General features: G+C 38.7%; 61 protein-coding genes and 3 other annotated features (1 of these 64 running past the window's edge). Of the genes, 46 read left to right on the top strand and 15 right to left on the bottom strand.

Going from position 1 to position 56,888, the window contains the following annotated elements:
• The first annotated feature begins 793 nt into the window (after positions 1–793).
• Positions 794–1,025, top strand: a binding site (T-box leader).
• Positions 1,026–1,086: 61 nt separating this feature from the next.
• The 14 genes from ileS to AC6CHS_RS18495 all read left to right on the top strand — a co-directional run bounded on the left by ileS (position 1,087) and on the right by AC6CHS_RS18495 (position 13,948).
• On the top strand, positions 1,087–4,170 hold the full coding sequence (gene ileS, locus AC6CHS_RS18560; protein WP_498238202.1) for an isoleucine--tRNA ligase: 3,084 nt from the start codon (positions 1,087–1,089) through the stop codon (positions 4,168–4,170).
• Positions 4,171–4,302: 132 nt separating this feature from the next.
• Positions 4,303–4,755 carry a DUF4362 domain-containing protein gene (locus AC6CHS_RS18555; RefSeq protein ID WP_498238201.1) on the top strand — a complete coding sequence of 151 codons (453 nt, stop codon included), beginning with the start codon at positions 4,303–4,305 and terminating at the stop codon, positions 4,753–4,755.
• Between the two features lie 452 nt (positions 4,756–5,207).
• A complete protein-coding gene (locus AC6CHS_RS18550) occupies positions 5,208–5,708 on the top strand; it encodes a GNAT family N-acetyltransferase (protein WP_498238200.1) in 501 nt (166 codons plus the stop codon).
• A gap of 275 nt (positions 5,709–5,983) precedes the next feature.
• The gene (locus AC6CHS_RS18545; RefSeq protein ID WP_498238199.1) at positions 5,984–6,406 is read left to right on the top strand and encodes a flavoprotein; all 423 of its coding nucleotides are present in this window, start codon (positions 5,984–5,986) and stop codon (positions 6,404–6,406) included.
• Positions 6,407–6,420: 14 nt separating this feature from the next.
• The gene (locus AC6CHS_RS18540) at positions 6,421–7,125 is read left to right on the top strand and encodes a class I SAM-dependent methyltransferase (RefSeq protein ID WP_498238198.1); all 705 of its coding nucleotides are present in this window, start codon (positions 6,421–6,423) and stop codon (positions 7,123–7,125) included.
• 101 nt (positions 7,126–7,226) lie between these two features.
• Positions 7,227–7,643 (top strand): NUDIX domain-containing protein, encoded by a 417-nt coding sequence (locus AC6CHS_RS18535; RefSeq protein ID WP_498238197.1) that lies wholly within the window; start codon positions 7,227–7,229, stop codon positions 7,641–7,643.
• 119 nt (positions 7,644–7,762) lie between these two features.
• The gene (locus AC6CHS_RS18530; protein WP_498238196.1) at positions 7,763–8,212 is read left to right on the top strand and encodes a DUF4871 domain-containing protein; all 450 of its coding nucleotides are present in this window, start codon (positions 7,763–7,765) and stop codon (positions 8,210–8,212) included.
• 136 nt (positions 8,213–8,348) lie between these two features.
• A complete protein-coding gene (locus AC6CHS_RS18525; protein ID WP_498238195.1) occupies positions 8,349–8,804 on the top strand; it encodes a hypothetical protein in 456 nt (151 codons plus the stop codon).
• 60 nt (positions 8,805–8,864) lie between these two features.
• Positions 8,865–9,353, top strand: coding sequence for an NUDIX hydrolase (locus AC6CHS_RS18520; protein ID WP_498238194.1), 489 nt, complete (start codon positions 8,865–8,867; stop codon positions 9,351–9,353).
• 19 nt (positions 9,354–9,372) lie between these two features.
• Complete coding sequence (locus AC6CHS_RS18515; RefSeq protein WP_498238193.1) at positions 9,373–9,798, top strand: NUDIX domain-containing protein; 426 nt, start codon at positions 9,373–9,375, stop codon at positions 9,796–9,798.
• 108 nt (positions 9,799–9,906) lie between these two features.
• Complete coding sequence (locus AC6CHS_RS18510) at positions 9,907–11,364, top strand: zinc-binding metallopeptidase family protein (protein ID WP_498238192.1); 1,458 nt, start codon at positions 9,907–9,909, stop codon at positions 11,362–11,364.
• A gap of 149 nt (positions 11,365–11,513) precedes the next feature.
• Entirely contained in the window at positions 11,514–12,245 is a 732-nt protein-coding gene (locus AC6CHS_RS18505; protein ID WP_498238191.1) for an ABC transporter ATP-binding protein, read from the top strand.
• Entirely contained in the window at positions 12,235–13,257 is a 1,023-nt protein-coding gene (locus tag AC6CHS_RS18500; protein WP_498238190.1) for an ABC transporter permease, read from the top strand. The genes AC6CHS_RS18505 and AC6CHS_RS18500 overlap by 11 nt, the downstream gene beginning before the upstream one ends.
• A gap of 34 nt (positions 13,258–13,291) precedes the next feature.
• Positions 13,292–13,948, top strand: a complete 657-nt coding sequence (locus AC6CHS_RS18495) for a TetR/AcrR family transcriptional regulator (RefSeq protein WP_498238189.1) — start codon at positions 13,292–13,294, stop codon at positions 13,946–13,948.
• 220 nt (positions 13,949–14,168) lie between these two features.
• Here the strand turns inward: AC6CHS_RS18495 and AC6CHS_RS18490 are convergent, their stop codons facing one another.
• Complete coding sequence (locus tag AC6CHS_RS18490) at positions 14,169–14,258, bottom strand: putative holin-like toxin (protein ID WP_498238188.1); 90 nt, start codon at positions 14,256–14,258, stop codon at positions 14,169–14,171.
• A gap of 179 nt (positions 14,259–14,437) precedes the next feature.
• Here AC6CHS_RS18490 and AC6CHS_RS18485 point away from each other — a divergent pair, with 179 nt between their 5' ends.
• The 5 genes from AC6CHS_RS18485 to AC6CHS_RS18465 all read left to right on the top strand — a co-directional run bounded on the left by AC6CHS_RS18485 (position 14,438) and on the right by AC6CHS_RS18465 (position 17,481).
• Positions 14,438–15,106, top strand: a complete 669-nt coding sequence (locus tag AC6CHS_RS18485; RefSeq protein ID WP_498238247.1) for an HAD family hydrolase — start codon at positions 14,438–14,440, stop codon at positions 15,104–15,106.
• Between the two features lie 100 nt (positions 15,107–15,206).
• Complete coding sequence (locus AC6CHS_RS18480; RefSeq protein WP_498238187.1) at positions 15,207–15,866, top strand: hypothetical protein; 660 nt, start codon at positions 15,207–15,209, stop codon at positions 15,864–15,866.
• A 46-nt stretch (positions 15,867–15,912) separates the two neighbouring features.
• Positions 15,913–16,635 (top strand): hypothetical protein, encoded by a 723-nt coding sequence (locus tag AC6CHS_RS18475; RefSeq protein WP_498238186.1) that lies wholly within the window; start codon positions 15,913–15,915, stop codon positions 16,633–16,635.
• Positions 16,636–16,669: 34 nt separating this feature from the next.
• Positions 16,670–16,879 carry a hypothetical protein gene (locus AC6CHS_RS18470; protein WP_498238185.1) on the top strand — a complete coding sequence of 70 codons (210 nt, stop codon included), beginning with the start codon at positions 16,670–16,672 and terminating at the stop codon, positions 16,877–16,879.
• Positions 16,846–17,481, top strand: coding sequence for an alpha/beta hydrolase family protein (locus AC6CHS_RS18465; protein WP_498238184.1), 636 nt, complete (start codon positions 16,846–16,848; stop codon positions 17,479–17,481). The genes AC6CHS_RS18470 and AC6CHS_RS18465 overlap by 34 nt, the downstream gene beginning before the upstream one ends.
• A gap of 65 nt (positions 17,482–17,546) precedes the next feature.
• On the opposite strand, the gene AC6CHS_RS18460 is transcribed toward AC6CHS_RS18465, so the two are convergent.
• Both AC6CHS_RS18460 and AC6CHS_RS18455 read right to left on the bottom strand, forming a co-directional pair.
• Entirely contained in the window at positions 17,547–17,849 is a 303-nt protein-coding gene (locus tag AC6CHS_RS18460) for a hypothetical protein (RefSeq protein ID WP_498238183.1), read from the bottom strand.
• 57 nt (positions 17,850–17,906) lie between these two features.
• Positions 17,907–18,722, bottom strand: a complete 816-nt coding sequence (locus AC6CHS_RS18455) for a lipid II flippase Amj family protein (protein ID WP_498238182.1) — start codon at positions 18,720–18,722, stop codon at positions 17,907–17,909.
• A 188-nt stretch (positions 18,723–18,910) separates the two neighbouring features.
• Between AC6CHS_RS18455 and AC6CHS_RS18450 the strand changes: the two genes are divergently transcribed.
• The 6 genes from AC6CHS_RS18450 (at position 18,911) to AC6CHS_RS18425 (ending at position 22,507) form a co-directional block, all read left to right on the top strand.
• Positions 18,911–19,441 (top strand): GNAT family N-acetyltransferase, encoded by a 531-nt coding sequence (locus AC6CHS_RS18450; protein ID WP_498238181.1) that lies wholly within the window; start codon positions 18,911–18,913, stop codon positions 19,439–19,441.
• 110 nt (positions 19,442–19,551) lie between these two features.
• A complete protein-coding gene (locus tag AC6CHS_RS18445) occupies positions 19,552–20,160 on the top strand; it encodes a dihydrofolate reductase family protein (RefSeq protein ID WP_498238180.1) in 609 nt (202 codons plus the stop codon).
• Between the two features lie 122 nt (positions 20,161–20,282).
• Positions 20,283–20,747 (top strand): NUDIX domain-containing protein, encoded by a 465-nt coding sequence (locus AC6CHS_RS18440; protein ID WP_498238179.1) that lies wholly within the window; start codon positions 20,283–20,285, stop codon positions 20,745–20,747.
• A 79-nt stretch (positions 20,748–20,826) separates the two neighbouring features.
• A complete protein-coding gene (locus tag AC6CHS_RS18435) occupies positions 20,827–21,372 on the top strand; it encodes a histidine phosphatase family protein (RefSeq protein ID WP_498238178.1) in 546 nt (181 codons plus the stop codon).
• Between the two features lie 45 nt (positions 21,373–21,417).
• Complete coding sequence (locus tag AC6CHS_RS18430; protein ID WP_498238177.1) at positions 21,418–21,969, top strand: histidine phosphatase family protein; 552 nt, start codon at positions 21,418–21,420, stop codon at positions 21,967–21,969.
• A 70-nt stretch (positions 21,970–22,039) separates the two neighbouring features.
• On the top strand, positions 22,040–22,507 hold the full coding sequence (locus tag AC6CHS_RS18425) for a hypothetical protein (RefSeq protein WP_498238176.1): 468 nt from the start codon (positions 22,040–22,042) through the stop codon (positions 22,505–22,507).
• A gap of 34 nt (positions 22,508–22,541) precedes the next feature.
• Here the strand turns inward: AC6CHS_RS18425 and AC6CHS_RS18420 are convergent, their stop codons facing one another.
• From AC6CHS_RS18420 to AC6CHS_RS18400, 5 genes are all read right to left on the bottom strand, one after another.
• Positions 22,542–23,618: an NAD(P)H-dependent flavin oxidoreductase gene (locus tag AC6CHS_RS18420; RefSeq protein WP_498238175.1), complete on the bottom strand. Its 1,077-nt coding sequence runs from the start codon at positions 23,616–23,618 to the stop codon at positions 22,542–22,544.
• Positions 23,619–23,940: 322 nt separating this feature from the next.
• Complete coding sequence (locus AC6CHS_RS18415) at positions 23,941–24,417, bottom strand: DUF2975 domain-containing protein (protein ID WP_498238174.1); 477 nt, start codon at positions 24,415–24,417, stop codon at positions 23,941–23,943.
• Between the two features lie 175 nt (positions 24,418–24,592).
• Positions 24,593–25,375 carry an ATP-binding cassette domain-containing protein gene (locus AC6CHS_RS18410; RefSeq protein WP_498238173.1) on the bottom strand — a complete coding sequence of 261 codons (783 nt, stop codon included), beginning with the start codon at positions 25,373–25,375 and terminating at the stop codon, positions 24,593–24,595.
• Between the two features lie 18 nt (positions 25,376–25,393).
• On the bottom strand, positions 25,394–26,161 hold the full coding sequence (gene ssuC / locus AC6CHS_RS18405; protein WP_498238172.1) for an aliphatic sulfonate ABC transporter permease SsuC: 768 nt from the start codon (positions 26,159–26,161) through the stop codon (positions 25,394–25,396).
• A gap of 23 nt (positions 26,162–26,184) precedes the next feature.
• Entirely contained in the window at positions 26,185–27,147 is a 963-nt protein-coding gene (locus tag AC6CHS_RS18400; protein WP_498238171.1) for a sulfonate ABC transporter substrate-binding protein, read from the bottom strand.
• A gap of 273 nt (positions 27,148–27,420) precedes the next feature.
• Between AC6CHS_RS18400 and AC6CHS_RS18395 the strand changes: the two genes are divergently transcribed.
• Positions 27,421–27,921: a DUF3231 family protein gene (locus AC6CHS_RS18395; protein ID WP_498238170.1), complete on the top strand. Its 501-nt coding sequence runs from the start codon at positions 27,421–27,423 to the stop codon at positions 27,919–27,921.
• 25 nt (positions 27,922–27,946) lie between these two features.
• Positions 27,947–29,188 (top strand): MFS transporter, encoded by a 1,242-nt coding sequence (locus tag AC6CHS_RS18390; RefSeq protein WP_498238169.1) that lies wholly within the window; start codon positions 27,947–27,949, stop codon positions 29,186–29,188.
• 45 nt (positions 29,189–29,233) lie between these two features.
• Here AC6CHS_RS18390 and AC6CHS_RS18385 read toward each other — a convergent pair whose 3' ends face one another.
• Entirely contained in the window at positions 29,234–29,845 is a 612-nt protein-coding gene (locus AC6CHS_RS18385) for a YitT family protein (RefSeq protein ID WP_498238168.1), read from the bottom strand.
• A 272-nt stretch (positions 29,846–30,117) separates the two neighbouring features.
• Here AC6CHS_RS18385 and AC6CHS_RS18380 point away from each other — a divergent pair, with 272 nt between their 5' ends.
• The 3 genes from AC6CHS_RS18380 to AC6CHS_RS18370 all read left to right on the top strand — a co-directional run bounded on the left by AC6CHS_RS18380 (position 30,118) and on the right by AC6CHS_RS18370 (position 32,029).
• Complete coding sequence (locus AC6CHS_RS18380) at positions 30,118–30,753, top strand: hypothetical protein (protein ID WP_498238167.1); 636 nt, start codon at positions 30,118–30,120, stop codon at positions 30,751–30,753.
• Positions 30,754–30,768: 15 nt separating this feature from the next.
• Complete coding sequence (locus AC6CHS_RS18375) at positions 30,769–31,329, top strand: GNAT family N-acetyltransferase (protein WP_498238166.1); 561 nt, start codon at positions 30,769–30,771, stop codon at positions 31,327–31,329.
• Positions 31,330–31,393: 64 nt separating this feature from the next.
• Positions 31,394–32,029, top strand: a complete 636-nt coding sequence (locus tag AC6CHS_RS18370; RefSeq protein WP_498238165.1) for an HAD family hydrolase — start codon at positions 31,394–31,396, stop codon at positions 32,027–32,029.
• Between the two features lie 93 nt (positions 32,030–32,122).
• Here the strand turns inward: AC6CHS_RS18370 and AC6CHS_RS18365 are convergent, their stop codons facing one another.
• Together AC6CHS_RS18365 and AC6CHS_RS18360 are read right to left on the bottom strand one after the other, a co-directional pair.
• Positions 32,123–32,419: an MGMT family protein gene (locus AC6CHS_RS18365; RefSeq protein WP_498238164.1), complete on the bottom strand. Its 297-nt coding sequence runs from the start codon at positions 32,417–32,419 to the stop codon at positions 32,123–32,125.
• 1 nt (position 32,420) lies between these two features.
• On the bottom strand, positions 32,421–32,777 hold the full coding sequence (locus AC6CHS_RS18360; RefSeq protein ID WP_498238246.1) for a DUF488 domain-containing protein: 357 nt from the start codon (positions 32,775–32,777) through the stop codon (positions 32,421–32,423).
• A gap of 149 nt (positions 32,778–32,926) precedes the next feature.
• Here AC6CHS_RS18360 and AC6CHS_RS18355 point away from each other — a divergent pair, with 149 nt between their 5' ends.
• Positions 32,927–33,775 (top strand): DUF72 domain-containing protein, encoded by an 849-nt coding sequence (locus AC6CHS_RS18355; RefSeq protein WP_498238163.1) that lies wholly within the window; start codon positions 32,927–32,929, stop codon positions 33,773–33,775.
• 1 nt (position 33,776) lies between these two features.
• On the opposite strand, the gene AC6CHS_RS18350 is transcribed toward AC6CHS_RS18355, so the two are convergent.
• A complete protein-coding gene (locus tag AC6CHS_RS18350; RefSeq protein WP_498238162.1) occupies positions 33,777–34,517 on the bottom strand; it encodes a TspO-related membrane protein in 741 nt (246 codons plus the stop codon).
• A gap of 308 nt (positions 34,518–34,825) precedes the next feature.
• Positions 34,826–35,051 (top strand) — a binding site (T-box leader).
• 137 nt (positions 35,052–35,188) lie between these two features.
• Positions 35,189–35,408 (top strand) — a binding site (T-box leader).
• Positions 35,409–35,451: 43 nt separating this feature from the next.
• Here AC6CHS_RS18350 and thrS point away from each other — a divergent pair.
• The 5 genes from thrS to qoxD all read left to right on the top strand — a co-directional run bounded on the left by thrS (position 35,452) and on the right by qoxD (position 41,778).
• The gene (gene thrS / locus AC6CHS_RS18345; protein ID WP_498238161.1) at positions 35,452–37,365 is read left to right on the top strand and encodes a threonine--tRNA ligase; all 1,914 of its coding nucleotides are present in this window, start codon (positions 35,452–35,454) and stop codon (positions 37,363–37,365) included.
• 484 nt (positions 37,366–37,849) lie between these two features.
• Positions 37,850–38,779, top strand: a complete 930-nt coding sequence (gene qoxA, locus AC6CHS_RS18340; protein WP_119576666.1) for a cytochrome aa3 quinol oxidase subunit II — start codon at positions 37,850–37,852, stop codon at positions 38,777–38,779.
• A 170-nt stretch (positions 38,780–38,949) separates the two neighbouring features.
• Positions 38,950–40,896, top strand: a complete 1,947-nt coding sequence (gene qoxB / locus AC6CHS_RS18335; RefSeq protein WP_498238245.1) for a cytochrome aa3 quinol oxidase subunit I — start codon at positions 38,950–38,952, stop codon at positions 40,894–40,896.
• Positions 40,896–41,492 carry a cytochrome aa3 quinol oxidase subunit III gene (qoxC, locus tag AC6CHS_RS18330; RefSeq protein ID WP_058950361.1) on the top strand — a complete coding sequence of 199 codons (597 nt, stop codon included), beginning with the start codon at positions 40,896–40,898 and terminating at the stop codon, positions 41,490–41,492. Before qoxB ends, qoxC begins: the two co-directional genes overlap by 1 nt.
• A gap of 1 nt (position 41,493) precedes the next feature.
• Positions 41,494–41,778 carry a cytochrome aa3 quinol oxidase subunit IV gene (gene qoxD / locus AC6CHS_RS18325; RefSeq protein ID WP_498238160.1) on the top strand — a complete coding sequence of 95 codons (285 nt, stop codon included), beginning with the start codon at positions 41,494–41,496 and terminating at the stop codon, positions 41,776–41,778.
• 70 nt (positions 41,779–41,848) lie between these two features.
• On the opposite strand, the gene AC6CHS_RS18320 is transcribed toward qoxD, so the two are convergent.
• Both AC6CHS_RS18320 and AC6CHS_RS18315 read right to left on the bottom strand, forming a co-directional pair.
• The gene (locus tag AC6CHS_RS18320; protein ID WP_498238159.1) at positions 41,849–42,094 is read right to left on the bottom strand and encodes a hypothetical protein; all 246 of its coding nucleotides are present in this window, start codon (positions 42,092–42,094) and stop codon (positions 41,849–41,851) included.
• 209 nt (positions 42,095–42,303) lie between these two features.
• Entirely contained in the window at positions 42,304–42,534 is a 231-nt protein-coding gene (locus tag AC6CHS_RS18315) for a hypothetical protein (protein ID WP_106895523.1), read from the bottom strand.
• 355 nt (positions 42,535–42,889) lie between these two features.
• Between AC6CHS_RS18315 and helD the strand changes: the two genes are divergently transcribed.
• The 6 genes from helD (at position 42,890) to AC6CHS_RS18285 (ending at position 50,317) form a co-directional block, all read left to right on the top strand.
• A complete protein-coding gene (gene helD / locus AC6CHS_RS18310; protein ID WP_498238158.1) occupies positions 42,890–45,211 on the top strand; it encodes an RNA polymerase recycling motor HelD in 2,322 nt (773 codons plus the stop codon).
• A 514-nt stretch (positions 45,212–45,725) separates the two neighbouring features.
• Positions 45,726–47,378, top strand: coding sequence for a thiamine pyrophosphate-binding protein (locus AC6CHS_RS18305; protein WP_498238157.1), 1,653 nt, complete (start codon positions 45,726–45,728; stop codon positions 47,376–47,378).
• A gap of 22 nt (positions 47,379–47,400) precedes the next feature.
• Entirely contained in the window at positions 47,401–47,772 is a 372-nt protein-coding gene (locus AC6CHS_RS18300; protein WP_498238156.1) for a carboxymuconolactone decarboxylase family protein, read from the top strand.
• Positions 47,773–47,776: 4 nt separating this feature from the next.
• Positions 47,777–48,154, top strand: coding sequence for a hypothetical protein (locus AC6CHS_RS18295; protein WP_498238155.1), 378 nt, complete (start codon positions 47,777–47,779; stop codon positions 48,152–48,154).
• A 14-nt stretch (positions 48,155–48,168) separates the two neighbouring features.
• Positions 48,169–49,434, top strand: a complete 1,266-nt coding sequence (locus AC6CHS_RS18290) for a methyl-accepting chemotaxis protein (protein ID WP_498238154.1) — start codon at positions 48,169–48,171, stop codon at positions 49,432–49,434.
• 505 nt (positions 49,435–49,939) lie between these two features.
• Positions 49,940–50,317, top strand: a complete 378-nt coding sequence (locus tag AC6CHS_RS18285) for a hypothetical protein (RefSeq protein ID WP_498238153.1) — start codon at positions 49,940–49,942, stop codon at positions 50,315–50,317.
• Between the two features lie 99 nt (positions 50,318–50,416).
• On the opposite strand, the gene AC6CHS_RS18280 is transcribed toward AC6CHS_RS18285, so the two are convergent.
• Positions 50,417–51,997: a peptide chain release factor 3 gene (locus tag AC6CHS_RS18280; RefSeq protein ID WP_498238152.1), complete on the bottom strand. Its 1,581-nt coding sequence runs from the start codon at positions 51,995–51,997 to the stop codon at positions 50,417–50,419.
• A 510-nt stretch (positions 51,998–52,507) separates the two neighbouring features.
• Here AC6CHS_RS18280 and AC6CHS_RS18275 point away from each other — a divergent pair.
• The 4 genes in view from AC6CHS_RS18275 to cydC are tightly spaced (at most 22 nt apart) and all read left to right on the top strand, a layout consistent with a single transcriptional unit that may run on beyond the window.
• Entirely contained in the window at positions 52,508–53,860 is a 1,353-nt protein-coding gene (locus AC6CHS_RS18275) for a cytochrome ubiquinol oxidase subunit I (protein ID WP_498238151.1), read from the top strand.
• The gene (locus AC6CHS_RS18270) at positions 53,857–54,870 is read left to right on the top strand and encodes a cytochrome d ubiquinol oxidase subunit II (protein WP_036576964.1); all 1,014 of its coding nucleotides are present in this window, start codon (positions 53,857–53,859) and stop codon (positions 54,868–54,870) included. The genes AC6CHS_RS18275 and AC6CHS_RS18270 overlap by 4 nt, the downstream gene beginning before the upstream one ends.
• Positions 54,871–54,892: 22 nt before the next feature.
• The gene (cydD, locus tag AC6CHS_RS18265; protein WP_498238150.1) at positions 54,893–56,623 is read left to right on the top strand and encodes a thiol reductant ABC exporter subunit CydD; all 1,731 of its coding nucleotides are present in this window, start codon (positions 54,893–54,895) and stop codon (positions 56,621–56,623) included.
• On the top strand, positions 56,623–56,888 hold the 5' end (the start) of the coding sequence (gene cydC, locus AC6CHS_RS18260; RefSeq protein WP_498238149.1) for a thiol reductant ABC exporter subunit CydC. 1,447 nt of this gene lie beyond the right edge of the window; only the first 266 of its 1,713 coding nucleotides appear in the window; its start codon is at positions 56,623–56,625; its stop codon lies off the right edge, out of view. Before cydD ends, cydC begins: the two co-directional genes overlap by 1 nt.

The raw sequence follows: 56,888 nt of genomic DNA, 5'->3' as shown, positions 1-56,888 counted from the left end.
CGTTAGAGGAATTGACAAAGAAACAATTGTTGGGACATTAGAGCCTTGGCATAAACGGCCATAGTATTTTTAGAGTAGTGCAACATGGCAGCTTTCACCTTCGATGGTTGCAGCGCTGTCATTTAACTAAAAAAATAACCCACCCTTGAGTTAGCAGCTCTGGTGGATTACTTCTACCCTATGCTGACCCCATTGTAAGGGAGCCTTAGCTATTGCAAACCGTTTGGTGTACCAGCATCAAGCGGTTTTTCTAATTATATGTTATCTTACTTGTATTCTACCCTATTCTAAGTAAAAAGAAAACAAACACTCAATAGCAAGAGTTTTTTTCTCTTTGCTATCTATAGCCACAAACTCACAGAAATTAATCCAACCGTGCAAACTCCATATATAGACCAAGCTAAAATCTTATTACTCCTCGGAATACCCTTTATTCGGAATATCTTAATCAACTTGTAAGTCAAAAAAACAAAGAACAAAATAGATAACATTAAAAGTTCATTCAATTTTTTAGTCCCCTTTTATAGATCTAATTTTCAGTATATATCTTATAATAGCAGAAAATACAAATAACAGACTAATAAAGTGAAACTTCATTTGCTGGGGGTTCCTCCCCCCAGCAAATGTTAGTTGAACGAATCGGACCTTTACTGGCAGTTAACCCCCAACTTAAAAAGCTTGATTGCTCCCACATTCTTGAACTGCAGGATTTACTGCCAGTTTAGGCGGGATAAATGTAAAAACTAAAGTTGACTTTCTCATTCCGGTCGGCTATGATTTGTATAATTTAATAAATAATTCGATGACGAGAAAGAGTAGTTATGTTTATCTTATCTACAGAGAGTTGACGATTGCTGAAAGTCAACGGTGAGACCATAATGAAAATCCTCTCCGAGAAGCAAAGTTGAAAGGATTTAAACTTTGACGGCATTCTACCGATACCTAGGACGCGTATGATAGTACGTAGTGTAACGATTTGATAAAAACCACTACTATGGTTTTTTTATTTTGTTAAAAGTCGAATATATTTATATATGAACTCGATCCTACGTATGTGGGGTCGAGTTTTTAATTTAAATTGAGGTGATGATGGTGAAGGAAACCAATGTTGAAAGGGAAAAAAGGGTTCGGAAAAAATGGGAAGCAGACAAAACGTTTGAACGCTCTATAGCTAATCGTGAAGGAAGAGAGACCTATGTATTTTATGAAGGGCCGCCAACTGCAAATGGGCTGCCACATGCGGGCCATGCTCTTGGTAGAACGATCAAGGATTTTGTAGCAAGATACAAAACAATGTCTGGCTATCAGGTCTTACGAAAAGCTGGTTGGGATACCCATGGTCTTCCTGTGGAATTGGAAGTAGAAAAACAGTTAAATATTCGTGGAAAAGATGAGATCGAGGAATACGGTGTTGAGAATTTCATTCAAAAATGTAAAGAAAGCGTCTTTGCCTATGAGAGTGAGTGGAAACAATTCACGGAGGCACTTGGTTATTGGGTTGATATGGAAAACCCTTATGTAACGCTAAACAACGAGTACATTGAGTCTGTCTGGAACATCTTATCCACAATTCATGAGAAAGGTTATTTATATAAAGGGCATCGAGTTGTCCCATATTGTCCACATTGTGAGACTTCCCTTAGCTCTCATGAAGTGGCACAAGGGTATAAAGACGTTTCCGATTTATCTGTAACAGCTAAGTTTCGGTTGAAAGGCAGGACAAATGAATATCTTTTAGGCTGGACGACGACACCATGGACCTTACCAGGAAATGTTGCTGTTGCTGTCAATCCTACTATGAACTATGTTCGTGTGAAGCAAGACTCTGAAGTGTTTGTCCTTGCAGAATCTTTGGCTCCTACCGTGATGAAAGAGGAGTATGAGGTACTGGAAACCCTGAAAGGAAAAGACTTACTGGGCCTTTCGTATGAAGCACCTTTTGATTATGTGACGGTAACCAATGGACATAAAGTGATCGGGGCAGATTTTGTTACAGATACAAGTGGAACAGGTATCGTGCATATCGCACCAGCGCATGGTGAAGATGATTACAAGGCAATACAGGATAATCAGTTTGATTATATCAATGTTGTGGATACAAAAGGTCGCTACACGGGAGAGATAACACCACTTGCAGGGCGATTTGTAAAAGATTGCGATGTAGACATCATTAAAATGCTTTCAAAAGAGGATCTTTTATTCGAGAAGCAAAGATATGAACATAGTTATCCACACTGTTGGCGATGTGACAGTCCACTGCTTTATTACGCAATGGAAGGTTGGTTTATCCAGACAACAGCAGTGAAGGAAAGAATGCAAGCGAATAACCAAGAAGTTAGTTGGTTCCCTTCCCACATGAAAGATGGAAGGTTTGGGAACTTTTTAGATAACATGGTTGATTGGAATATAGGGCGAAACAGATATTGGGGAACCCCGTTAAACGTGTGGGTTTGTCAGGAATGCGGAGAAGAAAAGGCTCCACATTCAGCAAAAGAACTAAGAGAACTTGCTGTGGAAAAAGTGCCAGAAGATCTGGAATTGCATAAGCCTTATGTGGATAGCGTTCATTTAACCTGTTCATGTGGTGGGAGAATGGATCGAACAAGCGAGGTTATCGATGTCTGGTTTGATAGTGGGTCCATGCCGTTTGCTCAATACCATTACCCATTTGAAAATAAAGATTTGTTTCAAAAACAATTTCCTGCAGATGTCGTAATTGAGGGTGTTGACCAAACAAGAGGTTGGTTTTATAGCTTATTAGCAGTTTCTACACTGTTTACAGGACAGTCACCTTATAAGCGCGTCCTTTCCTTAGGGCATATTTTAGATGAAAATGGTCAAAAGATGTCGAAAAGTAAGGGAAATGCTTTGAATCCAACGGAGCTAATTGAAGAGTTTGGTGCTGATTCGCTAAGGTGGGCCTTGTTAGCGGACAGCTCACCATGGAACAATAAACGCTTTTCTAAAAAAACGGTGAGCCACGCTAAGTACAAGGTGATCGATACTCTTTTGAACGTTCACTCTTTTTACAGCCTGTATGCCGAGATCGATCAATTTAAACCAGCTAGTGACTTGGGAGGAACTCCGACAACGCTCGATAAATGGGTTGTTTCTCGTTTAAACACCGTTACAAGGGAAGTGGTTCAAAGTCTAGAGGATTATGACATCACCAAAGGCGCAAGAACCATCGCCACCTTTGTTGATGAACTTAGTAATTGGTATGTAAGGCGTTCAAGACAACGTTTTTGGAGTAATGGAATGACGGAGGATAAGCGAGCAGCATTTAGTACCTTATTTGAGGTTTTAAAGAAGCTTTCTCAGCTCATGGCTCCCTACACACCATTTGTTTCAGAAGACATATACACAAGTTTAATGAAAGAAAGTGTGCATATCTCGGATTATCCACAACCAGATGAAAAACTTGTGGATGAACAATTAGAAAAAGATATGGATGCCGTTTTGGAAATCATAGAGCTTACCAGATCGCTGCGAAATACAGTAGGCATAAAAACAAAACAACCACTATCCAGGTTGGTTGTCGTTCCAGCAGAAGAATCCAATTTATCCACTTTGCAGAAGTATGCTTCTATCATCGAGGATGAAATGAATATAAAGGACGTAACATTTAGAGAGGATGCTCGAGATTTAATACAGTTCGATTTTAAGTTAAATTTCTCAGTTGTTGGACCAAAGCTGGGTAAATCTCTAGGTGAAGTGAAAAGCAAAGTAGAAGCATTAGGGAACCTGGAAAAGGCGAAGTTCCTTGAAGAGAGCGAATTGCAGGTAGTACTAAATTCAGGTGACACTGTAAAACTCACTAAAGAGGACGTTCTGGTTGAGAGAAAGGGAAGAGATAGCTTTGTATTACTGGAAGGTAGTCATTTCCTAACCCTATTAGATACAAATGTAACGCGAGAATTAAAAGAAGAAGGATTAGTAAGAGAAATAATCCGAGCAGTCCAAACATATCGAAAAGAATTGAATTTACCAGTTGATTTACGGGTAGATTTATTCATCCAGACTGATACATGGCTGCAAAACATTCTGGTTGAGCATGATGAATTAATGCAACAGAATTTAATATTAAACAAAGTTTATTTTGAAGGTAAGCCAGATATGAGAAGTTTCCATGTAGAAGGCAATGAAATAAAGATGTTTATTAAATCATAGGGAATACCCTGTAGGATAAGACACCTTGCTAAATAGGAGCAAGGTGCCTTTTTACATAAGTTTTTAGAAGGTTGAATTAAATGAAAAATCCTTTAGATAAAAACGTCTTACTTATTGGGGGGGATAAATACAATGCAAAATTTAATACAAATTGTAAGTGTTTTAATTATTACCTTGGGCGTTGTAGGTTGTCAGAATACAGAATACTCAACAAAACCAAACCAAGAACAAAATAATATTCCTGATTACGTTCCATCAACTGAAGATGTTAAAGATAGGAATGGTGTTATTGAAAATATAAAGAGATTTGAAGAATTTCATCAGAATGTGGAAAATGGACGGAAAGATAGCGTTAGAGTAGTATGGTATACCACTGAAGGTGATCCAATGCTGCACGATCTAGAATATAACGAGGAAATAATAACTTCAACACGTGACACAAGAAGAGATACCTTTGGCGACGGGGAGATCAATACCACAACTTGTACCTCAATTAAAGTAATAGAATCCACAGAAAGTACGGAGTACATTTTAGAGGGTTGCGAGAGAATTGAAGACGATATTATTTTAGTTAATTTAAATTAACAGGGTTTTTGAACTGCTAGGCGTTGAATATAGTTTGTGTTTGTTTTTGTGGTTTTTAAACTTGAGACCGTTGTCGATTATTTTCCACATCCATATATTTATGGCAATGTAAGTAGTCCTTTGACCAGATCACCCCAGCCATTCGGACCTTCTTCGCTAACCCATAAATCTATAATGTTTTTCCTTTGTTTCAAAGATAGTATGGTCGCTAACATTATGAAAATTCATTAGGTAGTATAAAAGGCTTCGATGAAGCTAAAAACGTATTTGCAGATATACCCTCACCCCTCCTCCAGGCCGCTGTACTTTTAAATAGATAATTAATTTGAGCCTTCCATTATACATTACTCCCCGTGAGATGTTCCCACAAACAGCAATTTAAAATATAAAAAAGGTTTCATTAGGACTTAAGTCGAAAGTAGATATAAGATGTATCAATTAAGGAGGGTAAAATGAATTCTACTCAATTCTCGCCCGAAGTAATGCGTATCAAGCTGCAGGATAAAGCTATTCTTAAAAATATATATCAGTTATATCTCCATGACCTCTCACCATATAACCAGGAAGATTTGGATCATAACGGATTATATGACGTAGGGTTTCTCGATCTATTTTGGGAAAAGGAAGGCTTATTCCCTTTCTTTATAAACATAAAAGATAATGTTATTGGATTTATTTTAGTACAAACGGGTAGATTTGCCCCTTCTACTGGTGAAGACTATTATATTTCGGAATTTTTCATATTGAGGAAGTATCGAAGAAAAGGTATTGGTAAGGCGGCAATAAGTAAGTTGTTTAGTTTATTTCCTGGTACCTACCTCCTTGGACAAATGCCTACTAATATGCCAGCCATACAATTTTGGAAGAGCCTTTTTAAATCATTAGATATTGAATTTCAGGAGTTTATAAAAGAAGACATGGGGCCATTGTTGTATCAAAGGTTTGAGGTGTAAATTTAATAAAATTGGAAGCTTGATTGGGCAGCTTTAGAACAAGTTGTTTTAGGGGGAAAGAAAATGAAGAAGTTTTTACTTAGGAACGCAAATATATTATCTTTCATAATTATTTCTCTACTATTAATTATAAAGGTTATAGCTTTAATGGAAGAACAATCTACTTGGAATTTTGTTTACGTTATCATGCTGAGTATTTCATGGCTTAGCTTTTTGTTACTTCTTTTTATAAAACCTATTAATGAATAAACATAATATATAGGAGGTCCCTTTTTATGGAAAATGAATCATTTCGCGAGTTTCTTAATTCCTATTTAGATGTGTGGAGAAAATCGTCTTTAACAGAATTGAGAGATATGATGTCCATTGATTATAAAGCAAGAGAGATTTCAAATGGCGAAATAGTAGACTTTGGCTATGAAGAGTCGGTAACTGGCTGGGAACAAGGGTTTAAGTTTGCCAAGCAAGAGGGTAACGAATGGGACTTAAATGAAATAGCGATCATCCCTTTACGACAAGATGAAATTATGGCAATTTTATCAGCTACACTAATAGTTGACGGAAAGAAATTAGAGAATATTAGTTTGTTCTTTCAGACATCTAAAAGAAATGAAAACGATGGATGGAAATTGAGAAAAAGTTACATAGAAACCGGAGTTCCAAATGAAAGTTTAAAGAAGGTACAATTTAACCATTAAAAGGGGATTATTATTTGAATAGAGTTGAATATATTCGAAGAGAAGAGAAGAAATATCATGATTTTTGTTATGAAAACTATAAATTATTTGAAGAGGGATCCTGGCTATATAAGCCTGTAAAAACGGTAATGGAACAAGTACCACTACTAAAAGGGAAATGGGGCATTCGTGTTCTTGATTTAGGGGCTGGTGTAGGAAGGAACAGCATTCCAATTGCAAATGAATTAAAGCACAATGCTGGAAAAGTTGTTTGTGTTGATTTATTACTCTCTGCAATAGAGAAATTAAGCCAATACAGTAAAGAGTATGGTGTTGAAGAAGTAATTGAATTAGAGAACTCTGATATAGCAGATTATCAAATTAAGCAAAATGAATATGATTATATTGTAGCCGTCTCAAGCTTAGAACATGTTGCGTCAGAATCTATTTTTGATAGCGTTTTAAAAAAGATGGCAGCTGGTACGAAAAAAGGCGGTTTAAACTGTATAATCGTAAACTCTGAAGTAGAGGAAACAGACATTCAAACAAATGAAAGACTAGATGCTTTAATGGAAGTAAACATAAAGACTGAAGATATGATAGGTAAATTAAGAAGCTTTTATAATGGTTGGGAAGTTGTAAAGCAGAGGGTAAAACCATTGGAATATAAAATAGTGCGTAGTGACAAAGACGTGTTATTAAAAACAAATGCTATTACCTATGTGGTTAGAAATAGGTAAAAGACGAATAAGCGCGTCGTCGATGGCTTTAATAAAAGTAGGACAAATTTTGCTAGATCTACTTGCACAGTATGGCGGTTTAATTAAATGGAGGTTCTCAATTGAATGATACGAAGAATAATGGTTTTAGTTTTCTTGATTTTATTGTTGTGAAAGAAGCAGAAGTATATGGTTATCATCGATTGGCTGGTTCTTATGCAGTAATTAAATGTGATGATAAATATCTTTTATGTTATAACACTTTGAGAAAGCAATGGGAATTACCAGCAGGAAGGAGGGAAGAAGACGAAACACCAAAAGAGTGTGCTATAAGGGAACTTTACGAAGAAACTGGTCAGAGGGTTTCGGGGTTAGAATTTAAGGGATTGTTGAAAGTGAAAAGCTTGATCAGTGACGAGGTAAAGTATAATCCTGTCTATTTTACTACTCTTGTAAAACTCCAACCATTTCTCGAAAATAATGAGACATCTGAAATACTGTTATGGGGACTTAAAACAAGAGATTGGTTACATAGATGAGATAGATATTAAAGTATTCAATTATATATAATGAAAAGTGCATATTTAGTCAGCCTTTTGATGTTAAATTAGCCAATGACTATCTCAATTAGTTTCATTGGAACTATAGGGGGATTATTTTGAGAAAAAAACGATTGTTGCTGATTGTCCTTAGTCTTGTTTTTGTAATCGCAGCTTGTAAAACAGAAGAAACCCTTAAAGAAGAAAAATGGGAAGATGATAGTCCTTTTTTTACAAATGAGTATGGTGAAATGTTTGGAAAAGAAGGTAGCATTGGAATAATAGGACTTAAAACCATCACAGAGAGTGGACAAAAGTGGATGTGGCATTTTTGGGGAACTGAAGAAATTTCCCATAAAGAATGGGAAGTAAAAGCATTTAAACAAGGTGAAGAAGAATCAATAGACCCCATTACATTCAAAGATGAAAAGTTATCTCCTCGTGGTGAATCCATAAACGGGCATGCTCGTTCAACTGTAATGTTTCCATCGTCAGGGACATGGAAATTAGAGGTTTATATTGATGAGAAATATTTTGATGAAATGATCGTAGATGTTATGCAGGAATGATAAGTTCCGAAGTATAACAAACTTGAAACAGTATAGTACAAGTGAAAAATTTAATGGGTTTAATTGAACAGGGACGCTCTATAGGATAACGATTTTTTAAAAAGGATTATTAAGTAATAGAAGGAGGGGAATTTATATGACTCAATATATTTATATCGCTTCACCAATGAGGTTGTCAGAAGGTTCATTTGGAGCAAGCCCCATATCCCCTGAAAGACCGAATATCTTTAAAAATGAATTTGATTTTGTACATTTATATTTCGAAAATAATTATGATGGCGAGAAAAAGCAAAGGTTTACATATAGCCCACATTTTTCATATAAACATCAAGTAGCAGCATATTCTAACCAAATTCCCTTAAAGAATGACTTAAGTGGAAGACCAGAGGAAGAAAAATGTTTATCTATTCTATATAACTATGTGGAAGATGCCATTCAAAATAGTAACATCATAGAGTATTTTACTTCGCTGAACGGCGAGGAAGACGCAAGACTTTCAACGAAAAGAAGCATTAACTGGCTGGATATAAAAAATCCATATGATTTAGTTCTAGAAGACCGTGAGTTTTTGGAGATTACTCTATGGAATTAAGATATATCCTGAACTAAATGTCACATTTGTTAATCAAAGGAAATCGTCAAGGGGGCCATCATGTCACAGATTAAAAAATTCCACCGAGCTTTTGGCGTCTATGGAATTTATATAGAAGACAACAAACTCTTAGTTATAAACAAAAGCAGAGGACCATATAAAAACCGTTATGACCTTCCTGGTGGTAGTCTAGAGGAAGGGGAGGGCTTATCAATTGCGATGCAAAGAGAGTTTAAAGAAGAAACGGGAATTGATATCGAGATCCTCAAAAACCTGGGTGCAATTGATTTCATCGTGCCTTGGGACTGGAAGGGATTTACGCATGTTCAACATATCGCGGTCTACTATGAGGTCAAAAGAATAAGAGGCGAAATAACCGAACCTGCACAGTTTGAGGGACAGGATTCCCTCGGTGCTGTTTGGGTAACAAGGGAAGAAGTATCACTAGATAACGCCTCTCCGTTAGTACTTAAAGCTTTTGAGTGGATGAACGAGAACGAACTTGGAATAGAAACTGTCTGTTACGATAAATGGGAAGTTAAGGAGTAATATAAAAGTAGGTGCAGTAATGAGGCTGATTTTCGGCAGTAAGAATGAACACGTGGATTATAGAGTTAGAAAGGGTGCGTATGCTGTTATTTTCAATGACTATAAAGATAAAGTATTAGCTGTCCAGACCGCCAATGGTAATCACTTTTTACCCGGAGGAGGAATGGAAGATAATGAAAGTGATATAGAATGCTTGAAAAGAGAGGTGATAGAAGAAACAGGGAACAAAATAGAAATAAACTCCTTTATAGGTAATGCCATCTGTTATTTTTACTCTACCAAAAATGAACCTCTATTAAGTGATGGATATTTTTATCGAGCAAAACTATTGGAGAGAGTGCAAGTTCCGGTAGAAGAGGATCATTATGTAAAATGGGTAAAGCTAGAAAAAATGGAGGAGTTTTTTTTCATGATCATCAAATTTGGGCAATCAAGAAAGGGTTAAAATAATAGGTTTACATAAATTCTTGTTGATTAGAAGTGGAGTTAAGAAACTACCAATCTTTAAGCATGGCTCCAATTGTGGATCGTATAAAAAGGAGATAGTTACCCTATGAAGAGTGAGATTAACTACAGTGCAATTTGCAGTAAAGAAAGAGTATGGTCTTGGCAAGAGCAGCTTAATAATTTTGGTCCAAGATATACCGGAAACGAGGCACATAAGCGCTCCATTGATTTTTATGAAAAAGAGTTAACGCAAATGGGATTAAGTGTATACAGGGACAAGCATCTATTTACTAAATGGGAAGCAAAGAACTGGAGCCTGACAATTCATAAGGGACAGGGCGAAATAGAGGAACTGCCGGTTAGTTTTTACTACTCTTATTCTGGTGCTACGCCAGATGATGGCGTAACGGGAGAATTGATATACTGTGGCACAGGGCCTGGAAATTATAAAAAGGCAGCTGGGAAAATTGCTATTGTCGAAGTGAAAAGCATCAGTCTTCCTTCACCCCTATTTTTTAAAAAGCGATCCTCTTTTCCAAAGAACGAGAAAATCCCTTTTTGGATTAACAATCCAGTAGTTAGTTCTGTGTTGAAAGGGCCAGATCTTGAGAAGGCAAAACAAGCCGGAGTGCTAGGGGTAATTTGTGTGTGGAAGAACATATCAGCGGAAAATGCGAAGGGGCAATACTTACCCTTCACAACTACTCTTAAGGGTTGCCCCGCTCTATGGGTGGATGGAAATATAGGAGATAAACTAAAGAAATTTGCAATGCAAAAAGTAAAAGCCCGTCTGGTATTGCAGGCAGAGGTGAAGGAAAACGCAGACAGTGATACGCTTTATGCCATTCTTCCTGCGCATAACAGCAAAGAGAATATCTTACTAAACACCCACACAGATGGACCCAATGCCAGTGAAGAAAACGGAGGAATTGGATTGTTAGCAATGGCAGAATACTTCTCTAAAATGCCAAGAGAACAAAGAAAGAGAAACCTTCTGTTTGTGTTCGTTACAGGTCATTTCCAAATTCCTCAATTCGGGATACACGGACAAGCAACCACCCGATGGCTTCATGAACATCCTGAACTTTGGAACGGCGAAGGAGATAATCAAAAGGCAGTAGCGGGTCTCACATTGGAACATTTAGGCTGCCTAGAGTGGAAAGATACTCAGAATAAAACGGAGTATCACTATACAGGTAACTTGGAAACAGAATTGGTCTACACAGGCAATGATATAATGAATAACATTTATTTAGACTCACTTGAAGGGAGAACTAAGGTAAGAAGCATCACATTAAAGCCCAAAAACAAGCTGCATTTTGGGGAAGGTCAGCCACTATTCAATGCAGGTATTCCAAATATATCCCTTGTACCAGCACCTGACTATCTGGTTGCGGAAGGAAAAGACGGATATCTGGAAAAAGTAGACCCTGATTTTATGTGTGAGCAGATTAAGTCTTTTATTAAAATGGTATCGACTATTGACCAGACCTCAAAATTGGGAAAAGCAGATGCTTATACAGGAATGCTCGGTTTCTTAGGAAAGGCGCATGATAAACATTAACCTCCCAAGAGATACTGGAAAAGTTAACTTGTAAGTTCGTAAATGAAATCATTTTAATTGTAATGAGTGATTACTCACTTTACAAACGGCTCCAAACAAACTAAAATAAAAGTGAGTAATCACTCACTTAACTGTAAGGAGGAATTACAATGACTAAAGACATTCTTTCAATAAGTAAAGTCGAGAAATCTTATGCAGGGAAAGAGGTACTGGGCTCCATTTCCTTTGCTTTAGAAAAGCCAGAAATCTTTGGTCTGCTCGGTCCTTCAGGGGCAGGAAAGACGACGCTCGTGAAGATTATTGCTGGTATTGAAGAAGCTACAAGTGGCGAGACAAGAGTTCTTGGAACAAATATGCCTAACCTCCAACAAATGAAGAAAATTGGTTATATGGCTCAGTCGGATGCTTTATACAGTGAGTTAACTGCAAAAGAAAACATCATGTTCTTTTCCGCGTTATATGGACTAAAGAGAAGCGAGATAAAGCGACGTATTCAGGAAATCATAGCAATGGTCGATCTCGAGCAAGACATGAATAAAAAGGTAGCGGATTTCTCTGGTGGCATGAAACGAAGGTTATCACTAGTCATTGCATTAATGCACGAGCCAAAGATACTTATATTGGATGAACCAACTGTAGGAATTGATCCGGTTCTGCGGAGAAAGATTTGGGATAACTTTCAAGAGCTGAAAGCTTCTGGTACGACAATTATCGTCACAACGCATGTCATGGATGAAGCGGAAAAGTGTGATTGCCTGGGAATGATTAGAGATGGAGAGATGATTGCGATCGGGAGCCCTGATCATTTAAAGTCAGAAACTCAAACAGAGAGTATTGAAGATGCCTTTTTATATTATGGAGGTGTGCTCCATGCGAATTAAAGCAATGGTTACACGAATTATAAAGCAATTTTTCCACGACAAACGGACAATCGCGTTATTGATTGTAGCACCAATCCTTGTTCTTACTCTGTTGTCATTAGTTTTTAATGGTAAAGAATATACTCCCAAACTGGCGCTTGTTGATGTTCCAACGCCAATCTTAACGGCACTTGAAGAAAGCGAGGCTGAGGTTTCAAATCAATCATTATCTGAAGCAGAGGAAATGCTCGAAGAAAAGCAGTTGGATGCCTATATTACGTTCGAAAATAATACTCCTACCATTACATTGGAAGGGAGTGATCCTACAGCAAACCGTGCCACACTGCAGGTGATTCAAAATGTAATAAGCAAGCAACAACAAAGTGAAAATATAACAACGAAAATTGATTATTTACACGGTAGTGAGGATATGACTTCCTTCGATAATTTTGGACCAGTATTTATCGGTTTCTTTGCTTTCTTCTTTGTCTTTCTAATTGCCGGTGTATCATTTCTGAGAGAGCGAACCACAGGCACACTCGAAAGATTGCTGGCTAGTCCAATCAGACGGTGGGAAATAGTTGTCGGTTATGTGGTGGGATTTGGCTTCTTTACTGCGCTACAAACGATTATTCTGGCATGGTATGCAATATATATTTTAGATATGATGATGGTTGGTAACTTTCTATACGTCCTCTTAATTTCATTAATGACAGCCTTTGTGGCTCTTACCCTAGGTACATTACTGTCCACATTTGCTAATAATGAGCTGCAGATGATTCAATTTATTCCCATCGTTATTGTGCCGCAGTTTTTCTTTTCTGGTGTGTTTAACCTAGAAACAATATCGGATTGGGTGAGCTGGATCGGGCCATACACACCGTTGTACTACGCTGCAGATGCATTACAAGATATTATGGTTCGTGGGTATGGGTGGCAGGAGATTGCCATCGACTTTTATGTCCTCTTAGGTTTTTCTTTAGTATTCATGCTATTAAATACATTGGCATTGAAGAAACACCGTCGTTTATAATAGAGGGAGAATAAAAGGCTGAAGGAGTTTGATGATGACAAGAGATGATACAAATGAAGAATCTATCTTTGAATTGAGTGTAGAAGAAAATAAAGAATTAACCCAAAAACAAAAACAAATTCTCGAAGCAGCCATTAATATATTTGCTGAAAAAGGTTACGCAGCTTCCTCAACAAGTGAAATTGCCAAACAAGCGGGTGTTGCTGAAGGGACAATTTTTAGACATTACAAAACCAAAAAAGATTTACTGATTTCGATTGTTTCTCCTATAATGAGCCGGTTAGTGGCACCTTTTGTAATCAATGATTTTAAAAAAGTTCTTCACACAGACTATGAGACAGTTGAAGAACTACTAAGAGCTATATTATTTAACCGAAAAGCTTTTGCAGAGAAAAATCTTCCAATCATTAAAATCATGCTTCAAGAAATCCCTTTTCACCCGGAATTGAAAGAACAATTTATGAAGCATGTTGCAAGTAAGGTCTACACAAGGCTGGAGGGTATTGTGTCGCATTTTCAGTCTCAAGGACAAATTATTGAAATGCCAGCATCCTCCATTATAAGGCTAATAGCTTCTTCGATGATTAGTTATTTAGTAACACGCTTTATCATAATGCCGGAGGCTGATTGGGATGATGAAGCAGAAATTGAGCGGACCATTCAGTATGTTATGGGTGGGATAGGGAAATAGCAGAGGTTGCTCAGGATGCACATCTAAACAAGAATTGTAATAAGAATAAGTCAGAGTTTTCTTTTTATCCATAATCGGGTATACTAAACGTAGATAATCATAAAATAAAATACCGCTAGTGCTGTCACACTAACGGTATCAGTGCAGTAGCCCTTCAAGGGGGCGAATCGCCAATTGGTAGAATAAATAACCACCTATTTAGCTGTCAGGCGTAGGGTGGTTATTTTTTATTGTTAAATGACAGGATAGCAACGATTAACGTTCCAAAAGAAATCATCAGAACCATTGTCTCAAATACTGCCATTGACATCACCCCCTTTCTATAAGGGAGCGAGCCACCACCATGACAACCTTATGCACTTATATGAATTATAGCATTTTATTTGTATAGAACTATAGCCAGCGAAGGGAAAAAGCTAAAAATTTTACTGCTGTATTTTAATAGCTTTTCTCATATAAAAAACTACAAGGACAAGGAATGAGATGGAAATGATTAAAGCTGTTATTTTCGACTTAGATGGTACATTGTTAAATAGGGATGCTTCTGTACTAAAATTTGTAGGAAATCAGTATGATAGGTTAAATAAAGGGCTTAGTCATATCTCGAAAGAAATTTATATTTCCAGGTTCATAGAATTGGATCGGCGAGGTTACGTATGGAAGGATAAAGTCTATCAGCAGTTGGTGGAGGAATTGAATATTACCACCATCTCATGGGAAATGCTGCTTGAAGATTACATAACCGAATTTCACCATAGTTGTGTCCCCTTTTCCAATTTAATAAATACATTAAAAGATTTAAAAAAGGAATCAATACGATTAGGGTTGATTACAAATGGAAATGGACAATTCCAGATGGATAATATAGGAGCATTAGGACTTGAAAGCTTCTTTGATATAATCCTTATTTCGGAATATGAAGGGGTGAAAAAGCCCAATCCACAAATCTTTTTAAAAGCCATGAATAAATTGAATGTACCTGCTAATGAGAGCGTTTACGTTGGGGATCACCCTGAAAATGATGTAACAGGCGCAGAAAATGTAGGAATGGTTGGCGTATGGAAGAGGGACTTATCCTGGGGTGATGTAAAGGCACAGTATGTAATTGATGATTTAAAAGAGCTTCCTTTAATTATTCAAGAATTAAAGGAAGCATAAAAGGAAAGGTGCCTTTTATAGAAAAATTTGTATTCTTAAACAATATTTATTTTCTTTGTTGTAAGATATAGAAAAGGGTTAAATCTTTAGGGGGATTTGAATGATAAAAAGTAAAAAGTTGTTTTATATTTCTCTCATCTTCTTCTTCATATCTATGGTATTAAATTTTCCTTTTCCACACAAAAGTCCTTATGGAGAGACAATTTTATCTATACTCAACATACCTATTGAAACGGTTAATGGTTTTCAGGTAGTGGGCATTACCGCGCTCGTTTTATTAATTGTAAGTTTATTTCTTCTTACCAAATCATTAAAAAAATACAACGCCCGTGCTGTCCTTATTGCTATTCTTATTTCAATATTTTTACCCATGATGCTTGCTAATCTTTATCAAAAAACTTTTGCTACGGGTATCTATGCTATTTCTTATGAAAGAGAATGGAGCAGTTGTGAATTTGAAATGATTGGTGATGCAACGTTGCACGGAGAATGTGAACTACCTTTTGAAAATTACATAGGTAATGTAAACCAATTCACTGTTGAATTCCAGGAAAGGTACTATGCAGATGATGAGGTGTCCATGCTATCACTTATGAACCAAACTGCCCCTTATGAAGTACGGTTAGAAGGCAATGAGAAAAAAGTAGTAAAAATAAACGTGGATATAGATGTATCAAATATGGAAAACCATGTAGAGAAAGGATCAGCGAAAGGTATAAATATTATTATTAAATCAGGAGATAAAATGCGGAAGCTATAAAAAATATAAGGAAGTCTAATCCATCAATTATTTCGAGGTGATATAAATGTCACAAGTTTCACTTCTTACAGTTACCCACGACCCTAAAGGGAATAACATAGAGCTTTTTAAACAACTCCAACAAGAAATAGAGCAAATCTATGAAGAATTGTACATCGCTATCAGCGAGGAGTCTTCGATTGAACTAATAAAAGTAATGGAGGAAAGCCCATTTAAGGTGAAAGTGATACCTAAAAAAGGAGCGGCTCAGGCAAGGAGAGAGGTTTTAAAGTACGGACTCACCTCACGAAGTCCGTACTTTCATTACTGTGATTTTGATCGGCTATTAACGTGGAGTGAAAATCATTTAGATGAGATTAGAGAGATTGTAACTACTATGTCGGAATATGATTATCTTATTCTAGGCCGTACTGAACGTGCGATGAATACGCACCCTTCTGAATGGTTTTTGACAGAAAGGGTAACAAACGCAATTTGTTCATTGCAGTTGGGTAAAGAAGTTGATATTACAGCAGGTTCTTGCTCTTTTTCAAGAAGAAGTGCGGATTATATTAACAAACATTCAAAAGAAAAGATGACAGATGCTGAATGGGCAATGATCATCCATAGAATCGCTAAATTAAATGTCCATTACCAACCTGTAGAGGGATTAGAATACAACGAAGAAACAAATGGTATTCAAACTACAATGAGTGATACAGAAAAATGGCTAACAAGACTTCGGTTAAGCTCAACAATTATTGAGACAGCAATTAAAACGGGGAAATAACAACATTGATTATCATCTAAAGGGGGAATTATTCATGTCAAAAATAATAATAGAGAAAAGTGCAGTGAATGACATCCCGATTATAAGTATCTATCAAGAAAATACCATCAAGGCTCCATTAGTCTTTTTTATTCATGGCTATGGAGGTGACCGCGAGCAAGCCTTGGATTACGGTTATATGCTTGCACAAAAAGGGTTTTATTACGTAGCATGGATTGTAAAGGACATGGCGAGAGAAAAGTGATTAATGAGGCTAACAAATTTTCCAATGTCTTCCCATCAGACTCGGGGTTGGATACGTATGTCCACATGCATGAGGTGATTGAACAGTCAGCCATTGATATACAAAGATTGATTAATTACTTTAATAGCAAGGAGGAGATTAATCCTCATAGAATTGGCATTTCAGGTTATTCCATGGGGGGCTATGCATCATTTTATATAGCGGCAAATAACCCTAACATTAAGACTGCGGCCTCCATAGCTGGAAAACCCGCTTTTACTAAAGTATGGCAAGATTCTATAACATCTACAGCTACTTATGAACAATGGTCTAAACCACTAAGGGACGCCACGAAAGAAATAGAAAAACGTACGGAGTATTTCCGAATAATAGATCCTTTTGACAAATTGAGTAGTTTTTCCCCACGTCCGTTATTAATTATCAATGGAGACCAAGATACTGACTCTAATTATATCTATTCATTAGAGCTATATAAAAAACTTTTACCATTGTATGAAGACCATCCAGCTAAACTGCAACTCAGAATGCCTTTTGCTGGTCACCAATTTACTTATGATATGAAAAAGGAAGCGTGTAATTGGTTTGAGAAGCATCTTGTTTAACCTATGTTTCAGTTAGAATGCCAAAGAAAAAGAGGAGAGGTAGTTTGAACAATTTTTTTATGAAATCATCCCATCCACATTGCCCAAACAAAAAATGACCATCCAGAAGTCGGAAGTCCTATTAAAATACTTAAAGTGAGATATATCCAGAAAAAAACTTTTTTTACTTTATTAGAAATAAATAATAAAATAGGGATAAAAATATACAAGCCAATACTAAGGAAAGTTACAATAGTTATAGAAATTGTTAACTCGATTGTTGGTATTTGATCGATTATATAATAGGATATATCTTGACCATAGATGCCTAGAATAGTTGCAACTATAAGACCAATGATCACAAAAGTACTTTGAATTGTTTCTTTCATATCTTTGAATCCCCTTTTATTTAACTAACCTGTCCCATTAATTCGGTAATTGAGCACTTACGCAATGAATTGAGTAAACCAAGCAATATATCTTGCTCCCCAAATGAACAAGAATTGGGCAAGGATTGTACCTAATAAACGTGAGGTTACCATCATTAACGATATACTTTTTAGCTTATTATAACTTCCTCTTTTATTTACTACATCGTCAGCTATTACAGATATTTTCGGATCTATAAAAATAACTAAAAGGATTGTTGCTATTCCATTTATTAAGCCAGATGCCATGATAGCTGTAGAAGCTCTCTCAGGAGCTAATAAAGCTGCATATAAAGCCGATAATACACCGATGGTATATATCGCTGTTATTAACATATTTACACAAAACAGTCTTATTGGAATATCCTTAATCCTTGTATCTTGCAAGTATGAAAACTTCGGCAGGCTAAAATGTGTTATACCACGCTTTATATACTCTAAAGAAAACATCCTTCTTACTAAGGAAGGAACAGAACCTTTTTCCTCTGACAAGTGAATGATTGCTCTTGAAAATAAAGCGATAAAAGTAGGAAGTAGTATAATTCCAACAACTGTGCCAACCGTTGACGCTCCTATAAGAATTCGAAATTGGTTCTCTACAAATTCCAAAGCGTTTTCTTTTGGGGCGGTATCTATAATACTCCCAGTGAATGGTTGTTGCATCATATTTGCTAGTCTTGAAACAATAACCATGATGTTAAAGAGAGATAATGCTGACGCTATCATTTTAACTCTTGCGCCTGATAACCTTACTGCATACGCAAGTGTTTCTATTGAATGAATGATAAAAATAAACAAAGCTATAAATAGTAATTTTTCTGTTATGAAATCCATTAAGTTACCTTCTTTTTCATGTTTAGTTTCCTAATTTTAACATACTGTTCATATTTCTAATCATACTTCTATAACCTAATTTGTAAAGTGAGTTTCAGAAAAAGATTAGTTGACTTTACACCCAAGTAGTGGAAAAGTTAAAGGTAGAGGTAAGTTTATTGCTGGAAAAAATAAGGGAGAGTTTTCATATGATAAAAGGAAAGAATGTATATTTAAGACCAATTGAAGACAAGGACATAGAAGGCATCTTTAATAGTCTTCATGACGAGGAAGGCCTTTACATGACTGGTACGCGCAGGGTGTTTACGATGGAAGAGGTTCGAAAAGCTTATGAGCGGTTTAGCAAAGATTCCACTCGTCACGACTTCGCTATTTGTTTAGGAGAGAACGACCAAATTATAGGTGATCTAGCAATCAATGACATTGATCGAGATAACAGTAAAGCGATGTTCCGAATTGCGATACATAATAAGGATAACTACGGGAAAGGTTATGGTACGGAAGCGGTTAGGCTTGCTCAGAAATTTACTTTTGAAGAGCTACTCCTAAATCGATTAGAGTTACAGGTCTATTCTCATAACCCAAGAGGAATACGCTCCTACGAAAAAGCTGGCTTTAAGAGAGAAGGAGTATTAAGACAGTCCCTCTTTATGAAAAACCAATACTCCGATGAAATCATAATGAGCATCCTATACGATGATTATGTTGGCAGAAATTAATAAACGCACCTAAAGATCCCAATACAATATATTGCATAGAACAACTATAGCAATATAGAAGAAATATATGGTAGATTTATATAATAGAATTGCCAGAAGGAGGGATTGAAATGAGTAAAGTTGTTCTAAATATCTCCATGTCTCTTGATGGTTTTGTAGCTGGAAGTAATGATAGTCAAGAAAAGCCTTTAGGGGATCAAGGCGAAATTCTGCAAGCCTGGATGTTCTCTGGAGAGGAAACTAGCCAGACGAATTCTTTTTTCAATCTTTCAAGCATTGATAAGGCCATTTTCGATTTAGCCGCTGAAAAAACTGGCGCCATGATTGTTGGGCGAAGGACTTACGACATGGTGAATGGATGGGGAGGGAGTCATCCATTGGCAAATGTCCCGGTTTTTGTACTTACACACAGTGTTCCAGATTCTACACCATCAGGCAATACGCCGTTTACTTTTATCACTAACGGGATAGAGAATGCTGTAAAACAGGCCAAGAAAGTAGCTGGGTCAAAGGATGTAAGTATTGGAACTGCAAGTGTTGTTCAACAATGTATTAAAACGGGTCTCTTAGATGGTCTGGATTTACACATTGCTCCAGTATTGCTAGGAAAAGGTACCCGATTGTTTGATCATATTGGGGAAGAGAGCGTAAAGTTAGACTCCACAGAGGTAATAGAAGGAACCGGTGTTATACATGTTAAATACAATATTTTGAGATAATTAGTTCCAAAACAAAAACCAAGGCAACTTTTCGTATCAATTATTAGAAAAGTTTGCCTTTTTTGTTTCTTTTTATTGTAAGATAGAGAAAGAGAAATTTGTAAGATTTTGGAGGGGCGAAAATGGGGATTAGAAACTCAGCAAAGGCGATTATTATTCAGGACGATCACTTGTTAGCAATTAAAAAACAGGACCAAGATGGCTACTACTATATTTTACCTGGTGGCGGACAGGAATTTGGTGAAACACTCCACCAAACACTAAAAAGAGAGTGCATCGAAGAGGTTAACGCTGCTGTAGAAATTGGTGACCTAATCTTTATACGAGAATATATTGGGAAAAACCATGAACACTATGAGTTTGATTCCGAATCTCACCGGATGGAATATATGTTTTTATGTGAGATTGCAGAAGGAAGTACTGAAATAGGAAACGGTACAGTCCCAGATGATGGACAAATTGGTGTCGAATGGCTGCCATTATCCGAGTTATTGAATTATAGACTTTACCCTCAAACTCTTCGTAAGTATATCATTGACTATAATGCAGGGAAGGAAGCGTCTGTTTACTTAGGTGATATCAATTAATTGGGGATGGGTTATAGAATTTTAGGGCATCTAATTATGATAGGCCAACCTTGAAATAGGAGAGGGGGGGATACGAAACATGACTAAAAGTATATACATAATTCGACATTGCAAAGCGGAAGGACAAGCACCTGACGCACCATTAACAGAAGAAGGAATCATTCAAGCAAAGGAACTAGCCGAATTCTTGTCAGATTTAAAGGTAGATAGAATCATTTCCAGCCCATTTGTTCGAGCTATCCAAACGATTAAACCTCTTGCTGAAAACAAGAAATTAGAAATTGAGGTAGATAGTCGTTTAGCCGAACGCGTACTTAGCTCTACCTTTCTTACGGATTGGATGGAAAAGCTAGAAGCGAGCTTTAACGATAGGGGCTTAAAGTATGAAGGCGGAGAATCGAGTAACGAAGCAGCGAAGCGAATTGTAGAAGTAGTCGATGAGATTGTAGTTAGGGGCACGGAAAATACAGTGATTGTGGCACATGGAGGGATTATCTCCTTATTACTAAATTTCTATGATAAGAGCTTTGGTTTTGAACAATGGATGGGTTTACGTAATCCTGATGTCTATCATTTGAAGGTTACCGAGACCAGCACTTATTTTAACCGTCTATTGAAAGATTGATTAGTAATTGATATAAAATGCACAGGAGTTAGGAGGTTGGTTCGTTTGCCTACAAACTTATATTTTGTGAGACATGCTCATTCCGTCTATACACCAGACGAGCTGGTGAGGCCTTTATCTGAACGTGGCTTTAATGACGCAAATATAGTAACTACATTACTTAAAAATGAAGCTATTGATGCTGTTTATTCAAGTCCTTATAAGCGGGCCATCCAAACAGTTGAAGGGATTGCAAACTACATAGGTAAAGAGATTAAAATAATAGATGACTTCAAAGAAAGAATCCTCGCGGAAAAGCCTGTAGAAGATTTTACAGAGGAGATTACGAAGGTTTGGGAAGACCACGAATTTTCATGGGCTGGCGGCGAATCAAACAGGGTTGCTCAAAAAAGAGGCGTAAACGCAACTTTAAGAGTTTTAGAAAGTAACCAGGGAAAAAACGTCGTAATAGGTACACATGGTAACATAATGGTTTTGATTATGAATTTCTTTGACAGTAAATACGGATTCGAATTTTGGAATCAACTTGAAATGCCAGATATTTATAAACTATCTTTTGATCAGGGGAAGCTCCTTTCTGCGCAAAAGTTATGGTGATAAAATCCTTCCATTTGAAATTTCGGACGTTCACATCTTAAATTAAGGGATAATTATAGGAGGATACATCATGCAAACAATCCATCTATTTAAATGGTTGCTAGGAGTAGATGTAAGTAGGACAAAAGAATACTATAAACAAGATCAGGAACTTTGCAATTGCGTAGATTGTAAAAACTATAGAGAAGCTTGTACACAGATGGATTCTCAGATTACGCAGTTATTTAACGAGTTAGGTATTGATCCAACGACACCAGCTTTGTTATCAGAGTTTGGTGAGATGGAAGATGGATTACATCTTTATATTGGGCATTATTATCTGGCTGCAAGCTTAGTTAAAGGAAAGTATTGTTTGGATTCTGATTGGACTTCTGAAAACACGGCTACTTTAGGCAATTTTACTTTTGGATTTGCGGAAGGGAACCCAGGTGAAAAGGATGATTTGCCAGTGCCTGACCTTTGGCTAGAATTTGAATCAAAAATTCCGTGGGTCTTACATGATCCCAGTAAGGTCCCTCTACTATGTAGCAAGACATAGTAGAGGATCTAATCTTCACCATTGTAAAAAGTCGTTAAGTAGAAAACCCTAATTTTTTCGCTTCCGTAATGATCGATTCCATCAGCATACGGACGGTTTGCCTTTTCGCCCTTGTGGCGTTTTGGCCTGCCCAAAGAGACATGAAGTCCGTCTTACCCTGATTAGCACTAGCTTTTCGAATATCCTTTGTTAGGCTATTTTGTACAGGAAAAGCTGGTAATTGATGTTCGTTCGCTCTCATAGAGGAGATAAATTCGTTCTGTATTCCTCTTGCCCACTTTCCGGAAAAGGAGCGGGTTATAACAGTTTGGTCTTCTTTTGCATTCAGTATGGCAGCTTTGTGCAGCTCATTTGCTCCACTTTCCAAACATGTCAAAAAAGCTGTACCCATTTGCACCCCTTGTGCTCCTAAACAAACCGAAGCCATGAAGCCTCTACCGTCCATAATACCCCCTGCAGCAATAACAGGAATACTTACATTGTCGACTACCTGGGGAATAAGTGACATTAAGCCGACCATACTTTCATCATTCGACTGGAGGAAGTGGCCACGGTGTCCGCCAGCCTCACTGCCTTGTACGACAATGATATCCATCCCGGCCTTCTCTATGGCAATAGCTTCCTTCACCGTAGTTGCTGTGCCCATAAGAAGTATATCGTGTTGTTTTAAACGGTCCATTACTTTGGTAGTAGGAACCCCAAAAGTAATGGAGCAAATGGGCACTTTTTCTTTTATTACTACATCAATTTGCTCCAAGAAAGTGTTATATAAATCATTAAAATCTGGTTTTTCAACAGTCTTTTTCTCTGGTAGCTGTAAGGTACGCCGAAACTGGTTCAACCTCTCGTTAGCAGTAAATATTTCTTCTTCTGTTACGTGAAATTCATTTGGTACAAACAGGTTTACTCCGAAAGCATGGGGAGTTAATTGCTGCACTTCCCGTATTTGTTTGCGGAGCTGGTCAGGTGACATGTAACCTGCTCCAATCATTCCAAGGCCACCAGCATTAGAGGCCTCTGTAACCAAACGAGTAGTCGTTACACCCCCAGCCATTGGTGCTTGAATAATCGGGTACTTCACTTTCAAAAGATCCGTGACATTATGTAGCATGCTTTATCCCCTCCTTTTTCTAGATTCTTTAGAATTTATCGCGGAGCAACCGTCCGTAAGACTGCCACTTGAAAACATGAAGTGAAACAGTGATGTTTAAGTGGGAGTATACGGACGCTAACACCCCGATTCGTTCAACTAACAATCATTGGGGGGAAGAAAGTGCCCCCAATGATTGAAGTTTCGCTTTATGGTAGCTTCAGAAGTGAAAGTCCTGCTGTGTTTCTTATTCTAAGTTACTTCTTTCTTATGTGAGTTTCAATCATCAGTTACTAATGCATCTAGATACTTTCCAAGGAATAACAATGGAGAAACTGTCCCTTCAAACAGTTAATTCATTTTCTGTTTTGAGTTGCAAAGCTCTACTTAAAAGGTTCTGTAATACAGTAGCAAAGAATGCTATGACAGCGGAACAGAAGATGATCACTAATCCGATAAGCAATATGCCGGGATTGGCAGCATTTAGGGATAGGAGGGAGATAAATCCTACCAAGTACAAAACACTAATGACTAAAGCACAATACTTAATATTTTTTAATGAAAATAAAGTCTTTGTCGAGAAAGCTTTATTATAATCAATATATTGTAAGAGCTTTAATGCTTGGTACAGGGCAAAGAAGAATGGAAGGGTTGTCACAAGTAAGCCAACTAATAATGGGTATTTTAAATAGGCGAACTCTGGATACATTTCAGTTAAAAAGTTTGCCTGATATGGTAGCCAAAAGATACTAAGAGCGAGTACGATCATCCCAATAATGACTATAGCAGACTTCAAAAAAAGTGTTGTTCCTTGTTTCATAACCTACACCTCATCCTGTTTGTTTTTCTACATCTTACTATATTATTTATTGTTTATCAATAAATTTTTATCAATTATCAGTCATACACAAACAAAAGAAAAAGGCCCCTTCGAGAGAGGTCCCAGTCTGAAGAGTACAACCTCCTCGAGACTTATAAAGTTGGAGTATAGGATGTTAAACTTTTGTAGTATTAGGATAAGAACGAAGTAGCGTGATCTTCTTTTGCTGTGTGCGGCCCATGATTCTGTCTAATATTTGATCCAGATACATTGAAAATGGCGTACTCGTACGCTGACGTGGTCTTGGTAAATCGATAGACTGGTTCAGACTAATATAACCATTTTCAATGACGATAACGCGATCGGCAATGGCTACAGCCTCTTCCACATCATGTGTTACCAAAATGGCTGTAAACTTTTTTTGCTGCCAAAGTTCCTCAATAAGTGCCTGCATTTCTAAACGGGTTAATGCATCTAGCGCACCTAAAGGTTCATCAAGTAGTAATAGGGAAGGTTCATGTACTAAAGCACGAGCTAAGGCAACGCGCTGTTTTTGTCCGCCGGAAAGCTTGGCTGGCCAGTCTGCTATTCTGTCTTCTAGTCCTACTAGCTGTAAAGCTTTCTTAGCCCTAGCCTTTCCCTCTTTCGTGAGGCCAAGTGACACATTATCGATTACTTTTTTCCAGGGAAGTAGTCTGCCATCTTGAAACATCATTCGCGCTTCGCTATTTAGTTCTGCCAGCGGTTGTTGATCCATGATCAGTTGTCCCTTACTAGGCGTTTCTAAACCTGCCAATAACCGAAGCAGGGTGCTTTTCCCACATCCACTTTTTCCAACGATTGCAACAAATTCCCCCTTTTTAATAGATAAATTAATATCCTTTAACACACTTCTTCCAGGGTAGTTTTTTTCAATGTGCTTTGTTTCAATATGAAATTTTGGTTCCTTTTCTTTCAAGTTCTTTGCCTCCTTTCTTTACGATCCATTCCAACGAAGCAATTTCCTTTCAAACAGCTTGGCAATGACATCCGATAGTTTTCCGAATAAAGCATAGAGAACAATACTTAGAACAATCACATCCATTTGCATAAATTCTCTTGCATTCATCGCCATATAGCCAATTCCGGAATGTGCGGAAATGGTTTCGGCTACAATAAGTGTTAACCACATAACGCCAAGAGAAAAGCGCACACCGACAAGGATGGAAGACATGGCTCCAGGCAGTATGACATGAAAGAATAATGCTTTTCCCTTTAAACCATAGGCCTTTCCCATTTCAATTAACCCTTTATCTACAGATTTAATTCCGTGGTAGGTGTTGATATATACTGGAAACATCACACCTAGCGCAACAAGGAAAATCTTGGAGGTCTCATCTATACCGAACCACAGAATAACAAGAGGAATTAAGGCTAGGTGCGGAATGTTTCGTAGCATTTGGATCGAGGTATCAAAGAATAGTTCTGCAAAACGGAAAATACCATTAAACAAGCCAAATGCAAACCCAATAACGCCACCGATGAGAAAACCAATTAATGCCCTGCCAAGACTGATGGACACATGGCCCATCAACTCGCCTGTGGAAGATAAGTCAATTGCCGCTTGAAATACTTGTGTGGGAGCTGGAAGGATGCGGGAAGGAATAATACCTACTACGGATAATAGCTGCCAGCCAACCAATAGCATAATCGGAACTAGCCATGGTATGAGCTTATCTGAGACGCCTTTTGTTGAAAGTTTCACGATCCTGGCCCTCCTTTATTTAATCAGTTATTCGATAAAACATCTTTCACTTGAATTTTTTTCGGTATAATATCCAGTTCGTAAAAAGTATCCGCTATTTCTTGTTGTTCCTTTAAGATTTCTTCATTTATTTCATCCACCCCATATGTCCGCCTCTTTATGGACTTCAGAATAGAATCCTCTTCGATGTTAAGAATGGGGGTTAGTATTGTTGCTAGTTCCTCCTGATTACTATTGGCCCAATCAGATGATTTTTGTATTTCGTCTAATAGAATGCCAATCATCTCTGGGTAATTCTTTTCAAAGTTTTTAGTCGCAATGAAAAAGTCTCGGTCTGTTGTTAAGCCTTCCCCATCTATTAGGAGCTTGCCGTCAGAATGTAACTCTGTCGAGGCTGTATAAGGATCCCATACCACCATCGCATCGATGTTCCCTTGCTCAAAAGCAATTCGTGCATCACCTGGTGACAAAAAGGCAGGTGATATATCGCTATACTGCAATCCTGCTTCTTGTAATGCTTTTACAATTAAATAATGGGAACTGGAGCCTTTTGCAAAGCCGACTTTTTTTCCTTTTAGATCTTCTGTACTTTGAATATCTGAGTCATTTGGTACGAGAATCCCACTTCCCTTAAATTTTGACTTGCCAGCAGCGACCATAACAAAAGGGGCATCTGCAGCTTGAGCAAATATGGGTGGGGAGTTTCCAGTTCTGCCAAAATCAATGCTTCCCGCATTTAAAGCTTCCACTAAGGCTGGACCCGCCTGGAATTGCTTCCACCCCACTGTATATCCTTCCTCTTCTAACCGTTTTTCCAATGTACCGAGCGATTTTAAAATAATGAGAGGTCCATTTTTCTGATAGCCAATACGAATTACCTTGTCTCCCTCGGAGTCTGCTTGAGATGATCCACCACTCTGACTACAACCAACAAAAAGGAACAAACAAATAGCGCTTATAAACAATAACTTCATTTTCTTTTTCATTAATCGAACCTCATTTTCATAAATTTGCGCAGATGCTAGCTCAGTTTGCAAAACTAAACAAATACCAACTAGAGGCAAAGGAAAATTACCAAAATAGAGGCTCTGCGCTTTTCTTATCTGGTTTTAGCCTATGTTTGAATGAAAAGTAGGTTCCTGTCCATTGTAAAATAATACCCAACATAAATTTTTATGCTATGTGGGAAGCTAGTCAGGAAGAGAAGGTATTATCTGTATATCTAAGCATTAAATGAAAACATCTTGGGAGGGAAAGAAATGAGTAAGCTTAATAACAGCAAAGAAGAGGAGGCGCTTCACGCTGGCGAGGTCTATAACCTGTGGTCTTATCTTTATAATACAAAATGCTTTTGTGTCACCATGCAGGTTTTAATTAATCATACAGGGGACAATGATTTAAAGGTGTTATTGGAGGATGTGCTGGAAAACGGCTTTACCCAGGAAGAACAACAAGTCGAAACATTGTTGAAAGAGACTGGGATTCGCCTGCCCCCTGCACCGCCGGATCGCCCAAATGTGGAAACCCAGGATATCCCGGCTGGAGCGCGCTTTAATGACCCGGAGGTTGCTGCCCTTGTACAAAAGGAACTTATAGCGGGTCGAATGACGTCTAGTTATATCATCGGGATTAGCTTCCAAGAGAAGCTTCGTACCATGTTTGAAGAATTTAATACGCAAAAGGAAGAATACGAACTGAAGCTATTAAAACTAACGAAGGAAAAGGGCTGGATTGTGTATCCGCCAATTAATACCAAATAAAGGATTTTAGTAAAGGAGTAACGTGATGGTAAAGGCTGCAAACAAGGGGATGACAATACTTGCAATTGGTTCTATCCCCTTAATAATGACACTTGGTAATTCCATGTTAATTCCAATTTTTCCTAAAATGAAATCCTCATTAGAGCTATCACAAATGCAAGTTAGTTTAACGATCACCGTGTTTTCCATTGCTGCTGCCATCCTTATCCCGATTGTAGGATATCTTTCTGATCGCTATTCAAGAAAAGCAATTATTCTTCCATCCCTGTTCTTATTTGGTTTGGGTGGTTTAATAGCGGGATTAGGCGCAGCTGTTTTCTCGGATTCTTATACATGGATTATAATTGGAAGAGTATTACAAGGTATTGGAGCAGCAGGAACAGCACCAATTGCGATGGCATTGACGGGAGATTTGTTTAAGGGTGGCGAACAAAGTAGAGTCTTGGGGATTTTTGAAGCATCAAATGGACTGGGTAAGGTTTTATCCCCTATTTTTGGCTCCTTAATCGCCCTAGCTGTCTGGTATTTTGTCTTTTTTGCTTTTCCTATCATAAGCTTTCTTTCTTTGATCCTCGTATGGCTGTTTATTAAAGAAAAAAGCTTTAAACAAGCTCCTCCACCGTTTAAAAAATATGTAAGAGGTTTGTTAAGTGTTTTTAAACACGAGGGAAGGTGGCTCTTTACTACCTATCTTGCAGGGGGTGTTTGCCTATTTACCCTATTTGGAATCTTATTCTTTCTTTCCGATGTACTAGAGACAAAGTATTCGATCGATGGGGTTTTAAAAGGTCTTTTGCTAGCAATTCCTTTACTTGTCATGGTCATCACTTCTTATATAACAGGAAGTAAAATTGGAAAGAATCTAATGAGGATGAAACGATTAGCAATACTTGGACTTGCACTCATGACGCTATCTTATGGCCTTCTTGTCTTTTTTGAAAAGCTGGTTCCTTTTCTTATTGTGCTGGCCGTTAGCAGTGTGGGAACTGGCCTCGTATTGCCTTGTGTAAATAGTATTATCACAGGAGCGGTAGGAAAGGAACGCAGGGGATTTGTCACTTCCTTATACGGTTCCGTTCGATTTCTTGGTGTAGCCCTTGGTCCGCCTGTTTTTACCCGTTTAATGGATTGGTCTAGAACGGGCATGTTTCTTTCTGTTGCTGCCCTAACATTTAGTGTAGGTCTCCTTGTTTTCTTCTTATTGCATGTAAAGGGGATGGATGGGAAAGACGAAAAGAAAACAGCAATTCGATATTCGTATTTTTAATCCGTGTGCCTGGCAATTTAGGGCGCAATACATAGTAGGTGTTCTTTATTTCCTTCTCCAGCTAATCGTATAACTTTGATACAAATTTAACTGGCATATTAGGTTAACCATTCTTGTTGAGATCCACTGGCTTCCAAGTGCGAGAAGAATGATTTTCCAATCGATTATGGCGGCTGTAAATATAAAAACACAGCAATTAATCCAGAATAATGGTTGTCCTGGAGAGATACTCCTTTTATGTGAGACAATCAGGGCAATCACCCCAACACCTCCATTAGACACCCCTTGTCGCATTAACAGCCCGATCCCTGTGCCAAGTAATAACGAGCCACAGAATAAATCCAAGAGAAGATTGCGATCCGTTATAATGAAAGTTTGTTCAAAAAAAAGAATAGAAACCGAAGTCATCGTAATTCCAATAACGGTCCAGACCGCAACCCTTTTTCCGAGGTATTTTACCGCAAGCAAAAGCATGGAGGCATTGACTAGCCATAAGGAAAGCCCTGTATTGAGGTGGAACCAATAGGTTAACAATACTGCGATACCTCCAGCCCCCCCAGATGGGATGAAATGAGGAAACAAAAATAGCCCCATTCCCATTCCTTGAAGAGACCCTCCAGCTATAACGATTATGGTTTTTACTAGTAGGTGTGTCATCAGATTCCCCCTAAGGAGGCTCTAATGAAACGCCCATTAGGACAACCCCCTTCATCATCCTATTCAAACCAGCCTTTAATCATGTTTTAAAATCTCAGGAGATTAAGCTGTGATGTGAGGAATATAATCAGTGAAAGGGCTTTATAGTGGTGCCTTTTATTGTGTAATTAGTATATAATAAACCTGTCAGAATATAGAGATCTATGGAAAAATAATACATAATGTATGGAGGTAGAGGATTATTGACGTTACATAGTTAAAGGGGGAGCCGTATGGAACTAGCATTACAGTATCACTGGGAGATTTTTATTGTGGCAGAGGTGCTATCCATAGCATCGTTGCTTTTATTTTGCGTTTTTAGATACTTTTTTAATAGACAAAAGCTTAGCAGAGGGTTTATCGCCTTATTTTTAGCCTTGTTAGCAGCAGAGGCGCTACTAGGATTATTTGTATATCAGGAAACTGGCGAAATCTCCAGCTTTTTAATCATTATCACTGTTTTTGTTATTTATGCTTGTACCTTTGGAATAGGAGATTTTAAGAAGCTGGACCGATGGATGCGCAGAAAGATTGGGGCATTTCGTGGTGTGGAGCTATTAACAGAGAAAGACTATGAGATTATCCGCAGGGACAAGGACCCGAAGTATAAGGCAAAAAAATATCGCATTTCTTCTCTCATACACTTAGCTGTTTTTCTGGTGGCTCAAGCCATCTTTTGGAGTTTAGGGACAGATAGTATGGCCGAAGTAAAATTGTACCTGACTGATTTTTCTTGGGTAGAAAGAGGCGAAGCGGAAGGATCTCCTTATCCAAATGATACGATTTTTTCAATTGGTGTGATATGGGGGCTTGTTTTTATCATTGACTTTTTGTATTCATGGTCGTATACACTATTTCCGGGTAAATAAAGGAGCGGGTTTGTTATGGAGAAGGTGCTACAGGATTTTCCTGTACTAGAAACAGAGCGTTTAATTTTGAGGCAAATACGTAAAACAGATGCTAGGAGCATGTTGAAATATCTATCTGATAAGGATGTAATGGAGCATTACGGATTATTGCCTTTTCAAACGGAAGAAGAGGCACTCGATGAGATAGCCTGGTATGATTCGATATTTGCAAAAAAAACAGGGGTTAGATGGGGGATTACCATTAAAGGGGTGGATGAAGTAATTGGCAGCTTTGGTTTTCTGAACTATGTGGCGCAACATTCCCGCTCCCAAATCGGTTATGAGTTAGACAAGCAATTTTGGGGAAAAGGTATAGCAAGTGAGGCAATCGAAGCGATACTGGAATATGGGTTTGGTGAAATGAATTTACAACGCATTGAAGCATTAATTGAACCGCCCAACGTGGCATCATGTAGGCTAGTTGAACGAACTGGTTTTATTAAGGAAGGCTTGCTAAGAAGTTATGAGTTTAATGGAAAAAAGTTTGATGACCTATATATGTATTCCCTATTAAAAAGCGACTATGAGACTATGTAACACGCAAAAGTGGTAGTACCAAGTTTAATAGTAAAATTAACATTTTGACAAGGGGTGAAGCGAGATGAAAGCCATTTTATTTGATTTTGATGGGACTTTAGCGAATACACTACCTGTTAGTTTCTATGCCTTTCAACAGGTGTTCCACACGTATGATGGAAAAGATCTCTCGGATGAAGATGTTAAGAATATGTTTGGTCCTCCCGAGCCAGAGATTATTCGGGGTAACCTGCAACATTCAGATAAGGAGAAGGCAGTTGACCTATTTCTTGAAATTTATGAGAAAAACCATAAAGCGTTAGTAGAGCCGAATCAGGAAGTTACGGCCATGGTCAAGATGCTTAAAGAGCGCGGGTATAAACTGGCAATCATCACTGGGAAGTCTAGGGCAAGTTTGGACATTTCTCTTAAGGCCTTAGAAATGGATGAAGCGTTTTTTGATTCCATTGTTACAGGGGATGACGTGGTGAACGCGAAGCCGAACCCCGAAGGTATTCTTAATACATTGCGAGATATGAATATCGAGAAGAGCGAAGCAATGTTTATCGGAGATAGTAACGCGGACATTGAAGCGGGAAAGCAGGCAGGTGTATCCACTGTCGGAGTACAATGGCTACCTGAATTCCAATCTAGTGAATTTACAATGAAGCCTGATAAAATATATAAAAAAGTATCCGATTTTACACAGTCATTTGGTTAATAACAGAAATAGTTGGCATAGAAAAATTCAAGATTCATATAGTCCATCTTATTTTAAATAGGGAGATGGACTGGATGCGAATCGAAATTTCCCCTAACGATTCCAATTATGTTGCTTCATTTGTACCCTGCCTTTTTGGTCAAAGGTGACACCTTCTTGCTCAAGGAGGTGTCGCTGGTTCGTAAATCCCGGGGCGAGTTCTCCTGACTTCTTCACGACGCGATGGCTTGGTAGATTGCGTTCAGGTGGTGACTGCCTCATCGCCCAACCGACTACTCTAGCATTATGTGGCTGTTCCAACATCCTAGCAACTTGGGAATATGACACCACATGTCCTCGAGGGATCTGGTCAACGAGGTCATATATTTGATCAAAAAAACCTTTATTCATATTATTCTCCTTCTAATACTTCCTTTAACACATTAACGTGATTATAGTTTTTATCTTTAGCTCCGTATAACAAAACGAGTCGTTCATTCGTAGCCATTTTCTTTAATTTTTCAAGCGCTTCCTGCTGTTCTTCATTCTGTGTCAATTCTTCCTTATACAGTTGCTTAAATTTATCAAACTTATCTGGATCATGGCCAAACCATTTTCTAAGCTTTGTACTAGGTGCTACTTCTTTAGCCCAATAGTCGACACCAGCATCAGCCTTCGAAATACCGCGTGGCCACACTCTATCTATCAACACTCGGTTTCCACCTAATTTGTTTTCTTCCTCATAAATTCTTTGCGATATGATAGAGATGGTAACCCCTCCCTTGGTTTGTTTGTTAGCTTTTCCTTTATTATAGAACATGCATAAAGGTGGAACAATTAATTAGAAAAGAAAAAAGAGAGACTCTTGCTTGTTTTTTCATGTTTTCTTGCATTATCCTATCTTTAGGAGGGATGGCAATGATATACATAGGATTAACAGGCTGGGGGGATCACCATGCATTATATCCTCCGCAAATGAAACCGAAGGATAAACTACAAGAATTCAGCAGTCACTTTCCCGTTGTAGAGGTGGACAGTTCTTTCTATGCCATTCAACCAGAAAAAAATGCAAGGAAATGGGTCAAGGAGACACCTGATAATTTCCGTTTTATCGTGAAGGCATATCAAGGGATGACAGGACATCAGCGTGGGGAGGAAAACCAATTCTCCTCGAAAACGGAGATGTTTCAAGCATTTATAGACTCCCTAAAGCCCTATTTACAGGCAAACAAATTAGCGATGGTTCTTTTTCAATTTCCACCATGGTTTACCTGTAAAAAGGAAAATGTCGATTATTTACGTTTTTGTAAAAAGCAGATGGGCGACATCCCTGTAGCCTTAGAATTCCGTAACCAAACTTGGTTTGAAGAAAGGTTTAGAGACCAAACACTTGAATTTATGACAGCGGAAGGTTGGATTCACTCAATCGTAGATGAACCTCAAGCAGGGGACGGCTCCGTACCAATCGTTCCCGTTGCGACAGATGAGAAGGTGACCTTAATTCGCATGCATGGTCGAAACCTCTATGGCTGGAACAAGCCTAAGGATGCAAATTGGCGAGAAGTTCGCTATTTATATAACTATAATGAGCAAGAACTGCTGGAATGGAAGGAGCGCATCCTTCAGCTAAGCAAGCAAACGAAAGATATTGTCGTTCTATTTAACAATAATTCGGGTGGCGATGCAGCAGACAATGCAAAGACTTTTCAGCAAATGCTGGGCATTGAATTCAAAGGTCTAGCACCAAGGCAGATGGATTTGTTTTAGTCTAGCTAAAAATTCTGTGCCTCCGTCTTTGAAGTCTTGTGAAGAGGCTGTATAAAATAAACGCACTCACAATGATGATACAGCCAATAAGCACCCAATGTAGTGTGTTTTGCTGTGAATTTGTCATAATCGCAATAAACGTCCAAATTAACACGAGGGGGTAAAATAGATCCCTTTGATAGAGAATGATGGAGATAGCAGCCAAGCTAATCCCGAGTACCGCAACGAGCGTCCAACCTGCTTCTCCTATCCCAATAAAGGAAAGCGCGTTACTTCGTTCTACATAAGTGAAAACATTTACGATACTGGCTAAAGATACCCATCCAGTATAGATTGAAAAAGGTGCATAGTCCGACGTATTGCTGGCTTTATGTTGATGTACCTTTTGATAAATCCCCACTAGTGAAAGCAATAACAAAATAATAATACCTGCTGATAACAGGATCATCTGCTGGGTAAAGGTGATAATCCACAAGCTGTTCAATACAAAATTTAAGGGAATCATAAAACGTAACTCTCTGTAAAGATCTGCTTTTGGGTCGTGAGCGAAAAAACCTTTTATAATCCAAACGAACAAAAATAAATAGATGAGTCCCCATATTGAAAATGCATACCCAGCTGGCTGGATAAGGACTGGACCCTGATTGGCAACTTGACCTACTTGGGATCCAACAGAATAATTCACAAAAATCATACCAGAGAAAAAGAGTAAATATATAAGTGAAATTTTCCACGGATGCATAATAACTCCTCCTAGAGCGGTTCCTTTTTCTCAACTCTTCCCTGTCTAGCCAAGAAGTAAAACAAGTCTTTGTAAGGGCATAACAAATTTTTGAAAAAAGGTATTGCCTTTTACAAGTATTTGTAATAGCATATATAAAAATTAGTTATAAGTGCGTGTTCAAAAAGGAGGATAAAAAGGACCGAGAAGTTCGAGGCGGCGTAGCTTTGAGTACCGGAACGTATGCAATTAATACGTGAGGAACGGAAAAGCAAGCCAACGAAGAAATTCGATGTGTCATTTTTATCGGATTTTTTGAACAACCTCTATAAGTAGTGAAGAAGAGGAAATGCATTATTTTACCGGTTATCAGAGAGGGAAGGCTTGCTGGAAACTTCCTAACGCAGGGAAATAAATGTACCACCTCGGAGCTGTATCGGGGAAATTGAGTAACCAATACCGTAATTGCTGCGTTAAAGCAACCAAAGCCAGTGAATGTCTTTCATTTCATTGGGAAATTGGGTGGAACCACGAACATACACATTCGTCCCTTATGCAGGGATGGATGTGTTTTTTATTTATATGTTAGGAAATTTTAAACTTTTGGTCATGGAACAAAAGACAAATTAGTAACATTTTGAAGTCTCAAGTACACAATCGTGACAAATCGATCGATGGCAAGTTTTCTAATAAAAAATGCTAGGAAAAGGATAGGTATTATTTTTACAGCTGACAGAGAGGGAAGAATTGCTGCGAACTTCCTAGTGATGGAAGATAATACACCACCTTGGAGCCGTATTGGGGAAAGTAGAGTAACCAATGCCGTATACGCTGCGTTAAAGCGTCCAAAGCCAATGAAGTTTTTCATTGGGAAGTTGGGTGGAACCACGAGTAAACGCACTCGTCCCTTTGTTGGGATGAGTGCGTTTTTTTATATCTAAAGGAGGAATTTTTTATGGAGAAAATAAGCGTTCAATTTCCAGATGGGCAAGTCCAAAGCTATTCAAAAGGGATCTCAATTAAGGAGATTGCCTCCACCATTAGTTCAAGTTTGGCGAAGAGAGCAATAGTAGGGAAGGTTGATGGGCAGCTTGTAGATATCGATCAGCCCCTTGTTAAAGGTGGGCTGTTATCTGTTTTAACACTAGAGGACGAGGAAGCGTTAGATGCGCTGCGTCATAGTACAGCACATATCTTGGCACAGGCATTAAAACGCTGCTTTAATGAGGTGAAATTAGGGATTGGACCAGTCATTGAAGATGGCTTCTATTATGATGTTAAGCTAACAAAGAGTTTATCGCATGAGGATTTTAAAATGATTGAGAAAGAAATGAACATCATTATTAAAGAAAATCTGGAAATAAAGAGGAGGGTGTTGTCGTATCAAGAGGCGAGAGAGCTATTTGTACAAAAGGGGGAATCCTTTAAGCTGGAAATCCTTGAAGGTCTAGAGGCGGAAGCTGAGATTTCCATCTATCAGCAAGGGGAGTTTATCGATTTATGCCGTGGACCACACCTACCACGAACTGGTTTGGTAAAAGCCTTTAAACTAACACATGTGTCCGGCGCATACTGGAAGGGTGATCAGAATAATGAAGTCATGCAGCGGGTGTATGGGGTAGCGTTTCGTAAAAACAAGGAGGTGGAGGAATATCTTCAATTACGTGAGGAAGCGGAAAAACGTGACCACCGGAAGTTAGGGAAACAATTAGAGCTGTTCATGTTCTCAGAGGAAGCACCTGGGATGCCATTTTACTTACCAAAAGGTCAAATAATCCGAAATGAATTAGAAGCATTCTCAAGAGAATTACAAACAAAAGCTGGTTACGAAGAGGTTCGGACACCATTTATGATGAATCAGCGGTTATGGGAACAATCTGGCCATTGGGATCATTATAAAGAGAATATGTATTTCTCTGAAGTAGACAATACAAAGTTTGCGATGAAGCCAATGAACTGCCCGGGTCATATGCTCATTTTCAAAAATAATTTATATTCCTACAGAGACTTACCAATACGAATGGCAGAATTTGGCCAGGTTCACAGGCATGAGTACAGTGGTGCCTTGAATGGAATGCTTCGAGTTCGTTCCTTTTGCCAGGATGACGCCCATCTCTTCGTGCGGGAGGATCAAATTGAAGAGGAAGTAAAGGCTGCAATTCGGTTAGTGGATGCCATGTACCGGGCATTTGGCTTTTCGTATACTGTTGAGCTATCAACACGTCCAGAGAAATCGCTCGGGTCTGATGAGCTCTGGGATCATGCAGAAAATTCTTTAGAAAATGTGCTTAAGCAAATGGGTGTCGCATACCAGGTGAATGAGGGAGATGGCGCGTTTTATGGTCCGAAAATTGATTTTCACATAAAAGATGCATTAAAGCGAAGCCACCAGTGCGCCACTATTCAACTCGATTTTCAAATGCCGGAAAAATTTGACCTCACATATATTAACGAAAAAGGGGGAAAGGAGAGGCCAGTGGTTATACATCGCGCCATATACGGTTCGATTGATCGTTTCTTTGGAATTCTTATCGAGCATTTTGCCGGGGCATTTCCTGTCTGGCTGGCACCTGTGCAAGTGCAATTACTTCCTGTTGCTGCAGCACATGTAGATTATTGTTTAAAGCTTCAGGGTGAATTGCGACAACAAGGAATCAGGGTTCACATAGATGAACGTAATGAGAAGCTAGGATACAGAATAAGGGAAGCCCAAATAAAGAAAGTTCCCTATGCACTTGTCATTGGAGATAAAGAAATAGATAGCGAGAATGTTACAGTACGAAAATATGGCGTGAAAGAAACAGAGCAATTGGCCTTCCATGATTTTAAAGAGTTACTGGAGGAGCAAGTGGCGAAGCGGGTATTGTGATAACTTCGGGACGAAGCGTCTAGTTTAAAAGATATTAGAAAGGATCGTCGTTTTGGTAAAAAAAGAGGTCAGCCCTATAGGGTTGGCTTTTTTTCGGAAATTAGTAGATATTGATGGCGGAGGTTTTGTTTTTGTGAGAAGGGGGAGTGAATAAACAAAAGGATATCCAATCGACCACAATAGCGAGTGAATCGACCAGAAAAGTGTTCCAATCGACCACAAGAGCCTTCCAATCAACCAAGCTAATGCTGGAATTGAGGTAATCACTCAGGACCAATGTTCTCTTCTAAAAGTGCTTATGAAACCCCATCTGTAAAATGTTCACTTTTTGTTCTAATTTCCATGAACATTTTATGACAGAAAATACTTTTTAATTGTTTTTCTCCTTATCCGGTATTAAGATAATAATATGTTTGTGAAGTTTGTAACAATAATAGTTTTGTAGTTTTAGAATATAGCTAATTTATAAGGAAGGAGTATCTCTATGAAAATAAAATGGATGATACTAGCAGCTATCCTCACTGTACTTACTGTATTAACAGGCTGTGAGCCATTAGCTGTATTGGATCCAAAGGGACCACAAGCACAGACGCAGGCAGATGTTATCTTACTTTCCATTGGAATTATGTCGTTTATCGTCATTGCAGTCTTTGCAATTTTAATTTTTATGCTGGTTAAATATCGTGCGTCTAAACAGCCCGAGGATTATAAGCCGCCACATATTGAAGGGAATGTTTGGGTTGAGGCGATCTGTGTAGGGATTCCTGTTCTGATTGTAGCCTATCTTTCTTTTGTATCGGTAGAGAGTAACTACAAGGTTGAAGCAACACCAGAAGGGTATGATGAAGAACCGCTAGTTGTTTACGCATCTTCTTCTGATTGGAAATGGCATTTTAGCTATCCGGAAGAAAACATAGAAACAATGAACTATCTTTATGTACCAACAGATCGCCCGCTTGAATTTAGACTGTATTCATACGGCCCGATAAGTGCTTTCTGGGTACCACAATTGGGTGGACAGAAGTACGCGATGTCCGATATGGTAACAACGCTTCATCTAGCAGCGGATGTTCCTGGTGAGTACACTGGCAGAAATGCCAACTTTAGTGGGGAAGGATTTGCAGAGCAAACGTTCAATGTAAATGCCGTCTCGCCAGATGAGTTTGATGAATGGGTGGAGGAAGTGCAAACGACTGCAGACCCAATAACTGAAGATAAGTTTGAAGAGCTTCTGGAACCAGGCCATCTTGGTCAGCAAACCTTCACAGGAACACACCTAGAGTTCATGCCTGCACCAGAAGGGGAGCATGGTGGTCATAATCATGGAGGAGATTCAGAAGAAAGCCATGATGAGCATTCTGACCATTCAGATGAAGAACACAGTGACCATTCCGAGCAAGATCATGAACACTAAATGAAAGTAATGTCCTAGTTTTTAACAATAAGGTCGGCGTGTGTCAGCGTATGTGCTGCCATGCCGGCCTGAGCATGTGAAGTTTTTTAAGAGAAAAGGCGGTTGAAAATTCGATCAGTCCTTTTTAGATGGAGTTTCAGTTTATAGCAGGTTTGAAAGGAGTAAAAAATATGGAGTTCTTTGAACGTTTTGCGATACCTCATCCAAGTCCGATTATATATGCCTCCATGGTTGCAATTGGGATTACTCTACTTGCAATTATCGCTGGTTTAACGTTCTTTAAAAAATGGGGTTATCTATGGCGCGAGTGGCTAACAACCGTTGACCATAAGCGTATTGGTATTATGTATTTAATTTCTGCGCTCCTTATGCTTTTCCGTGGAGGCGTTGACGCACTGATGATGCGTGCACAGTTAGCTACACCTGATGCTCAGTTGCTCGACTCGCAACATTATAATGAGATATTTACAACACACGGTGTTGTTATGATCATATTCATGGCAATGGCGTTTATTATTGCCTTAATGAACTTTGTTGTACCATTACAAATTGGTGCACGTGACGTAGCATTCCCACGTTTAAACGCACTAAGCTTTTGGCTTTATTTTATGGGCGCAATGCTATTTAACTTGTCCTTTGTTATTGGTGGTTCGCCAAGCTCTGGTTGGACATCATATTTTCCGTTGGCAGGTAATGAGTTTAGCCCGTCAGTCGGAACGAATTATTATATGATAGCCATTCAGATTGCGGGGATAGGTACCTTAATAACGGGTATTAACTTTATTGTAACAATTCTTAAAATGCGTGCACCAGGCATGAAGCTTATGAAGATGCCGATGTTTACCTGGTCTGCACTTATAACCAACTTAATCATTACCTTTGCATTCCCTGTTCTAACTGTTGCACTTGCAATGGGAACAATGGACCGTTTATTCGGCACACAATTCTTTACAACAGGTAATGGTGGAATGGATATGCTATGGGCCAATCTATTCTGGGTTTGGGGACATCCGGAGGTTTATATTTTAGTGCTTCCAGCGTTCGGTGTTTATAGTGAAATTATTTCAACCTTTGCAAGGCGTAATTTATATGGTTACAAATCGATGGTTGCTTCAATGGTAATCATCTCGATTCTATCCTTCGTAGTATGGGTCCATCACTTCTTTACGATGGGTCAGGGAGCAATGGTTAACAGTATTTTCTCTATTACCACAATGGCGATTGCTGTTCCAACAGGTATTAAAATCTTTAACTGGTTATTCACCTTATATAAAGGGAGTATCCGATTTACAGTTCCGATGATGTACTCACTAGGATTCTTACCTATTTTCACAATAGGTGGGGTAACAGGTGTTATGCTTGGTATGTCAGCAGCTGATTACCAATATCACAACACAATGTTCCTTGTAGCGCATTTCCACTTAGTTATTATTCCAGGTGTAGTATTTGCGATGCTGGCTGGTCTAACATACTGGTGGCCTAAGATGTTTGGCTTTATGCTAAACGAACGAATTGGTAAGTGGGCATTTTGGTTTATTTCAATCGGTACATGTGTAGCATTCTTCCCGATGTTTATATCCGGGTTAGATGGTCAGGCGCGCCGTATGTATACCTATTCTGAATCCACAGGCTTTGGCTTCTGGAATATGCTGTCATTTGCTGGCGCAGTGATGTTAGCTATTGGGTTTATCATCATTGTTTACAATATCTATTACAGCACTCGCTATGCTTCAAGAGATATCGGAAGCGATCCTTGGGATGCGCGTTCTCTTGAATGGGCAACCAATACACCAGTACCGGAATATAACTTTGCAGAAGTTCCTCAAGTGAACTCAAGTGAAGCATTCTGGGATTCAAAATATAATGGCCATAAGCTATATAGTGGAAAATTGAAGGAAATCCACATGCCGAATAATAGTGGTGTACCATTTATTATGAGTTCACTGTTCTTTGTTCTTGGGTTCTCCTTTATATTTAGCATATGGATTGGTGTAGCTATTGCCTTGTTAGGTATTGTTGCATGCTTAATTCATCGTTCCTTTGAACAGGACCACGGGTACCACATACCTGTTGAGGAAATTGAAAAAACAGAATCTGAATTGCGAGGTGGAAAATAATGAAATTAGATCACTCGCAGCCGTTAGAGTATAGCTCTGAACAGGGTCGTTTAAATATATTAGGTTTCTGGATCTTTATTGGAGCAGAAATTATGCTCTTTGGTACTTTGTTTGCTTCCTACTTTACATTAGAAGGACGTCATGGAAGTGGACCGAGTGGAGCAGAAATCTTTGAATTGTCACCAGTGTTAATCGAAACAATTTTACTGCTTACAAGTAGTTTTACCGTTGGTTTAGCGGTGCATGCAATGAGACTTAAAAACAAGAAAGCGATGATGACATTCTTTATCATCACGCTTGTTCTTGGCGCAGGGTTCCTTAGTATGGAGATCTATGAGTTCAACCATTACATCCATGAAGGAGCTGGCATAACAGTAAGTGCCTTCACGTCTGCGTTGTTAACAACGATAGGGACACACGGATTACACGTTACATTAGGCTTGTTCTGGGGATTATTTATCTTGATACAGGTTGCAAAACGTGGTTTCACACCTGAAACTGCAAATAAATCCTTTATATTCTCTCTTTACTGGCACTTTCTAGATGTTGTTTGGATCTTTATTTTCAGCTTCATCTATCTGAAAGGAATGATGTAAAATGAAGGAATTATTTCCACTAAAACAGGTAATGGGGTTTGTGTTATCCCTTGTCTTAACTGCTGTGGCAGTATTAGTATTAGTTTTTGATATGTCATTCGCTCTGGGCATGACGATCTTACTTGTTACAGCATTTGTTCAAGCAATGTTGCAATTAATGGTGTTCATGCATGCTAGAGAATCAGAGGATAGTGGTTTAATTCTATCCAATGTTTATTACGGTGTTTTTATTGCAGTAGTAACTGTCTTCGGTTCATTACTAGCATTAATTTGGGGATATATGTAAGGATTACGAAAGGAGTGCTCTAAACGAGCACTCCTTTTTTTAATAGTTATTCACTCTGTTATGGCAAAATTTATTTTGAATCCTTGGTTTTAGATTCCAAACTACCATAACGCTCTTTTATTTTTTCTTCTGTACCAACGAAAAATACGCCCATCAAGAAGAGAAAAACTGCTCCCATGACGGTTCCAATACCAATACCAGTCCAAAGGCTCCTATCACTAATGAAAAAGCCATATAAGAATATTAATATGCCTGCTGTCAAGATGACAGCACCAGTATATTTGACGGCTCGTATAATTTTAATTCGTTGTTTCATTTTATCATCCTTCCCTGTTAAATTCTTTCTATGGTGTAAGAGGCTAAAATACTTTAAACTTCTCTATTTAGACTCTACCCGTTTTACAAGAAAGGAAAAACAGAGATAGTAAAAACAACACTTAAAACCGGAAATATGTATAGGCGAGTATTTAACATAGGAGGTTGTATGCTTTTTTTCCAAACAAAAAGGAACGCCTGATGCGCTCCCTATTTAAGGATTTTCGGTTTGCTAAATTTTTCTAAAACCTCTTCCGTTGCTACAAAAAACACACCCATTAAAAAGATGAATACTGCCCCCATGATTGTACCAATGCCAATGCCTGTGATTGCACTGTAATCGCTTACGAAAAATCCATATAAAAAGATGACGATCCCAAGTGTAAGTACAGTTGACCCTGCAATTTTAACGGCATTTAACATTTTCTTACCTGTTTTCATAGAAATCATCCTCCCATAATTATATTATTCACCTTGTTCACAAAGTTGTCAAATAGTTTGTGTCAAAAATGTGAAGTATATTATGGTGAAGGGGTTTTCGAGTTCAGTATTGAGTAAAGAGTACAAAAAAAAGTAGCAAACAACCTGTTTGCTACTCTTTTACTAAATGTATATAAGATGGTTTAATCGACATATAACCATAAAAAAGTACTATTGCATAGTACCTCAAAAGATGGTAAGCTTAATTAGTTACTAATTTGTTAATCTTAACGTATATTATCTCCAAATATATTGTATCATTAACGATAAGTAAAGTCAACTATATATATTCCGAAAAAGAACTGGAGTTGATGTAATGAGCGTGGGACCAAAGGATCGAATGGAAGAACAAGAACGTATAGATTATGTGCTAAAGGAAATCGAGCGTAAAGAAACAGCATTATATTCTAAGGCGACAGGTTTGAAGGAAGATGTAATCGAACTAAGAAAAACCTTTTGGGATGATGTTACTGTCAACCTTGATGAGCCGGATGATGTCATTGAAACACAAGCCAGTATAAAGCAGCAGGCCGAATTTTTAGCAGAGAAGGAAAGATTTCATGGAAAAATTGGTGAAGAGCTGAAAGTATTAAAGCGAATGAAGAAGTCTCCATATTTTGGTCGAATTGATTTTAAGGAGCACGGAGATGATCAGGTAGAAAAGCTCTACATTGGAATATCTTCCTTGTTGGATAGACAGGATGAAGATTTTCTTGTTTATGATTGGCGTGCACCTATATCCAGCCTTTATTACGATTATGCCTTGGGTAATGCTTCATATAATGCTGTGAACAGTGCAATAGAAGGTAAGATATCATTAAAACGGCAATTTATTATTCGAGACGGAATGCTTAAAGGCCTATTTGATACTGGAATCACGATAGGGGATGAAATGCTTCAAGAAGCACTCGGACATAATGCAAGCACGGACATGAAAAATATTGTAGCTACCATACAGAAGGAACAGAATAGGATTATCCGTGAAGAGCGCAGTAAATTGCTACTTGTCCAAGGAGTGGCAGGTAGTGGGAAAACTTCCGCCGCACTTCAACGAATTGCTTACTTAATGTATCGATATCGGGAGGAGCTAAACCCTGAAAATGTCGTTCTTTTTTCGCCAAACCCTTTATTCACTGGGTATATTCGCAATGTTCTTCCAGAATTGGGGGAAGCGAATGTGAGACAGACCACTTTTCTTGAGTATTTACGAGAGGGAATTGGAGAAGGCTTTACTGTAGAATCTCCTTTTGAACAGATGGAGTACGTACTTACAAAGGAGGACAGTGATGCTTATCAAACTCGACTTAGTAGTATGGAATATAAAGCAACATTGGACTTCAAGAAACTGATTGAAACCTATATAGAGAAGCTACGGATAGATGGGATGCAATTTAAAAATATTTCCTTCCGTGGTGAAGTATTAATCTCCAAAGAGGAGATCAGCGATTACTTTTATTCACTTGATCAAGCCATTACACCAGCCAACAAGATGGAACTTGTAGCAAAATGGCTGCAAAGTGAGCTAAAGCAGTATCAAAGGCAGGAAGTGAAAAAGGATTGGGTAATGGAAAAGGTCGAGTTGCTAGATAAAGAAGCGTATTTAAAAGCTTATTATGAAGCTCAAAAATTAGATGAGGATATGTTTGTGAATGAAGAAAAAGTCCTTCGTAAGGCAGTTGTCAGAAAGATGTTCGGTACTTTGCGCAAACAGATAGAGAATTTTGATTTTGTGAACGTTGCGAAAAACTTCCGACTGCTGTTTTCAACAACAAGAGAGCTGGAAAATACTCCGAATAACTGGAATGCGATTAGTGAGCAAACGATACATGACTTATCCAATAACCACCTGACATGGGAGGATGCTGCACCATACCTTTATTTTAAAGGTAAACTCATTGGGGATAAACAGGAGCGTGCAGTGCGTCAGCTATTAATCGATGAAGCACAGGATTATTCATCCTTTCAGTTTGCGTTTATTAGGCATCTCTTTCCCTATACTCGCATGACATTACTTGGTGACATCAATCAGGCTATTTATGTTAATGTAACAAAGGAAAATCCGCTTGTACCCGGCATACAAGAATCTGAACACGAGCGAATTACACTTACGAAAAGCTATCGGTCGACCAAACAAATAACAGAGTTTACTAAAGCATTTGCTCCTGGTTTGGAAGAGATAGAGGCATTTAATCGTGATGGTGCCAAACCCACGTTACTTCGACTAACCGATCCGTCCCACAGTTCTCGTGCTATTCTAGCGGAGAGATCGGCTTATTTAGAGAAAGGGCATGAGATGATTGCGGTTATTTGTAAAACAGTACAGGAAACAGAGCGTGTATACAAGGAACTAAAAGAAGCCGTACCTGTTACGCAAATAACCGAAGAGACATACGGTTTCTCTAAGGGTTTCATTGTGCTCCCGGTATATTTGGCTAAGGGTATTGAGTTTGATGCTGTAATTATACCTGACGGCTCTTCAAGCCATTATAAGGAAAAGGATCGAACGTTGTTTTATACTGCTTGTACAAGAGCGATGCATGATTTGACGATCATTTCCGGCGAAGAACCGTGTCACTTCATCAAAGAGGCGAAGGTAGATACGTACGAAATTGTAGAGGACGAGATTGAAAAAATTTAAATTAACTTTTTAAAATAACATAGTAATTAGCAGGCCAAATCGATGTGATTTGGTCTTTTCTTTTTGCCAGTAGGGTGAGTCGTAAACTACATTGTTGTTCATTAATTATAAAAATAATATGTTGGTCAATTTTAATAAGTCTATTGTAGTTAAAAGAATTACAGAATTAAATTTGTAATAAGACGACCTATTAGATAGTAAATAAAAATGTTTGGTATATGATATTTTATTTAAAGAATTGTTTGGGGCAAGGTATTAAATATTTGCGAGCTTCACTAATATTTTAGTTGAAATACGATCTTTTCAATGAATGACAGAAACTTGATTGTTATAATCCAAAGTTCAGTTTGTTATTAAACTACTGCAAAGATAAACTTGAATGTTCACAAATATGACACAATATACTTTCTTTTATAAATGTTAGTGTTTAAAAGCATACGTTCATTTAAACTTTCTGTTGCCGTATCCGATATTAAAAAGAGTTGTAATCTAATTAGGAGGGATACATGATATTATGCCAAAAGTTGCGGCGCTAATTGTAGAAAAACTTAAAGAACATGGATGCAAGTATGCATTTGGTGTACCCGGGAAACCGGTTGTGCCACTTATACTTGAAATGGAAGCGCAAGGCGTGAATTTTGTTTTGGCGCGACATGAGGGCGGTGGAGGATATATTGCCACAGGGTATGCTTTGCAGAATAACAGTTTGGGTGTCGCTATCGGAACCTCAGGACCTGGTGGAACGAATATGATAACTGCTGCTGCTCAGGCAAAAGCATACAATGCTCCTGTTTTATTTATTACAGGTCACCCGCCGCTTACTGAGGCTGGTAAAGCATTGGGTCAAGACTCTAGTATGTTTGGTACAGACTTAACCGAGATGTTTCGCCCGGTTACATTGTTTAGTGCGAAAATAGAAGATGGACGAACATTAAAAAGTTATTTGCAGCACGCATTTGAGAAAGCATTGACTGGTCCCAAGGGACCTGTCCACCTTTCTGTTCCATTAGATGTGTTGGTTGAAGAGATTGATAGCTTCACAATGTCTCATCAATTAATAGGCGATCAGCCTGTATCAACAAATCTAGAATGTGTTTCAGATATATTAAACCAAGCGAATAACCCGGTGTTGTTGCTGGGAAAAGGCGTACATATTGCGAAAGCCTACCAGGAAGTTAAGGAATTTGCCGAAAAGTGGCATGTTCCTGTTATGACAACACCAGGAGGTAAAGGCACTTTCCCGACGAAGCACCCACTTTCACTCGGAGCGTTTGGTCTAGGAGGAACAGAGGCAGCTTCTGCGTACATAAATGATAAAGTTGATGTTATGGTTGTCATTGGGTCTAAATTAAGTGACATGTCAATAGCTGGCTTAAGTCCTGAATTTTACCCAGACCAGGTCATCCAGTTTGATTGTTCTCCAGATTTTATAGGGAAATCTATTCCTGTAAAGACGACATTCGTACAAGGTGATGCCAAGGCGAATCTTACCGAATTAAATCGCCATTATTCCTTTGAGAGAAAAGATATGGCTCCATCGCTTACCTCCTATTGGAAATTAGAAGAGCAGACGATTGACGATATTCGGAAGAAAACGGCTGGTCAAGAACGGCTATCTACTGCTGAAGTCATGGAAGGGTTGAGGAAATTGCTTCCTGAGGATACGATAGTCTACGGGGATGATGGTAGCCATACCTTTTATGCTATAAAGCATTTTGATACTTTTGAGCCTGGTACCTTTTTCTTTGACGATGTTTTCGGAGCGATGGGCCATGGTTTGGGCTTTGCAATTGGCGCAAAGTTGGCTGCGCCTGAGAAAACTATAGTAAGCTTTACTGGTGACGGCTGTATGCTCATGCATGGCACAGAGATTTCAACAGCAGTGGATCAGCAGGCACATATGATCTTCTTTGTGTTTAACAACGGGATGTTGGACATGGTAGACAAAGGAATGCTCTACAACCTAGGCAGATCAGCAGGAACAAGGTACAGAACAGATATGAATGCTGCTGTCTTTGCTGAATCGCTTGGTGCAACGGGGTACCGTTGTATCACAATGAAAGATGTTCTTTCGTCAGTAGAGAGTGCTCTTAAATTGCCACAAACTGCTGTAATAGAAATCATGGTACAAAAAGAAGAAGTGCCTCCTACGTTAAAACGTGGGTAATTGAGATGGGAGTGTAAGATGATTGGATAAAAAAGATTTTGGATGGAAAAAGATTGATGAAATGGCTGGTGAAAGAGGAATCCGAGCAATGGAAGAAGTGGAGAAGTTTTCTCCGAGACTTGCAAAACTTGCACTGGAGTTTGGATATGGTGATGTATATGCAGACGATAGTCTTGATTTAAAACAACGAGCGCTTATCACTCTTTCCTCTTTAATTACTCAAGGAGATGCTGGTCGTGGATTACAGTACCACTTTAATGCAGCGCTAAGAGTTGGTGTTAGTAAGGAAGAGATTCTTGAATTGATTAACCATTGTAGTGCATATGCAGGTTTTCCAAAGGCCATTCATGCATTACATATTTTCAAATCTATTATAGAAGAAAAAGGAGAGTAATAATATGGAAAAATACGAAGTTAAGGTTTATAAGGATGTATTATACTTCAAATATAACAAAATGGCTGATTCTGTATCGGAAGCACAACAACAGGCTTCGGAAGTGAAACGTGTATTAAGTCAGCCAGGTGTTAGAAAATTTTTAAATGATAACAGCAACATTCAAACTGTTGCCAAACCTGAAGTAAACGAAGTATGGGGAGAATTAATGGGCTGGGTTGGTAGCAACATTGAAAGGAATGCTACCATCGCACCTAACGTGACATTGAAAATGCAATTAAACCGGATATCTAGAAGTGCTGGCACTTATGACTCGGTTCGTGCTTTTACAAGCTTGGATGAAGCGTTAAACTTTATGGGAATTCCTGATTTTAAATTGTAAGAAGGACGGTTAATATGGAAAAGAAAAAGCAAACCTCTCAAATACATCGTATTTTGATGCTTTACGTAGCAATATTTACATTTGGTGTAGTCATGTTGCCGGTTATGGCAATTCTAGTTTTCCAACTTGTTGATATGGATATGGACTCTGTTCTAGCCTGGTCGATTCTTGGTGGTATCATTTTTGTCGACTTAGTTGTTGCATATCTTTTTGCATCTTATTTATTTTCTCCAATAAAAAATTGGGAATCCGAAGAATGGAGAGAAGAGGCTGAGAATTCGAAACACCCATTAAAAGAATGGTTAATCAATCCTAAGGCAAATGCAATAGAAGAAGGGGAAAAACAGGCCGATTCTAAAGTAGGTAGAACAGACATGGAGGATTTAGCAGGACAGACAGCAGCCATCTCTGACCAGCTTATGTCTACAACGGAGGAAACAAGCCTTGCAACAGGAGAGATTTCTGCAGCAATTCAAGAAATGGCCTCTGGTTCCGAATCACAGGTGCAGTCCATACAGTCGGTAAATGATTCTGCTGGGCAGGTATTCTTTAGCTTAACGGAGTTTGATGAAAGTATTAAGTTTGTTACCGAAACATCCCAAGCTGCAATCACAAATGCACAAAACGGAAACGCGGTTGTGAGTAACGTAACGAAGCAAATGGACGTAATAGGCGAGCAGGTTAGCCATTCGATTGAGGTTGTAAATAATTTAAATGAGAAAACCAACCAGGTTGGCGATATTTTGTCCTTAATAACTGATATATCAAGTCAAACCAATCTACTTGCATTGAATGCAGCTATTGAAGCTGCTCGAGCTGGTGAGCATGGAAAAGGATTTTCGGTTGTAGCCGATGAAGTACGAAAGCTAGCTGAGCAAACAAATGAGGCAACAGGCAAGACCCAGAACCTTATTCAAGAGATTCGTGAAGGTACTGCTCAGGTAATTGATGTGATTAAACAAAGTGGTACTTCGATTAAAGAGGGAGTTTCCCTGAACGGTGAAGTTGGCAAAGTTTTTACCGATATCTCCAATGACGTAGATGCTGTGGGGGAATTTATGCAAGACTTTGCTGAAGCAATGGGAGATGTGAAAAACAACATGGAAAACGTATCAGCATCTATTGATAATATCTCCGATGTTGCTTCACAATCTAGTGGAAATGTACAAAATGTAGTAGCTGTTGTAGAAGAATTGAATGCTTCCATGCAGGAAATTTCTGCATCTGCAACATTACTGGCTAACATTGCTAATCAATTGAACGATAGTGTAGAGAAGTAAAAAATTAGGCTGCCCCTATTACTATAAGGGCAGCCTTAATACAGTTCATTAATCCGAAATAATTACATAGACCCCATTATAAGCATTTTATAAGAGGGTCTATATTTTATAGTTATTTTTTATAGCTGATAGTAAATTAGTTGGAAGCGATTACAATCTCTGCTGATAGATGAAAGAATCCACAGATCCGGTTCTGTTAATTACCGGCAATTTTAATTGGTAATATTTGGACAGTTAATAATGGATGGATTCTGTATACATTATTACGCAGGATGATGTTATGATTGTCATTGGACCAACACAGTGGCTTAAACTTAGATAACTTTGCAGCTATAAAGTTGAGATGTCTATAAAGGAAAGGCAAGAAAAACCTCTATGCAACTAGAGAAAATAGGTCCAAAACATTACAGACGAAGCAAATATTGAACTTATATGCAGGGTCTATAAGAGGTACCCATGCATTACATATTATTAGATCTATAATGGAGGAAAGAGGGGAAGAACGATGGAGAAATATGAAATGAGAGTTTACAAGGACGTCTTATTTTTCAAGTATTATGAGATGGCAGAAACTGTAGAAGAAGCACAGCAGCAGGCGATGGAAGTGAAGCGCGTATTAAGTCAACCTGATGTCACCAAGTTTCTAAATGATAATAGAGCCATCCAGAATGTTGCAACGCCAGAGGTGAACAAAGTATGGGGCGAATTAATGAGCTGGGTTGGCAGCAACATTGAAAAAAATGCTACTATTGCACCTAATGTGACATTGAAAATGCAGTTAAACCGTTTATCTAAAAGTGCAGGCGCCTATGATTCGGTCCGTGCGTTTTCCAGTCTGGAAGAATCTCTAGAATTCATGGGAATTCCTGATTTTAAATCGTAATAGCACCTTCAATACACTTGTTAAGATTGCATATGAAAAAAGGGCTGCCATTTGTCTTATCCCGACAAAGAGGCAGCCTTTTTACTATGATATAAATTTTTATTGATTATATTGGTTGGATTCAAATAAATCAATGAGTTCAACCTTTGGATATTTATCATGGAACCAATTTAAAGCAAAATCATTCTTAAATAATGCTACATAATTGCCCTCTCTGTCTTGCACGAGCATACTACGCTCATCGAAAATAGAGGGATCTAATTCGTCCTCATTTAACCATCTTGGGATTCGCTCGCCGATAGACTCCAGCATAACTTCCGTATTATATTCCGCCTTCATTCTGTGTTGGAATACTTCGTATTGTAATTCACCAACAGCACCAATAATACGTGCATCATTGCGATATCCTTTAAATAATTGAATAGCCCCTTCTTGTACAAGCTGCTCAATACCTTTGTTAAACTGTTTTCCCTTCATAACATTCTTAGCTGTTACCTTTTTATATAATTCTGGCGGAAATTGAGGGAGTTCATCATAATCAAATTGCCTTTTACCAGTAACTAAGGTATCCCCGATTCGGTAAATGTTAGGATCATAAATTCCAATAATATCACCAGCATACGCCTCTTCAACCGTATCTCTCGATGAAGCGACGAATTGCTGGGTCTGCGAAAGCTTTATCACTTTGTTGGCCCTAGCCAGCTTTACGTTCATCCCACGTTCAAATTTTCCGGAGCAAACTCGCAGAAATGCCACACGATCCCGATGTGCAGGGTTCATATTTGCTTGAATTTTAAAGATAAACCCTGAGAATTCTTCCTCATCAGGTTGGATAAGCCCCTCTGTCGATTTCCGTGGAACTGGGGCAGGAGCCATGGAAATAAAGGTGTCAAAGAATGTTTGAACACCAAATGGAGCTAGAGCACTTCCGAAAAATACAGGTGTCTGTTCTCCGGCCATGACAGCATCCAAGGAATAGGAGTCCCCGGCTTCATCAAGTAGTTCCAATTCGTCTTTGGCGACCTGATAGCCTGATTGGGAACGTAATTCTGCATGTTCTTCATTGTTCAACGCCTCATAGGGAATGGAGGTTTCCTCTTCATTTCCATTAAATTGAATAAATTGCTTACCTTGACGATCAAAAATACCAAGAAATTGTTTTCCCATTCCTACTGGCCAGTTCATCGGATAAGTTTCAATGTCGAGTACTTCCTCAATCTCTTCCATAAGGTCAAGTGGTTCCCTGCTTTCACGGTCCATTTTATTAATAAACGTAAAAATAGGGATCCCCCGCATGCGGCAAACCTTAAAAAGCTTCTTAGTCTGTGCTTCGATTCCTTTTGTTGCATCAATGATCATGACAACACTGTCTACTGCAGTAAGCGTACGGTACGTATCCTCACTGAAGTCTTCGTGTCCAGGGGTGTCCAAAATGTTGACCTGGAAATCTTTATATGGAAAATTCATTACACTAGATGTAACAGAAATGCCACGTTGTTTTTCTATTTCCATCCAATCTGAGGTTGCGTATTTGCCTGTTTTCTTCCCTTTTACTGTGCCAGCAGAGCGAATCAAATTGCCAAATAAAAGCAACCTTTCCGTCAGAGTTGTTTTTCCCGCATCTGGGTGGGAAATGATAGCGAACGTCCGTCTTTTTTGCACTTCATCATGTAAGCTCATATATAAAATCCCTTCTTTACTATGATTTTTTATAAGTTCGTTGTTTCACGGGATTTTTTTACATTGGATGATTCTCCTTTAATTGATCTTTTTATATGATAGCAAACCATGCCTCCTTTCAACAAGCTTATTGTTGTGAATACAGAGTTGTATGGCTCTAATAAACCATGTGAGCACACCTATCAACCAAGATCCGAAATCAATCGACCATAAGTGCAGCCTACTCAACCAACCCACCTTACGCTCAACTTAATCAAGGTGTAGAGTGTATGATAATAGGGTACATGGTTAAAAATAAAAACAGCTTGTCAGCATGGACGTGAGGAATGTCACGTGATTGTCATTACCATGTACACATTAATGCAGGGAACTGCGTTATAATTTAGTGGTACACCGTAAATGAACAATATATACCGTGCTTACTTGCTGGCGTTTAGCTTGTGAGCTTTTAAATAGATGATAGTTTGATCAGTACTGAGCAAACTCTTTTTTAATCAGGGAGGTTTACGCATGTTTGATTTGGATCCGGTTTTGATGAGCCGATTAATTACTGCAATGACATTAATTTTCCATATTATATTCGCCACGCTTGGTGTTGGTGTTCCGTTACTTATTTGCATTGCCGAATTTATCGGAGTGAAAAAGAATGACCAACATTATAGAATGCTGGCAAGACGTTGGACACGAGGTTTTGTTATTACCGTAGCAGTTGGGGTAGTAACCGGAACCGCTATTGGGTTACAGCTCTCCTTAGTATGGCCGAATTTTATGCAGCTTGCTGGAAATGTTATTAGCCTTCCTTTATTTATGGAAGTATTTGCATTCTTCTTTGAAGCAATCTTTTTAGGAATTTATCTTTATACATGGGATCGTTTTAAAAATCCGCTAACTCACTGGTGGTTTTCTTTGCCGATCGTTATTGGAGGGGCGTTATCTGCATTCTTTATTACCACAGTGAATGCCTTCATGAACACACCAGATGGTTTTACGATGGAGGATGGACAATTTACAAGCATTAACCCGATTGAGGCAATGTTTAATCCAGCCACAACTTCAAAAGTTATTCACGTATTGAGTTCTTCTTATCTTACTGTTGCTGCAATTCTTGCTACGATTGCAGCCTTTAGTCTGCTTAAGAAAAAACAATCGGAGTATCATAAAAAAGCACTAAAACTGACAATGACACTCGTGTTTGTGTTTTCTATACTGACGGCACTTGCTGGCGATATATCTGCAAAGTTTCTTGCAGAACATCAACCAGAAAAGCTTGCTGCTGCAGAGTGGCATTTTGAAACAGAAGAAGGTGCTGACCTTGTGCTCTTTGGCTGGTTGAATAATGAGGATAATCCGGTTGGTGCGATCCGTCTTCCTGGTCTTTTAAGCTTCTTGGCACATGGCGATTTTGAGAGTGAAGTAACTGGGTTAAATGAAATACCGGAAAACGAAAGACCGCCACTTTGGGTCCATTATATGTTTGATTTGATGGTAATGATCGGTATGTTTTTAATCGCTGTTTCCTTGCTCTATATTATCGTGAGCAGGATAAAGAAATGGGATCAGCACAATAAATGGATGGTCCGACTTCTTTTCTTATTAGGACCGCTTGCGATGCTCTCAACAGAGTTCGGCTGGGTTTATGCAGAGGTTGGAAGACAGCCATGGATTTTGCGTGGCTATATGACAGTTGATGAGGCGGCCACTACATCGCCACAGATCGGCCTTATGTTTATCCTCTTCCTGGCTTTGTACATTGTTCTCGGAACACTATGTGTCATAGTGCTACGAAAGCTCTTTAAGGGGAAGCCTGCGGAGGAAGAGTTAGAGAAGAGGTACCCAACGATTGAAGAGGGGGATAAAGAATGAGCTATGAAATAATTGGAATTACAGTCCTGTGGATCTTTTTGTACGGATATCTCATCGTTGCATCTGTTGATTTTGGTGCTGGCTTTTTTGCCTATTATGCGAAGATCACAGGAAATGACCATATCATTAATCAATTGATCTCACGCTATCTCTCCCCGGTCTGGGAGGTAACCAATGTATTCTTTGTTTTCTTCTTTGTTGGGATTGTTGGTTTCTTTCCGGATTCGGCATACTATTATGGGACAGCATTACTCGTGCCTGGGAGTATTGCCATTATTCTACTGGCAATTCGTGGCTCTTTTTACGCGTTTGAGAATTATGGATCGAAGCGAAGTAATGTCTACATGTTTTTATACGGGGCAACAGGCTTACTAATACCAGCTTCCCTTTCCACAGCGATGACCTTGTCTGAAGGTGGATTTATCTCCGAGAGTGGAGGAACTGTTTCTCTTGACTATCTTGCTTTATTTACAAGTCCTTACTCTTGGAGTGTTGTGTTTCTAGCGCTTGTTTCTGTTCTATACATCAGTGCGACTTTTCTTGTATATTATGCAGCGCGGGCAGATGACCAAAAAGCATTACAGTTGGTTAGAAAGTATGCCCTATTTTGGGCAACGCCTACTATTGTTGCGTCCTTGACCACATTTATTGCATTGGGGCAGCATAATGAAGTGCATTATGATAAGATGCTTGATTTATGGTGGATGTTTGGCCTATCGGTTGGGTTCTTTATGATCGCCATGTGGCTTATCTATATTGGGAAATACTATGGATGGGCATTTATTAGTGTTATGTTGCAGTTTTTCTTCGCATTCTTTGGGTACGGCGCAAGCCATTTACCATATATTTTGTATCCATATATTAATATCTATGACAGTGTTACCTTTGAATCTACAGCAATAGCACTCATTATTGTCTTTATCGCAGGACTCTTACTACTAATACCTTCGCTCATTCTATTAATGAGATTGTTCCTGTTCAATGCCGATTATGTAAAAGGTAAAAAATAAGCTCCGATTGGAGATACGTCACATGGATAAGTTAAAAGCAATGATTAAACAACAAAAAAAACGTATGGCCTTACTGGTTTTATTTGCTCTAATTGCCGGTACGATGGTTATTGCCCAAGCGTATCTTCTAGTCATCATCATAGAGGATGCCTTTCTGGGAGATGCAAACTTAACAGACGCACTCCCCTGGCTAGGTATCCTTCTATTGGTTTTGCTTTTTCGAACGGGTTCTACCTATTTAAGTGGAAGAACAGGGGTGAAAATTGGTGCGCATGCCAAGGCGGAATTCCGCCAATCCTTGTTACACCAATATAAAGTAACGCCTGTTCAGGCTTCTATGACAGGACAGTCTGGTGGGAAAGTAAGTATTTTAATGGATGCTGTCGACGAAGTGGAAAGCTATTTTAGTTCCTATATTCCACAGGTGATTCAATCTAGTCTTATTCCATTGCTTATTCTAATCGTGGTATTTACACAGCACGTGAATTCAGGGCTCATTATGATCATCACTGCTCCATTTATTCCCATTTTTATGATTATCATTGGGATGCAAACCCAGAAAAAATCAGAAGAGCAGCTGGACAAACTGGCATCATTTTCGGGTGGTTTTTTGGATACCTTGCAAGGCTTAACCACCCTTAAGCTTTTTGGCCGTGCTCGAAAACAAAAACAAACCATTGAAAAGAGCAGTTTGGGTTTTCGTGATGCGACGATGGAAATTTTAAAGGTTGCCTTTACTTCTTCTTTTATGCTGGAACTCATCTCCATGCTAAGTATCGGAATTATTGCTTTAGAAATAGCCCTGCAGCTTATTCTTTTCGACGGGATTACGTTTTTTGTAGGATTTTTAATTCTAATTCTTGCGCCAGAATTCTACACTTCTCTTAAGGAATTAGGAAGCGCGTTTCATAATGGTCAAAGTAGTATCGGTGCTGCGAAGAAAATAGCCGAGGAGCTAACAGAATCCGACAATGAAATCACATGGGGCGAAAAAGAGTTCCCAGAAGGACATCAACCACCGAGTCTGAAACTGAACCAAGTTAGTTTTAGCTATGGTGTTGATCAATTTCATTTGTCTGCTATTAAAGCTAGTCTTCCGCCTTACTCTTCGGTTGCGATCGTAGGGAGAAGTGGCTCAGGAAAATCTACATTACTGCATTTGCTAGCAGGACTATTACCATTGTCAGAGGGTAATATTTTTGCAGATGGTAGCCCATTAAGCGACTATAAGGAAGCGGAATGGTTTAGTAAACTGAGCTACATATCACAGCATCCTTATATATTTTCAGGCACCTTTGCGGAAAACATAGCAATAGGCTCAACAAATGATGCTTCCAGAGAGGCCATTCAAGCGGCTGCAGAGCAAGCGGGTATTATGGATCTTGTCCAATCACTTGAGAAGGGCTTGAATACACGAGTGGGAGAAGCAGGTAGAGGGCTTTCTGGTGGGGAAAAACAACGTTTGGCATTAGCTAGAGCATTCCTTAAACAACCCTCCCTTATTTTGTTTGATGAGCCCACAACGGGCCTCGATCTGAAAACAGAGCGGATATTACAAAACTCGATTAAAAAGCTATCGGAGAATGCAACAATCATAACCGTTGCACACAGACTTCATACAATTAAGAATGCCGATCAGATTCTTTTCCTTGAGGAAGGGAAGTTAGCTGGTAAAGGGACACATGAAGAGCTGGTTGCAAACCTCCCAGCATATGCAGCAATGGTTTCCGTACAGCAAGGAGGCACAGCCTGATGAAGGACTTAGCTATCGTTACAAAATTAATGATGTTTGAAAAAAGGGATATTTTCTTGTCGATTCTGGTAGGGTTTATTGCAGGGATAGCTGGTGTTGGGCTGTTTGCGGCTAGTGGATATTTAATTTCCAAGGCAGCTCTTGCTCCCCCTTTATATGCCTTAATTGTGTTGACGTCTACTGTGAAGCTTTTGGGCTTCACAAGGGCCTTGACCCGCTATGCAGAAAGGTATTTCTCTCATCGTGCGACGTTCACCATTCTAAG

Source organism: Oceanobacillus sp. GQ8, from assembly GCF_059758495.1.
Note: the sequence above shows the minus strand (reverse complement) of the source record. Positions and strands in the feature narration are given on the sequence as shown.

What these genes read in the sequence shown, in the direction of transcription:
- AC6CHS_RS18505 (WP_498238191.1), top strand. Translation starts at nt 11,514, where the DNA reads ATGACTAAAGACATTCTTTCAATAAGTAAAGTCGAGAAATCTTATGCA.
- AC6CHS_RS18475 (WP_498238186.1), top strand. Translation starts at nt 15,913, where the DNA reads ATGTCACAAGTTTCACTTCTTACAGTTACCCACGACCCTAAAGGGAAT.
- AC6CHS_RS18270 (WP_036576964.1), top strand. Translation starts at nt 53,857, where the DNA reads ATGAGCTATGAAATAATTGGAATTACAGTCCTGTGGATCTTTTTGTAC.
- AC6CHS_RS18425 (WP_498238176.1), top strand. Translation starts at nt 22,040, where the DNA reads ATGCAAACAATCCATCTATTTAAATGGTTGCTAGGAGTAGATGTAAGT.
- AC6CHS_RS18465 (WP_498238184.1), top strand. Translation starts at nt 16,846, where the DNA reads ATGGATTGTAAAGGACATGGCGAGAGAAAAGTGATTAATGAGGCTAAC.
- helD (WP_498238158.1), top strand. Translation starts at nt 42,890, where the DNA reads ATGAGCGTGGGACCAAAGGATCGAATGGAAGAACAAGAACGTATAGAT.
- AC6CHS_RS18485 (WP_498238247.1), top strand. Translation starts at nt 14,438, where the DNA reads ATGATTAAAGCTGTTATTTTCGACTTAGATGGTACATTGTTAAATAGG.
- AC6CHS_RS18525 (WP_498238195.1), top strand. Translation starts at nt 8,349, where the DNA reads ATGACTCAATATATTTATATCGCTTCACCAATGAGGTTGTCAGAAGGT.
- AC6CHS_RS18420 (WP_498238175.1), bottom strand. Translation starts at nt 23,618, where the DNA reads ATGCTACATAATGTCACGGATCTTTTGAAAGTGAAGTACCCGATTATT.
- AC6CHS_RS18445 (WP_498238180.1), top strand. Translation starts at nt 19,552, where the DNA reads ATGAGTAAAGTTGTTCTAAATATCTCCATGTCTCTTGATGGTTTTGTA.
- AC6CHS_RS18395 (WP_498238170.1), top strand. Translation starts at nt 27,421, where the DNA reads ATGAGTAAGCTTAATAACAGCAAAGAAGAGGAGGCGCTTCACGCTGGC.
- AC6CHS_RS18450 (WP_498238181.1), top strand. Translation starts at nt 18,911, where the DNA reads ATGATAAAAGGAAAGAATGTATATTTAAGACCAATTGAAGACAAGGAC.
- AC6CHS_RS18415 (WP_498238174.1), bottom strand. Translation starts at nt 24,417, where the DNA reads ATGAAACAAGGAACAACACTTTTTTTGAAGTCTGCTATAGTCATTATT.
- AC6CHS_RS18510 (WP_498238192.1), top strand. Translation starts at nt 9,907, where the DNA reads ATGAAGAGTGAGATTAACTACAGTGCAATTTGCAGTAAAGAAAGAGTA.
- AC6CHS_RS18555 (WP_498238201.1), top strand. Translation starts at nt 4,303, where the DNA reads ATGCAAAATTTAATACAAATTGTAAGTGTTTTAATTATTACCTTGGGC.
- AC6CHS_RS18275 (WP_498238151.1), top strand. Translation starts at nt 52,508, where the DNA reads ATGTTTGATTTGGATCCGGTTTTGATGAGCCGATTAATTACTGCAATG.
- AC6CHS_RS18390 (WP_498238169.1), top strand. Translation starts at nt 27,947, where the DNA reads ATGGTAAAGGCTGCAAACAAGGGGATGACAATACTTGCAATTGGTTCT.
- AC6CHS_RS18400 (WP_498238171.1), bottom strand. Translation starts at nt 27,147, where the DNA reads ATGAAAAAGAAAATGAAGTTATTGTTTATAAGCGCTATTTGTTTGTTC.
- AC6CHS_RS18305 (WP_498238157.1), top strand. Translation starts at nt 45,726, where the DNA reads ATGCCAAAAGTTGCGGCGCTAATTGTAGAAAAACTTAAAGAACATGGA.
- AC6CHS_RS18520 (WP_498238194.1), top strand. Translation starts at nt 8,865, where the DNA reads ATGTCACAGATTAAAAAATTCCACCGAGCTTTTGGCGTCTATGGAATT.
- AC6CHS_RS18280 (WP_498238152.1), bottom strand. Translation starts at nt 51,997, where the DNA reads ATGAGCTTACATGATGAAGTGCAAAAAAGACGGACGTTCGCTATCATT.
- qoxD (WP_498238160.1), top strand. Translation starts at nt 41,494, where the DNA reads ATGAAGGAATTATTTCCACTAAAACAGGTAATGGGGTTTGTGTTATCC.
- AC6CHS_RS18550 (WP_498238200.1), top strand. Translation starts at nt 5,208, where the DNA reads ATGAATTCTACTCAATTCTCGCCCGAAGTAATGCGTATCAAGCTGCAG.
- AC6CHS_RS18375 (WP_498238166.1), top strand. Translation starts at nt 30,769, where the DNA reads ATGGAGAAGGTGCTACAGGATTTTCCTGTACTAGAAACAGAGCGTTTA.
- qoxA (WP_119576666.1), top strand. Translation starts at nt 37,850, where the DNA reads ATGAAAATAAAATGGATGATACTAGCAGCTATCCTCACTGTACTTACT.
- AC6CHS_RS18350 (WP_498238162.1), bottom strand. Translation starts at nt 34,517, where the DNA reads ATGCATCCGTGGAAAATTTCACTTATATATTTACTCTTTTTCTCTGGT.
- qoxB (WP_498238245.1), top strand. Translation starts at nt 38,950, where the DNA reads ATGGAGTTCTTTGAACGTTTTGCGATACCTCATCCAAGTCCGATTATA.
- AC6CHS_RS18490 (WP_498238188.1), bottom strand. Translation starts at nt 14,258, where the DNA reads ATGTCAATGGCAGTATTTGAGACAATGGTTCTGATGATTTCTTTTGGA.
- AC6CHS_RS18495 (WP_498238189.1), top strand. Translation starts at nt 13,292, where the DNA reads ATGACAAGAGATGATACAAATGAAGAATCTATCTTTGAATTGAGTGTA.
- thrS (WP_498238161.1), top strand. Translation starts at nt 35,452, where the DNA reads ATGGAGAAAATAAGCGTTCAATTTCCAGATGGGCAAGTCCAAAGCTAT.
- AC6CHS_RS18320 (WP_498238159.1), bottom strand. Translation starts at nt 42,094, where the DNA reads ATGAAACAACGAATTAAAATTATACGAGCCGTCAAATATACTGGTGCT.
- AC6CHS_RS18355 (WP_498238163.1), top strand. Translation starts at nt 32,927, where the DNA reads ATGATATACATAGGATTAACAGGCTGGGGGGATCACCATGCATTATAT.
- AC6CHS_RS18290 (WP_498238154.1), top strand. Translation starts at nt 48,169, where the DNA reads ATGGAAAAGAAAAAGCAAACCTCTCAAATACATCGTATTTTGATGCTT.
- AC6CHS_RS18315 (WP_106895523.1), bottom strand. Translation starts at nt 42,534, where the DNA reads ATGAAAACAGGTAAGAAAATGTTAAATGCCGTTAAAATTGCAGGGTCA.
- AC6CHS_RS18285 (WP_498238153.1), top strand. Translation starts at nt 49,940, where the DNA reads ATGGAGAAATATGAAATGAGAGTTTACAAGGACGTCTTATTTTTCAAG.
- AC6CHS_RS18515 (WP_498238193.1), top strand. Translation starts at nt 9,373, where the DNA reads ATGAGGCTGATTTTCGGCAGTAAGAATGAACACGTGGATTATAGAGTT.
- AC6CHS_RS18435 (WP_498238178.1), top strand. Translation starts at nt 20,827, where the DNA reads ATGACTAAAAGTATATACATAATTCGACATTGCAAAGCGGAAGGACAA.
- AC6CHS_RS18295 (WP_498238155.1), top strand. Translation starts at nt 47,777, where the DNA reads ATGGAAAAATACGAAGTTAAGGTTTATAAGGATGTATTATACTTCAAA.
- AC6CHS_RS18460 (WP_498238183.1), bottom strand. Translation starts at nt 17,849, where the DNA reads ATGAAAGAAACAATTCAAAGTACTTTTGTGATCATTGGTCTTATAGTT.
- AC6CHS_RS18470 (WP_498238185.1), top strand. Translation starts at nt 16,670, where the DNA reads ATGTCAAAAATAATAATAGAGAAAAGTGCAGTGAATGACATCCCGATT.
- qoxC (WP_058950361.1), top strand. Translation starts at nt 40,896, where the DNA reads ATGAAATTAGATCACTCGCAGCCGTTAGAGTATAGCTCTGAACAGGGT.
- AC6CHS_RS18370 (WP_498238165.1), top strand. Translation starts at nt 31,394, where the DNA reads ATGAAAGCCATTTTATTTGATTTTGATGGGACTTTAGCGAATACACTA.
- AC6CHS_RS18455 (WP_498238182.1), bottom strand. Translation starts at nt 18,722, where the DNA reads ATGGATTTCATAACAGAAAAATTACTATTTATAGCTTTGTTTATTTTT.
- AC6CHS_RS18385 (WP_498238168.1), bottom strand. Translation starts at nt 29,845, where the DNA reads ATGACACACCTACTAGTAAAAACCATAATCGTTATAGCTGGAGGGTCT.
- AC6CHS_RS18480 (WP_498238187.1), top strand. Translation starts at nt 15,207, where the DNA reads ATGATAAAAAGTAAAAAGTTGTTTTATATTTCTCTCATCTTCTTCTTC.
- AC6CHS_RS18365 (WP_498238164.1), bottom strand. Translation starts at nt 32,419, where the DNA reads ATGAATAAAGGTTTTTTTGATCAAATATATGACCTCGTTGACCAGATC.
- AC6CHS_RS18500 (WP_498238190.1), top strand. Translation starts at nt 12,235, where the DNA reads ATGCGAATTAAAGCAATGGTTACACGAATTATAAAGCAATTTTTCCAC.
- ileS (WP_498238202.1), top strand. Translation starts at nt 1,087, where the DNA reads ATGATGGTGAAGGAAACCAATGTTGAAAGGGAAAAAAGGGTTCGGAAA.
- AC6CHS_RS18545 (WP_498238199.1), top strand. Translation starts at nt 5,984, where the DNA reads ATGGAAAATGAATCATTTCGCGAGTTTCTTAATTCCTATTTAGATGTG.
- AC6CHS_RS18440 (WP_498238179.1), top strand. Translation starts at nt 20,283, where the DNA reads ATGGGGATTAGAAACTCAGCAAAGGCGATTATTATTCAGGACGATCAC.
- cydD (WP_498238150.1), top strand. Translation starts at nt 54,893, where the DNA reads ATGGATAAGTTAAAAGCAATGATTAAACAACAAAAAAAACGTATGGCC.
- AC6CHS_RS18380 (WP_498238167.1), top strand. Translation starts at nt 30,118, where the DNA reads ATGGAACTAGCATTACAGTATCACTGGGAGATTTTTATTGTGGCAGAG.